The 57671-nt window shown below is 48.2% G+C and carries 47 protein-coding genes, 1 tRNA gene, 1 other RNA gene and 4 pseudogenes (1 of these 53 running past the window's edge); 23 read left to right on the forward strand and 30 right to left on the reverse strand.

Annotation, left to right across the window (positions count from 1 at the left end):
* Together BM082_RS25170 and BM082_RS25280 are read right to left on the reverse strand one after the other, a co-directional pair.
* Positions 1-578, reverse strand: a pseudogene (locus BM082_RS25170) (hypothetical protein); the annotation flags it as partial.
* A gap of 694 nt (positions 579-1272) precedes the next feature.
* A pseudogene (locus tag BM082_RS25280) lies at positions 1273-1548 on the reverse strand (transposase); the annotation flags it as partial.
* Positions 1549-1599: 51 nt separating this feature from the next.
* Here BM082_RS25280 and BM082_RS24750 point away from each other — a divergent pair.
* Positions 1600-1913, forward strand: a pseudogene (locus tag BM082_RS24750) (integrase core domain-containing protein); the annotation flags it as partial.
* A gap of 88 nt (positions 1914-2001) precedes the next feature.
* Here the strand turns inward: BM082_RS24750 and BM082_RS06495 are convergent.
* The 4 genes from BM082_RS06495 to galK form a co-directional block, all read right to left on the reverse strand.
* Positions 2002-2148: non-coding RNA, RtT sRNA (locus BM082_RS06495), on the reverse strand.
* Between the two features lie 44 nt (positions 2149-2192).
* Positions 2193-2283: transfer RNA gene (locus BM082_RS06500), tRNA-Ser, on the reverse strand.
* Between the two features lie 108 nt (positions 2284-2391).
* On the reverse strand, positions 2392-3450 hold the full coding sequence (galM, locus tag BM082_RS06505; RefSeq protein ID WP_017012865.1) for a galactose-1-epimerase: 1059 nt from the start codon (positions 3448-3450) through the stop codon (positions 2392-2394).
* Entirely contained in the window at positions 3447-4646 is a 1200-nt protein-coding gene (gene galK, locus BM082_RS06510; RefSeq protein ID WP_017012864.1) for a galactokinase, read from the reverse strand. The genes galM and galK overlap by 4 nt, the downstream gene beginning before the upstream one ends.
* Before the next feature lie 378 nt (positions 4647-5024).
* Here galK and BM082_RS06515 point away from each other — a divergent pair, with 378 nt between their 5' ends.
* Positions 5025-5387, forward strand: coding sequence for a HopJ type III effector protein (locus BM082_RS06515; protein ID WP_017009747.1), 363 nt, complete (start codon positions 5025-5027; stop codon positions 5385-5387).
* A 116-nt stretch (positions 5388-5503) separates the two neighbouring features.
* Here the strand turns inward: BM082_RS06515 and BM082_RS06520 are convergent, their stop codons facing one another.
* Together BM082_RS06520 and rimJ are read right to left on the reverse strand one after the other, a co-directional pair.
* A complete protein-coding gene (locus BM082_RS06520; RefSeq protein WP_026024806.1) occupies positions 5504-6088 on the reverse strand; it encodes an HD domain-containing protein in 585 nt (194 codons plus the stop codon).
* A 16-nt stretch (positions 6089-6104) separates the two neighbouring features.
* Positions 6105-6692 carry a ribosomal protein S5-alanine N-acetyltransferase gene (gene rimJ / locus BM082_RS06525; RefSeq protein ID WP_035013705.1) on the reverse strand — a complete coding sequence of 196 codons (588 nt, stop codon included), beginning with the start codon at positions 6690-6692 and terminating at the stop codon, positions 6105-6107.
* Between the two features lie 29 nt (positions 6693-6721).
* On the opposite strand from rimJ, the gene BM082_RS06530 reads away from it, so the two are divergent.
* Positions 6722-7201, forward strand: coding sequence for a methylated-DNA--[protein]-cysteine S-methyltransferase (locus BM082_RS06530; RefSeq protein ID WP_017009750.1), 480 nt, complete (start codon positions 6722-6724; stop codon positions 7199-7201).
* A 267-nt stretch (positions 7202-7468) separates the two neighbouring features.
* Here the strand turns inward: BM082_RS06530 and tyrR are convergent, their stop codons facing one another.
* From tyrR to pspA, 6 genes are all read right to left on the reverse strand, one after another.
* Positions 7469-9007, reverse strand: coding sequence for a transcriptional regulator TyrR (tyrR, locus tag BM082_RS06535; RefSeq protein ID WP_017012861.1), 1539 nt, complete (start codon positions 9005-9007; stop codon positions 7469-7471).
* Between the two features lie 407 nt (positions 9008-9414).
* Positions 9415-10440 (reverse strand): YcjF family protein, encoded by a 1026-nt coding sequence (locus tag BM082_RS06545; protein ID WP_017012859.1) that lies wholly within the window; start codon positions 10438-10440, stop codon positions 9415-9417.
* A gap of 8 nt (positions 10441-10448) precedes the next feature.
* A complete protein-coding gene (locus BM082_RS06550; protein ID WP_074926029.1) occupies positions 10449-11843 on the reverse strand; it encodes a YcjX family GTP-binding protein in 1395 nt (464 codons plus the stop codon).
* A 175-nt stretch (positions 11844-12018) separates the two neighbouring features.
* A complete protein-coding gene (gene pspC / locus BM082_RS06555) occupies positions 12019-12405 on the reverse strand; it encodes an envelope stress response membrane protein PspC (RefSeq protein WP_017012857.1) in 387 nt (128 codons plus the stop codon).
* On the reverse strand, positions 12405-12632 hold the full coding sequence (gene pspB, locus BM082_RS06560) for an envelope stress response membrane protein PspB (protein ID WP_017012186.1): 228 nt from the start codon (positions 12630-12632) through the stop codon (positions 12405-12407). The genes pspC and pspB overlap by 1 nt, the downstream gene beginning before the upstream one ends.
* Positions 12633-12659: 27 nt before the next feature.
* Positions 12660-13325, reverse strand: a complete 666-nt coding sequence (pspA, locus tag BM082_RS06565) for a phage shock protein PspA (RefSeq protein ID WP_017012185.1) — start codon at positions 13323-13325, stop codon at positions 12660-12662.
* 186 nt (positions 13326-13511) lie between these two features.
* Here pspA and pspF point away from each other — a divergent pair, with 186 nt between their 5' ends.
* The 6 genes from pspF (at position 13512) to BM082_RS06595 (ending at position 19887) form a co-directional block, all read left to right on the forward strand.
* The gene (pspF, locus tag BM082_RS06570) at positions 13512-14516 is read left to right on the forward strand and encodes a phage shock protein operon transcriptional activator (RefSeq protein ID WP_074926033.1); all 1005 of its coding nucleotides are present in this window, start codon (positions 13512-13514) and stop codon (positions 14514-14516) included.
* 111 nt (positions 14517-14627) lie between these two features.
* Positions 14628-16247 carry an ABC transporter substrate-binding protein SapA gene (sapA, locus tag BM082_RS06575; RefSeq protein WP_017012183.1) on the forward strand — a complete coding sequence of 540 codons (1620 nt, stop codon included), beginning with the start codon at positions 14628-14630 and terminating at the stop codon, positions 16245-16247.
* 3 nt (positions 16248-16250) lie between these two features.
* Positions 16251-17213, forward strand: a complete 963-nt coding sequence (locus tag BM082_RS06580) for an ABC transporter permease (protein ID WP_017012182.1) — start codon at positions 16251-16253, stop codon at positions 17211-17213.
* The gene (gene sapC, locus BM082_RS06585; RefSeq protein WP_017012181.1) at positions 17200-18087 is read left to right on the forward strand and encodes a putrescine export ABC transporter permease SapC; all 888 of its coding nucleotides are present in this window, start codon (positions 17200-17202) and stop codon (positions 18085-18087) included. Before BM082_RS06580 ends, sapC begins: the two co-directional genes overlap by 14 nt.
* Positions 18087-19097 carry a peptide ABC transporter ATP-binding protein gene (locus BM082_RS06590; RefSeq protein ID WP_017012180.1) on the forward strand — a complete coding sequence of 337 codons (1011 nt, stop codon included), beginning with the start codon at positions 18087-18089 and terminating at the stop codon, positions 19095-19097. The genes sapC and BM082_RS06590 overlap by 1 nt, the downstream gene beginning before the upstream one ends.
* The gene (locus tag BM082_RS06595; protein ID WP_017012179.1) at positions 19081-19887 is read left to right on the forward strand and encodes a peptide ABC transporter ATP-binding protein; all 807 of its coding nucleotides are present in this window, start codon (positions 19081-19083) and stop codon (positions 19885-19887) included. Before BM082_RS06590 ends, BM082_RS06595 begins: the two co-directional genes overlap by 17 nt.
* 138 nt (positions 19888-20025) lie before the next feature.
* On the opposite strand, the gene BM082_RS06600 is transcribed toward BM082_RS06595, so the two are convergent.
* The 12 genes from BM082_RS06600 to gyrA form a co-directional block, all read right to left on the reverse strand.
* Positions 20026-22797 carry a M16 family metallopeptidase gene (locus tag BM082_RS06600; RefSeq protein ID WP_074926037.1) on the reverse strand — a complete coding sequence of 924 codons (2772 nt, stop codon included), beginning with the start codon at positions 22795-22797 and terminating at the stop codon, positions 20026-20028.
* A 240-nt stretch (positions 22798-23037) separates the two neighbouring features.
* Entirely contained in the window at positions 23038-23733 is a 696-nt protein-coding gene (pyrF, locus tag BM082_RS06605; protein WP_017009649.1) for an orotidine-5'-phosphate decarboxylase, read from the reverse strand.
* Positions 23734-23739: 6 nt separating this feature from the next.
* Positions 23740-24909, reverse strand: coding sequence for a lipopolysaccharide assembly protein LapB (gene lapB, locus BM082_RS06610; RefSeq protein WP_017009648.1), 1170 nt, complete (start codon positions 24907-24909; stop codon positions 23740-23742).
* 6 nt (positions 24910-24915) lie between these two features.
* Complete coding sequence (locus BM082_RS06615) at positions 24916-25200, reverse strand: LapA family protein (protein WP_017009647.1); 285 nt, start codon at positions 25198-25200, stop codon at positions 24916-24918.
* 169 nt (positions 25201-25369) lie between these two features.
* A complete protein-coding gene (gene ihfB / locus BM082_RS06620) occupies positions 25370-25651 on the reverse strand; it encodes an integration host factor subunit beta (RefSeq protein WP_017009646.1) in 282 nt (93 codons plus the stop codon).
* A gap of 74 nt (positions 25652-25725) precedes the next feature.
* Positions 25726-27396 carry a 30S ribosomal protein S1 gene (gene rpsA / locus BM082_RS06625; RefSeq protein WP_017009645.1) on the reverse strand — a complete coding sequence of 557 codons (1671 nt, stop codon included), beginning with the start codon at positions 27394-27396 and terminating at the stop codon, positions 25726-25728.
* A gap of 103 nt (positions 27397-27499) precedes the next feature.
* Positions 27500-28186 (reverse strand): (d)CMP kinase, encoded by a 687-nt coding sequence (cmk, locus tag BM082_RS06630; RefSeq protein ID WP_026024552.1) that lies wholly within the window; start codon positions 28184-28186, stop codon positions 27500-27502.
* A gap of 168 nt (positions 28187-28354) precedes the next feature.
* The gene (gene aroA / locus BM082_RS06635; RefSeq protein WP_074926040.1) at positions 28355-29638 is read right to left on the reverse strand and encodes a 3-phosphoshikimate 1-carboxyvinyltransferase; all 1284 of its coding nucleotides are present in this window, start codon (positions 29636-29638) and stop codon (positions 28355-28357) included.
* A 115-nt stretch (positions 29639-29753) separates the two neighbouring features.
* Positions 29754-30881 carry an ion channel gene (locus tag BM082_RS06640; protein ID WP_074926044.1) on the reverse strand — a complete coding sequence of 376 codons (1128 nt, stop codon included), beginning with the start codon at positions 30879-30881 and terminating at the stop codon, positions 29754-29756.
* 227 nt (positions 30882-31108) lie between these two features.
* Positions 31109-32485, reverse strand: a complete 1377-nt coding sequence (locus BM082_RS06645; protein WP_074926048.1) for a uracil-xanthine permease family protein — start codon at positions 32483-32485, stop codon at positions 31109-31111.
* A gap of 321 nt (positions 32486-32806) precedes the next feature.
* Complete coding sequence (gene serC, locus BM082_RS06650; protein WP_074926051.1) at positions 32807-33889, reverse strand: 3-phosphoserine/phosphohydroxythreonine transaminase; 1083 nt, start codon at positions 33887-33889, stop codon at positions 32807-32809.
* Positions 33890-34125: 236 nt separating this feature from the next.
* Positions 34126-36834, reverse strand: a complete 2709-nt coding sequence (gene gyrA, locus BM082_RS06655) for a DNA topoisomerase (ATP-hydrolyzing) subunit A (protein ID WP_074926056.1) — start codon at positions 36832-36834, stop codon at positions 34126-34128.
* A gap of 684 nt (positions 36835-37518) precedes the next feature.
* Between gyrA and ubiG the strand changes: the two genes are divergently transcribed.
* The 10 genes and pseudogenes from ubiG to glsA all read left to right on the forward strand — a co-directional run bounded on the left by ubiG (position 37519) and on the right by glsA (position 47924).
* Positions 37519-38232, forward strand: coding sequence for a bifunctional 2-polyprenyl-6-hydroxyphenol methylase/3-demethylubiquinol 3-O-methyltransferase UbiG (gene ubiG / locus BM082_RS06660; protein ID WP_017015949.1), 714 nt, complete (start codon positions 37519-37521; stop codon positions 38230-38232).
* A gap of 82 nt (positions 38233-38314) precedes the next feature.
* Positions 38315-38971: an HAD family hydrolase gene (locus BM082_RS06665; protein ID WP_017015948.1), complete on the forward strand. Its 657-nt coding sequence runs from the start codon at positions 38315-38317 to the stop codon at positions 38969-38971.
* Positions 38972-39372: 401 nt separating this feature from the next.
* A complete protein-coding gene (nrdA, locus tag BM082_RS06670) occupies positions 39373-41652 on the forward strand; it encodes a class 1a ribonucleoside-diphosphate reductase subunit alpha (RefSeq protein WP_074926064.1) in 2280 nt (759 codons plus the stop codon).
* Positions 41653-41719: 67 nt separating this feature from the next.
* Positions 41720-42853 carry a class Ia ribonucleoside-diphosphate reductase subunit beta gene (gene nrdB / locus BM082_RS06675; protein ID WP_017009633.1) on the forward strand — a complete coding sequence of 378 codons (1134 nt, stop codon included), beginning with the start codon at positions 41720-41722 and terminating at the stop codon, positions 42851-42853.
* Positions 42850-43140 carry a class I ribonucleotide reductase maintenance protein YfaE gene (gene yfaE, locus BM082_RS06680; RefSeq protein ID WP_017009632.1) on the forward strand — a complete coding sequence of 97 codons (291 nt, stop codon included), beginning with the start codon at positions 42850-42852 and terminating at the stop codon, positions 43138-43140. Before nrdB ends, yfaE begins: the two co-directional genes overlap by 4 nt.
* A 93-nt stretch (positions 43141-43233) precedes the next feature.
* Positions 43234-43413 carry a hypothetical protein gene (locus tag BM082_RS24755; RefSeq protein ID WP_139218774.1) on the forward strand — a complete coding sequence of 60 codons (180 nt, stop codon included), beginning with the start codon at positions 43234-43236 and terminating at the stop codon, positions 43411-43413.
* Positions 43407-43571 (forward strand): annotated as a pseudogene (locus BM082_RS25285) (TRAP transporter large permease subunit); the annotation flags it as partial. The gene BM082_RS24755 and the pseudogene BM082_RS25285, both read left to right, overlap by 7 nt.
* Positions 43572-43906: 335 nt before the next feature.
* On the forward strand, positions 43907-45286 hold the full coding sequence (gene gad, locus BM082_RS06690) for a glutamate decarboxylase (protein ID WP_074926069.1): 1380 nt from the start codon (positions 43907-43909) through the stop codon (positions 45284-45286).
* A 140-nt stretch (positions 45287-45426) separates the two neighbouring features.
* Positions 45427-46983, forward strand: a complete 1557-nt coding sequence (gene gadC / locus BM082_RS06695; protein WP_017012843.1) for a glutamine/gamma-aminobutyrate antiporter GadC — start codon at positions 45427-45429, stop codon at positions 46981-46983.
* On the forward strand, positions 46983-47924 hold the full coding sequence (gene glsA / locus BM082_RS06700; RefSeq protein WP_017015946.1) for a glutaminase A: 942 nt from the start codon (positions 46983-46985) through the stop codon (positions 47922-47924). Before gadC ends, glsA begins: the two co-directional genes overlap by 1 nt.
* 122 nt (positions 47925-48046) lie before the next feature.
* Here the strand turns inward: glsA and BM082_RS06705 are convergent, their stop codons facing one another.
* A complete protein-coding gene (locus tag BM082_RS06705; RefSeq protein ID WP_241903751.1) occupies positions 48047-49306 on the reverse strand; it encodes a CinA family nicotinamide mononucleotide deamidase-related protein in 1260 nt (419 codons plus the stop codon).
* A gap of 242 nt (positions 49307-49548) precedes the next feature.
* On the opposite strand from BM082_RS06705, the gene BM082_RS06710 reads away from it, so the two are divergent.
* Together BM082_RS06710 and BM082_RS06715 are read left to right on the forward strand one after the other, a co-directional pair.
* Positions 49549-50733, forward strand: coding sequence for an aromatic amino acid transport family protein (locus BM082_RS06710; protein WP_017012840.1), 1185 nt, complete (start codon positions 49549-49551; stop codon positions 50731-50733).
* 150 nt (positions 50734-50883) lie between these two features.
* On the forward strand, positions 50884-51768 hold the full coding sequence (locus tag BM082_RS06715; protein ID WP_017012839.1) for a DUF3943 domain-containing protein: 885 nt from the start codon (positions 50884-50886) through the stop codon (positions 51766-51768).
* Between the two features lie 111 nt (positions 51769-51879).
* Here the strand turns inward: BM082_RS06715 and BM082_RS06720 are convergent, their stop codons facing one another.
* From BM082_RS06720 to cysB, 3 genes are all read right to left on the reverse strand, one after another.
* Positions 51880-52605 (reverse strand): sulfite exporter TauE/SafE family protein, encoded by a 726-nt coding sequence (locus BM082_RS06720; RefSeq protein ID WP_017011591.1) that lies wholly within the window; start codon positions 52603-52605, stop codon positions 51880-51882.
* A 61-nt stretch (positions 52606-52666) separates the two neighbouring features.
* The gene (locus tag BM082_RS06725) at positions 52667-53890 is read right to left on the reverse strand and encodes a methyltransferase (protein WP_017012838.1); all 1224 of its coding nucleotides are present in this window, start codon (positions 53888-53890) and stop codon (positions 52667-52669) included.
* Positions 53891-53988: 98 nt separating this feature from the next.
* Entirely contained in the window at positions 53989-54963 is a 975-nt protein-coding gene (cysB, locus tag BM082_RS06730) for an HTH-type transcriptional regulator CysB (RefSeq protein WP_017012837.1), read from the reverse strand.
* A 323-nt stretch (positions 54964-55286) separates the two neighbouring features.
* Between cysB and BM082_RS06735 the strand changes: the two genes are divergently transcribed.
* Positions 55287-56042: a hypothetical protein gene (locus BM082_RS06735; RefSeq protein ID WP_017011594.1), complete on the forward strand. Its 756-nt coding sequence runs from the start codon at positions 55287-55289 to the stop codon at positions 56040-56042.
* A 299-nt stretch (positions 56043-56341) separates the two neighbouring features.
* Positions 56342-57671, forward strand: partial view of a methyl-accepting chemotaxis protein gene (locus BM082_RS06740; RefSeq protein ID WP_017012836.1) — the 5' portion only. Its footprint extends 644 nt past the window's final position; the window shows 1330 of its 1974 coding nt (coding positions 1-1330); its start codon is at positions 56342-56344; its stop codon lies beyond the right edge, outside the window.

A 57671-nucleotide genomic window follows, 5' to 3' on the forward strand; every position in this document is an offset into this window, starting at 1 on the left:
GTACCTGTGGTTGAGCCGTCGGTAGTACCCGTAGTTGAGCCGTCAGTCCCGCCAGTCGTTGAACCGTCTGTGGTACCTGTGGTTGTGCCGTCTGTACCGCCCGTGGTCGAACCATCGGTCGTACCTGTAGTGCTGCCGTCTGTACCGCCGGTCATTGAACCATCGGTGGTACCCGTGGTGCTGCCATCCGTACCGCCGGTGGTTGAACCGTCTGTCGTACCCGTGGTTGAGCCGTCGGTGCCGCCGGTGGTCGAACCATCAGTCGTACCTGTGATTGTGCCGTCAGTACCACCCGACGTTGAACCGTCTGTAGTAACGCCAGGGCCACCACCGGGTGGGTTTACGCCATCGGTTGAACCACCGTCCCCCGAGCCATCTGTTTTTCCATCTGTCGAACCGCTATCGGTTACACCGCTGTCTGTCGAACCACCGTCAGTTGTGCCAGTGTCTGTGCCGGGATCTGTAACTCCATTATCAGGACTATTTGCGCGAAAGGCGTTATCGCCTGAGTCACAGCCAACTACCAGAAGAACCGAAATTAATATTGCTATTTTGGTTCTGAGCTTGAATCCACGCATGTCATTTGCTCCCGGCAAATTATTATAAGCACCAAATTGGAGAACTAAGTGTGTGAAGATTTGGTATGAATTAAGGAAGTTATACAAACGGACTTATATGACTTCCTCGGTCAAAAACCTTTAACCCTTAAAAAGCATCACCCGTCCTAGCAGGCAATATTGAGTACAGAAATAGCGGGCAAAGAGAAATAAAAAAACACACCAAGTACATTGAATATATTGGTGAGAATGAATATGCAAATTTGAATAGAGATGATATTTTTCTATCAAATTATAGAATTTTTCATATTTAATAATGTTATCAATTAGATTTTAACTAACTATAAAGTCATGCTTAACTAGTTCTTTTCTGGTACTTAAAACACTAACTTTTGTGTTGTTATACGGATAAAGGTCACATTAATGCATTTTAAATATATCTAAATATTTACTATTTTTGGCAAACACTTTCATCAACTTATGATTTTTTTAATCTTTCAAGGGAATCATATGGAAATTAAAATAAGTATCTATCTAAATTACATTAGGACTAGTTTTTAAATTAGAAATACCTATATAAGTGAAAAATCACGGAAAATAAAAACAGAATTTAATAAAAAGAAAATTCATCAAAATATAATCATAAATAGTATTAAAAACTAACAATTCTTGACAACAAATCTGGGCATAAAAGCCAGAGCGTCCGCATGAACGATTAGAATTTAACCATTGACGCCAATCCAGCCATAAGGACTTGCTCCAAAAAGGTTGGTTGCATCATGCAGCGTTTCTGTTTCATCGGCACACTAATCTTGGATGGCTCTGCTCTTAACATATTTAGTGCCATGTGCCTTAATCCCGCCAAGTTTTCAGCAGCGTTTTCTCGGTAAATCTAGCAAGCATCTTCCCGCATACTGACATCCAAAATCCAATGCATCGACTCAATACCCCAATGGGGGCGGATAGCATCTCCCGCCTGCTCTGGTGTCAGGTCGGTGTGGTTTGCGTCAGTTTGGAAACCATGCGATGAAGGAGCTGTTCGCAAAAAAGGCTTGGTAACGGGCCCGAGCTTATCTCTGAACAATTAACTAATTGGTGTAAAGCTCATGATATCGAGCTTATATATATCCAGCCTGACAAACCTCAAAAAACGGATTTGTAGAGCGCTTTAATGGCTCGTTCCGTCGTGAGTTCATCAATGCTTATTTGTTTGAATCCATAGAGCAGGTTCGAGATATGGCATGGGTGTGGATGTGTGATTATAACGAAGAACGTAGCCGCAAAAGCTTAGGAAACATCCCTCCGGCCGAATACCGGAGGAAATTGGAGACCTCTAGCTATGTATTGTCTCGCTAAAGGGGAAGTGGACATCTGCATCCCTATCTGAATAGAGGTAGATTCTAGATACGAAAAAGCCCGCTCAGTGAGCGGGCTTAATCTAATTTGGCGGAGAGATAGGGATTTACTTGGTCACTTCGTTCCCTTGCCCTTCGGGCCGTTGCCTTTTCCGACTGCGTCGGGGCAACGTTGTCTCGCTTCGCTCGGCTGAACCCTGACTAGGGTCCTGCATCCCTATCTTTTTCGAGGTTTAAAAATGCAAAAAGGCCGCTGTAAGAACAGCGGCCTTTTCTAATTTGGCGGAGAAATAGGGATTTGAACCCTAGGAGGGCTATAAACCCTCGCCGGTTTTCAAGACCGGTGCTTTAAACCACTCAGCCATCTCTCCGTGGTTGCGGCGAATATTATAGTCCTCTCGGGGGGCTGTAAACCCTTTTTTCCCTAAATTCGTTCGTTCGCGCACTTTCTCAGCAATCTGGTGATAATCACATCAACACTACCCCATGATCGTAAATTTATACGTGGTCTCATGGTTGTAAGGCGCGTTCTTAGCCAGTACGGAATTGGGAAAACTTGGCTGATTTGGTGAATCTGGCAAGTAACCTGTCTCGAGTGCCACGCCGCTGTGTTTTTTGTATTCGCCTGAACGTGAAGGCTCACCCGCCAAGAAATTGCCTGTGTACACCTGCAAACCGGGTTTGGTGGTGAACACTTCCATCATCAGTTTACAATCAGGTGAAATGAGTGATGCAGCCACTTCTCTCGCGTCTGCTGTCTCGTCATTCAGTAGATAAGCATGATCATACCCTTCTGCAATGCGCTGGGTTGGGCTTTGCATGAGATCTCGGCCAATGACTTTGCTCACGCGAAAATCCATGTCATCGCCATCCACCGCAATCAAGGTGCCTGTGGGGATCAGGTTTTCATCCACATCAACATAATGGTCGGCATTGAGTCGAAGCCGGTGTGAAAGGCAATTTTCATCGGTACCTGAAAGATTGAAATAGGCGTGATTGGTGAGGTTCACTGGGCTAGCTTTGTCGCAGCCGCCTTGGTAACGAATAACCACGGCGTTGTCATCGTTCAGCGTGTAAGTCACCGACAATTTGAGTGTGCCAGGAAAGCCTTGGTCGCCATCAGGGGAAACGAGCGAAAAGGTGACGGAGTTATGGCTGAGGGATTCTGCATGCCAGCGCCGTTTATCAAAGCCGGCTTCTCCGCCGTGTATGGTGTTCCCGGCTTGGTTGCTTGAAAGGGAATAGATTTCCCCATCAAGCGAGAACTGCGCCTTGGAAATGCGGTTTGCGTACCGCCCTACCGTCGCGCCAAAGTAAGCGGTTTGTTTTGCGTAATCTTCGGCGCTTGAGCACCCTAGTATCACGTCTCGCTTGGTGGCATTGACAGGGACAAGACAACTTACCCATGTTGCGCCGATATCCATAAGGGCAATAGACATGCCGTTGGCATTGGTCAGTTCATACAGATTCGGAGACTCTCCATCCGAGGGGGTGTGGGAGTGAACGCCTTGTATTGGTTCTTTTTCGTGTGTTGTCATAGTGCATCCTCCTTGAGCACAATTACTTCTGCGCCATTCTCAGCACTACATACATAAATGTCGGCCACGAGGCCCGATGTGAGATCGTATTGTTTCACAATAGCATCGGTCACCGATTGAATGTGAGCAACAGGCACCAGTGCAACGACACAGCCGCCAAAGCCTCCGCCCGTCATTCTTACGCCACCTTCATCACCGATCACGCTAGACACGATATCGACGATGAGATCGATCTCTGGCACGGTGATTTCAAAATCATCGCGCATCGATCGGTGAGATTCCGCCATTAAGGTGGAAAGGGTTGTCCAATCGCCACGTTCAAACGCGTCTGCTGCGGCCAAGGTGCGGGCATTTTCGGTGACAACATGTTTGGCACGCTTCGCGATGACGGTATTAAGTTCATGTTTCTGCGCTTCAAACGTTTCAACAGACACGTCTCGAAGCGCTTTCACGCCGAAGAAATCTGCCGCGGCTTCGCATTGTTCTCGGCGGCTATTGTATTCACTGTCCACTAAACCACGTTGCTTGTTCGAGTTAATGATCATGACTGCCATGTCGCTGTTTAAGCTGACAGGCTTCGTTTCTAACGATCGGCAGTCAATCAGCAATGCATGCCCCGGCTCACCAAGCGCGGAAATCAGCTGATCCATGATCCCGCAATTACACCCGACAAAATAGTTCTCTGCCGCTTGCCCCACCAGCGCGATGTCTTGCAGTGATATAGAGGAAGAGGCATCTTTGCTCAGGTGCGACAACGCCAACCCAACGGCGACTTCCAGCGACGCTGAAGAACTCAGCCCCGCCCCTTGCGGGACGTTACCTGTGATGACAATGTCTGCGCCGGTCAGCGTTAATCCATGTTTGATTAAGTGCACCGCCACACCACGCACGTAGTTCGTCCACTGTGCCTCTTGGTTGTGAGCGATGACGTCATTGAGGGAGAAGGTGTCTTCCGCGTTGTCGTAGTCGGCAGCGATAACGCGCACGATGCCGTCCGTACGCGCTCGGCCTGCAATGATTGTTTGGTAGTTGATGGCGCAAGGCAGCACAAAGCCGTCGTTGTAGTCGGTGTGCTCTCCAATGAGATTGACGCGACCTGGCGCTCTGAATAAATGCGTAGGAGCAAAACCGAAATGGTGCTCGAACGTCGATTGTACAAACTGGCGCTGTTGTTGATTGCGCTGTTGATCCGTCATTTTCACCTCAACAAAAATCACTCCCTGTACCTAACGCGCCACCACGGTGTCATGGATTGCTTTGACAATAAAATCAATCGACTACTGAGAGAATACCCAAGGTGAGCTGCCGCTCCCTTGCTCAAGAATGCGTTGTCATAAAATCACCGTCAGTGACCTAAAGTACACGAGAAAAATGTAAACGTTTCCAATTGTTATGCTAATTGTAGACAGTGAATCAAAGAACAACCTGCTAGACGGTAAAAGAGATGCAATAAATCGCGTTGGTTGAGTAAAGCTTTGCAGAGCCCCACGAGATTCAAGATTGGCGCTTCACTTTGGCGCGTCATCCTGATACAAGGGGGAGAAATGGACGCGACACATCGAAACAGGAACAGAATGCAACTCAACGACTTTCTCGCAAAACTGGCGAATACCCCTGCGCTTATTGAATTTGAAGACACCATGAGTGTTATCGATGGGCAATACGATTTCTCGCCTACACGCTTTACCAATGGCGATCTCGTTAACAAAGCAGGGCAAAATTCAGGATCATGCAAAATATTGTCGTTTGGTCAGTTGCATGAGCTAGAAGAAAGCGCGGTACTTGCGTGTTTCGGGGGTTACTACCGCGATGATGTACTTTGTCATCCATCAGGGAATGACCATCAGAACATCCGCAACTTTATGGTATCGGGCTGGAAAGGTGTTCAGTTTGATCGCCCTGCGCTAACACCCAAAACAACCGTGTCTTCCAGTTAAGCGACGTTCAACCACAAATAATAGAAAGGGAGCGTGATGATCACATCACGCTCCCTTTTTCGTTTCTGGTTTCATTTCTGGCGTCAAAGCGCTGCCGACTTTTCATCAAACGACGACTACTTTAACCAGCCCTTGTCTGCGGCGTCTTTCAACATGGTTTGGGTATAATCCCACAGCGTTGTCGAGCCTTTTTCAATTTTGCTGTTCACGGTGAGCGCTTGCTCTAAAGAGATACCGTGTTCCCTCCAGCTTTGTCCGTTGGTATTGACGTTCAATAGCATGGGCATAAGCCTATCTAACGCTTTGCCGAACTGTGCTTCTGGCGATTGCGCGGCTTCAAATTCATGCCATAACGCAAGCAATTCATCGCCTTGCTCTTTCGGCAACATACCGAACAAACGCGCTGCCGCTTTCTTTTCATTTTCTTCTTGAGACTTTGCGGCCTCGAGGTCGTAAACAAAGGTATCACCCGCATCAATTTCCACCACATCGTGAATAAGGAGCATTTTCACGACTTTGGCGATATCGACAGGTTCGTTCGCGTGCTCTTCGAGCAAGAGCGCCATGAGTGCGACTTGCCAACTGTGCTCGGCGGAATTTTCTAACCGTGCATTGTCGGATTTGATGCGCGTTCTTCGCAGCACGGCTTTGAGTTTGTCGATTTCAATCAGCAGCGCGAGCTGTTTTTCTAAGCGAGACAGTGACGTCTCAGGCACGTTATTCATTGATAGCTGCCACCCAATTTGGATTGATCAGCGAGGTGAGCGTGTGGTCTTCCCACTTGCCGTTGATCAAGAGATAGTCTTTCGCGTACCCTTCTTCTTGAAAGCCCGCTGCTTTTAATACGGCTTCGCTACGGGTGTTTCTAGGCATGTAAGAAGCCATGATGCGGTGCATGTTGAGGTTATCGAACAGCCATTGGTTCGTTAAGTTGAGCGCACGTCGCATGAATCCTTTGCCTTGAGCATCTTCAGCGAGGGAGTAACCCACATTACAGGCGTGAAAAGGAAACTGCATGATGTTGTTGTAGGTGATCACACCCGCTATCTCATCGGTGTCTTTTTCGAAAATCAGAAAATAGTAGGCCAGACCATGACGTTGGAGCTCCACCAATTGCATGACACGTCGCTCCCACCCTTCATACGTGAAGAATCCTTCGGGGCGAAGTGGCTCCCAAGGTGTCAAATAAGTGCGATTTAATTGGAAATAGCGAACAATTCGAGCGACATCTGCCTTCTGTATTGCACGTACGACAAGATTATCCACACTCAAACACGGGAAAGGGTTTATAATTTCGACAGTCAACTTGCCTCCAGTCTAAATGCAGCATGCCTATGTTCTATGATAGTTTTGAAACAGATTTGGGAAAAGTACACCTTCTGGCCGATGATACTGGCCTTCGACAATTGACGTTATGCTTAAGGCATCCTTTTGAGCATAGCCGTGATTGGCATCACTCTCCGGCGCAACTTTCGGGGTATCGCACCCAGCTTATCGAGTTTATCTCTGGTGAGCGGACATCGTTTGATTTACCCCTTGCCCCCGAAGGCACCGAATTCCAACACAAGGTTTGGCAGCAACTTCGCAGCATTCCTTATGGCGAAACCCGCACTCACGGTCAAATCGCTAACGAAATTGGAAATCCTCAGGCCTGTCGCGCTGTCGGCATGGCGAATAACGTTAACCCTATTCCCTTCATCATTCCTTGCCACCGCGTGATTGGCAGCAAAGGTGAATTAACAGGTTACCGTTACGGCCTTGAGATCAAACAAAAACTGCTCGATATTGAAGGTTGCCCGATTGTAACGGATTAGTCCCTATCGCTTTATTTATACCCAAGCAACCTGACGTGCAGACTGCTTAGGTATAGACCGATCATAAAGATATAGACCGATCACAAAGATACAGACCGATCAGAGAGATATGCGCTGATCAAAAAAGGTGGCAGAAATTCTGTCACCTTTTTTCGTTTGGTTGCTTACTGTAACTTGGGTTGCTCAGGGTAAATTGGTTTGCTCGCCCTAAGCGGATTTAGCAGATTTAGCGCTTACACGCTCCCATTCAGATAAACAGAACCCACACTACTTTTTGCCGATGCTGTATTCACGCAGTTTGTTGGCAATCGCGGTATGCGACACACTCAAACGTTTAGCCAGCTTACGCGTCGACGGATAGCTGCGGTACAAGTTGCTCAAAATGCCGGACTCGTAGCGCTTCATGATGTCATCCAACGAACCGTCCATAGACTCTTCGGTTAAGAAAGCGCTTTGTTCGGTTTCTGGCAGTTGAATGTCTTCTTTAGTTAGCGTGCCATCTTCAATTTGCGTGACCGCGCGGAAAAGCACGTTACGCAATTGGCGAATGTTACCGGGCCATGAGTATTGCGACAGAAAATCTGGCACACCCGATTGCAATGCTGGGCGCTCTTGACCTAACTCGGCAGAGAATTGGTTCAAGAACAGTTCGGCCAACGGTTGCACATCTGATGGACGCTCACGCAGCGGCGGGACCGTCAGCGATAACACGTTCAAACGGTAATACAAATCTTCCCTGAACTGCCCTGCTGTGACCAACTCTGACAAGTTCTTCTGCGTTGAGCAGATAACGCGAACATCCACTTTAACTTCGTGTTCTTCACCCACGCGACGGAAGGTGCCGTCTTGCATGAAACGCAGTAATTTGATTTGCAGATGCGGGCTCATTTCACCCACTTCGTACAAGAATACTGTACCGCCATCCGCTTGTTCAAACTGGCCTTTCTTGCCTTCGCGTTCAGGGCCAGGCGCGCAGCCAAACAATTCGGTTTCTGCCGCATCGTCAGGCATGGACACACAGTTCACCAACAAGAACGGATGCTCTGCGCGGTGCGAGCGTTGATGACACGCTTTCGCGAGCAGTTCTTTACCCGTGCCCGTTTCACCTTGGATCAGCAATGGCGCATCCAGCAGTGCAAATTTTTTCGCTTGATTGACCAAGGCGCGGAATTTGCTGGATTGACCAACAAGGTGCTCAAAACCGTGCTCGCCCGGCGTGCGGTACAAGGTGGTTGGCAGGTGATTCATCGACACTTGTTTTAGCTGCACCACGGCACTGGCTAACACATCATTGTCTTCACTGTCGGTAACATAAACGGGCATCACTTCCATCAAGTAATCAATGCCTGTTAACACCACCTGTCGACACACTTGGCTGGCTTTTTCTCGCTCTAACCAATGTGCAAAGTTGAAATCAGGGAACAACACATTGGCCGATTCGCCAATGAGGTTTTCATGGTGCGACCCCATCAGCCTAAAAGCAGATTTGTTGGCCATGTCCACTTTCCCCGTAAGGTTCAGGGAAAAGACGGGGTCGCTCAGGGTTTCTAGCAATGCACGCAGCTCACGATGCTCGCGCTCTGCGGGTAGGAATTGGATTTTTCGAACGTCGGTGACGCCACTAATCAGGCGAATTTCAGACATAAGTTGCCTGAACTCATCGAACTCTATCTCGGGGCAGTTAAGGTAAATAATGCCGACTTGATCGATTTCAATACCACGGAGGTCGATATTACGTCTTGCGAGAATGTCGAGAAGTTCGCGGGTTAATCCAAGTCGATCTTCACAATAGACCTGTAATCTCACGTTGATGTCCTACTTGAAAGTCGAAACACACTGTATGTGTTACTTCTGCGTTCCGACATGTTGATCAGGAAAGAAGCTCGCACTTTCTGGCACGTACATTTTTTGCGCAAATTAGCGCATGTAAAAAGTGTCAGGAAATGTTGACAGTTTCAGAAGTTTGCGCCCGAACACTGTATGAGTCAAGTGATGTGCTAGAAAACGTGAGAAAGAAATTTACATGAGGGGAAGGAATGCCTTTTTCGCTGCAAACGCTGACGAAAAAGCGTGCTTTGGCGCGCACGAAGCGAGAAGCGAGAAGCGAGAAGCGAGAAGCGAGAAGCGAGAAAAGAATACGAAGGGAAAGCGGGAAAGCAAAGAGGGCCGAAGCCCTGTCTGTTTGCGTTCGCTGTTTGCACTCGCTGTTTACGTTAACCGTTTGATGAACTGCCTTTCGGTGTCAGCTTGCCAAGCAATTGGCGACGCATGTCCGACAGCTTAGGGGCTGGCGCACTCAAGTAAGGCAGCGGGCGCATCAGTGCCATCGCTTTATAACCCAAACGTGCAGTGAGCAAGCCGACACCCAAGCCTTGTGCCACACGCCCTGACAATCGACCCGCAAGATCGACGGAAAGCAGATCTGCACCAACATCCGTTAATGCTTCACTCGCGCCCGCAAAGGCCATGTTTGCAAGCACCAAACGCAGCAAGCGAATGCGAGACCAATAGCCAAGCTCTACGCCATAAATGGTCGCCACTTGTTCTAACAAACGGAAATTACGCCACGCCACCAGCAGCATGTCAGCCAACGCTAACGGGCTCATGGCAACCATCACCGCGGCTTCGCTGGCGTATTTGGTGACCATTTTTTTCGCGGCGATATCTTGTTCTGTCACGACCATGCTGTCGTAAAGCTCAAAGACTTCTTTGTCGTTGTGGGTCGCGGCGAGGGAGTTCTGCCAACGATCAAACCCTGCGGTCAGTTCACCGTGGCCTTGATGCGCCAGCTTTTCACAAACAGCTTTCGCTTTACCAATGCCATCCGCATCGATGATCGCTTGAACGGTGTCGCGCTCATCTTGGCGGCCTTTTAAGCGACGAAGCGCAAGAAATTCTTTGCCAAGTGCAGACACGCCCAGCACGGCAAGGCCTGCAACAAAGCCGCTCCAACCGACGGCAAGCCAATCGGCAGTTTGGACTGCGGTAACCACGTTATCAACGGTTTGCCAACCCACCAACGCCAAGCCAGCAGCCGCTAATGCACGCAAACCCCAGCGCTTTTTACGCGGCGCTAACGTGGCTTCAAGTGCTTGTTCAGCGTCGCTGTCTTCGTTCACGGTTGTGATGGCGAAATTCGTCGCATCATGATCAAATTGTTGCTGAGCCGTTAATTCAGGCGATGCATCGCTGTCGTCTTTAGGCTCATCAAACACAATCGCTTTTTTAAATTCAGTCATGTCTTACCTTATCTGAGCTTGTCGCCCAGCAAATATTGCAGCGCTTTATCGACACGAATGTGGGGCAAAGGTTCATCCACATCAGAGGGCATTGGGCGGAATTGGCGGAACTCAAAATGGTTGTTTTGCCAAAACGCATCCCCCGGTAATCGTGCAGGCACATCGCCTGGGTACATCAACATCGGCTCGCCGCTTTCCAGCGTGCCTCGCAGTGCTGAAATCGTTTCGCCTTTGTGATCAACCATGCCAGGCTCGGTGGCTTGAATAGACGCGAGGCTTACGCATTCCATATCAATGCCTTCAAACGCCGCCGACTGCCACGCTTCATGAATCAATTGTTGTAACAAGGACACCAAGTTCGGGTGCTGCTCCGGCGTGACGTGGTCAGCCTTGGTCGCGGCAAACAAAATCTTATCAATGCGTGGTAAGAACAAGCGGCGGAGCAAACCACTTTTGCCGTAACGAAAGCTCTGCATCAATTGTTCGAGTGCCAAACGCATATCGTTAAACGACTCTGGCCCCGCATTCAGCGGTTGCAAGGTATCCACCAGCACGATTTGGCGATCCACTTTCGAAAAATGGTCTTTGTAAAAGCCTTTCACAATGTGCTGGCAGTAATAGTCGTAACGCTGCTTCAAAATGGCATAGTTGCTGTTTGACGATGCCGACGCCAGTTGGCTTTCGCTGTATTGCCCGTTTGCCAATGGGAAGAACTGCAACACAGGCGCACCGGCATATTCACCCGGCAGCACAAACCGACCCGGTTGCACCCAATGTAAGCCCGCTTCATCTTTGCAGGCATGCAAGTACGAGGTATAGCCTTCTGATAACGCTGCAATGCGCTGCTCATCGGCTTCTGCCAATGGGTCAAACGCATCCAGCGCTTGAAGCCAATCATCAGCCAGTTCTTTGCGTTTCCCTTTCAAAATGGCGGCTTGCTTACGCGACCATTCATCAAAGCTCATGCTCAACAACGGCAAATCCAACAACCACTCACCGGGGTAATCCACCACGTCGAGGTATAAGGTGGCGGTTTCTTGCAACAGCTTCATCGCGCCTTTTTTGGGGCGATAACGGATCGCGAGGCGAATTTCGCTCACGTCTCGCGTCGGCGACGGCCAGGTTGGCGGCTGTGAACGCAATGACTGAATGCCAATGTCGTAATCAAACGCAGGAATATGAAGCTGAGTTTGCTGAACACGACGCGCACCCAAGACTTGCCCATCTCTGACAGGCTGAAAAAGCGGCATTCTTGGGTTCGTCGCGCTATGAAGAAGCTGATTGATTACCGACGTAATAAACGCCGTTTTACCCGCCCTTGAAAGGCCAGTAACAGCAAGACGAACATGGCGATCTAAGCCACGGTTAACCCATTTGTTAACCTGATTTTTAACGGATTTCATTAAAAGCAATGACTCCTAATAAACACATACCCAAATCACTTCTGTGTGAAAGCATCTTCGACCCAACAGGGCTCACGGAAGAGTTTACGCCGAAAGAGGAAACCAAACCGAGAATATGATGAGAAGAAATTTGGGTATGTCCCCCGCATGATGCGGGGGAATGAGAGGAATGTGCTTATAGCTGTTTAAACTTACGGTTTAAGTCAAACTCTGAAGACGTTACGTACGCCTCCATTTTTGCCACATCTTGCTCCATCTCTTTCATTTCGCTGTCGATATCAACCAACAAATCGTTCGCTGTTTTACCTTGTTGCCAAGGTTTTTGCTTCACTTGGTGATCACGCATGTGTTGCGTCTGCTGCACTTCTTCCGGTGGCATTTTTTCGAGTATCAGCATTGCTGCGAGATACGCCACCAACACAAAGAAGCCCATGCCGATAAGAAATGCTGTCACGGTGAGTATCCTCACTAACCATATTTCAACACCAAAGTAATCGGCGACGCCTGCACAAACACCACCGATTTTCCCGTTGACGGGATCACGATACAGCGTTTTGCTCATTATTTGTGTCTCCAGTTTGGGGCTTCTTCATCAAGAATGCGCTCTAGGGAATGGATACGGTCTTGCAGTGACTCTGCGCGATCTGCCAACGCTTGTAACTGTGCGAATTCATCACCACTCAAACCCTGACCAACCTGACGCTTACTGCGATAATGGAGCCATAACCAGATGGGTGCAACGAATACTAGAAACACCACCAGTGGGATTGATAGAAACGCCATTGACATGCTTTCTCCTTACCTAAGCAGGTATAATTATTCTTTGTCTTTCAGCTCTGCTTTCATGCGAGCCAGTTCTTTTTCGATGTCGTCTTGCGCTTGAAGATCCGCAAACTCGTCTTCCAAACGTTTGCCTTTACCTATGCTGAGGCTGTCGGCTTCTGCTTCAAGCTCATCAATGCGGCGCTCGTACTGTTCGAATTTTGCCATTGCTTCATCAGTACGGCCAGTGTCCAACTGACGGCGAACATCAAGACGATTGCCCGCCGCTTCACGACGCATCACCAAGGCTTTTTGACGCGCACGGGTTTCTGTCAGTTTGGTTTCGAGTTCCGCGACTTCGTTTCCGAGTTTTCCAATGGTTTCTTCAACCAAGTTGTACTCTTCTTTTAGCGTCAGCAAAATATCATGCACTTTTTGCTTTTCAATCAGTGCTGCGCGCGCCAAATCTTCACGAGATTTTTGCAGTGCCAGTGTCGCCTTCTCTTGCCAGTCGTGCATTTGACGTTCAATGCTATCGACTTTACGCGCTAACTCTTTTTTGTCAGCAAGAGCACGTGCTGATGAAGTACGCACTTCAACCAAGGTGTCTTCCATTTCCTGAATAATCAGGCGAACCATTTTTTGTGGATCTTCTGCTTTATCAAGCAGCGAATTTACGTTTGCATTCACGATATCTGCAAAGCGAGAAAAAATACCCATTGTGATGCTCCTTTTACAATCGCGCTGAGTGCGCTATCAGGTGACGAGGTAATCCTCATATGCCTTACCTATATCAAAGTGCGTGCCAACTTTTATAATCATTAAATATCAGTCAGTTAACATCTTATGTGCATTTTATGCCAATCCGCGTATGATGAAATAAACTAACAGTTGGTAAATTTAACCATGCAAAAGCCTGACAACCTGATTGGTGAATCCGACCACTTCCTTTCTGTGCTCGATCACGTCTCCCGCATTGCGCCTCTCAACCGCCCGCTTTTGATTTTGGGTGAACGAGGCACGGGGAAAGAGCTTATCGCGAAACGCCTGCATTATTTGTCACGTCGTTGGGATGGCCCCTTGGTGAGCTTAAATTGTGCAGCGCTCAGTGATGGATTGATCGATTCAGAATTGTTCGGCCATGAAGCGGGATCGTTCAGTGGCGCAAAAGGCCGTCACAAAGGGCGCTTTGAGCGTGCGGAAGGCGGCACCTTGTTTTTGGATGAGCTCGCCACCTCTCCGCTTGGCGTGCAAGAGAAATTACTGCGCGTGATCGAATACGGCGAGTACGAGCGCGTGGGCGGCAGCGATATTCTGAATGCCGATGTCAGGCTGATCTGCGCCACCAATGAAGATTTGCCACGCTTAGCTGAAGAAGGAAAGTTTCGCGCTGACTTACTCGACCGCTTGGCGTTTGACGTGATTCACCTTCCGCCTTTGCGTGAGCGCCATGGTGATATTTTGCTGCTGGCGGAGTATTACGCGCTGAAAATGTGCCGTGAACTGGGGTACGGCTACTTTGCGGGCTTTACCAAAGAAGCAGAAAAAACCTTAAACACCTACCACTGGCCGGGTAACGTGCGTGAGCTAAAAAACGTGGTCGAACGGGCGATTTATCGCCATGACGATGAAAATTCTCCGGTTGATACCATTCACCTAGACCCCTTCATCGCGCCTTGGCAGACCCTTGTTGCGGATGAGAAAGAAGCGTCTTCACCTGCCTTTTCGCTGCCAATGGATTTGCGCCAATGGCAGCAGGCGCAAGAAAAAGAAATTGTTGAATTTGCGATGACACAAGCCAAGTACAACCAAAGACGCGCCGCAGAGCAACTCGGGTTAAGCTACCATCAAGTAAGGGGATTATTGCGAAAGTACAATCTGGTTGGCGATGAAAAAGAGGAATCTGAATAGAATCGCCGCCATATGTCCTGATTTTTAACCGATATTCATACGGCTACTTGGTGACAAGCGCGCTAAAGTGGTAAATTGTCTCACTTAACTTTATTACGTATTCATTGGCTTATGAGAGCACTAAGCCGCTTGCTATTGGCAAGCGTAACCATTCTCCTTTTGGCAGGATGCGAAGATCCGTTCTCAGACAATTCAGTTCGCAACCGCGGCTTTATTTACTGTGGTCCGGGTCAACCCAACACATTCAACCCACAGTTGACCGATGGTGGGCTGACAGCGGATGCGCTTTCAAGTCAGATATTTGACCGTCTGCTGCAGCTTGATCCGAAAACGTATCAACCTGTGCCTATGCTTGCGCAAAGCTGGACGGTGAGTCCTGACGGCAAGGAATACACCTTCTCGCTACGTCGCAGTGCGAAATTCCAAGTCACGGACTGGTTCATTCCCCATCGCGGTGTGAATGCAGAAGACGTGGTGTTCAGTTTCAATCGTTTGATTGACTCGGATCACCCGTTCCACGAGGTGTCTGGCGGTGAATACCCGTGGTTCGATAGTATGGATTTTTCCGGCCTTGTCGAACGGGTTGAAGCCCTCGATGATTACACTGTTAAGTTCACCCTCTCTCGCCCTGATGTGTCGTTCCTTTCTACGCTAGCCACCACTTACGCTGTTGTGCATTCTGCGGAATACGCTGAAAAGTTGCGCCGCGAAGATACACTTTCGCGCATCGACACACACCCCGTTGGCTCTGGTGCCTTCTACCTTGATGAATACAAGCCCCAGCAAATCATTCGCTTGAAACGCCATTGGGGTTACTGGAACGGCGCAGCCCCCATGGAGCAGGTGGTGTATGACGTCAGTATTCGCGGAACGGGTACATTGGCAAAATTGGTCACACGTGAGTGTGATGTGCTGTCATCCCCCATCGCCAGCCAGCTTTCTGTTATCGAAAAAGATCCTGATTTTATTCTCTCTTCACAAACCGGCATGAACGTGGCGTTTCTGTCGCTCAATACGCGACACCCTGCGCTGTCTGAGCTTGAAGTCAGACAAGCCATTAGCTTGGCAATCAATCGTGAAGCGCTGATCCAATCCGTGTATTACGGCACAGGCACGCCAGCAACGGGCATGTTGCCACCTATGTCTTGGGCGTATAACGAGAAAACACAAACCTATTTCGACCCTCAACTCGCCATTGGTTTAATGGCAAAAGCAGGGTATCGCCATGGCTTTAGTGTGAACCTTCTTGTGCCGCTTACCCCAAAACCTTACAACCCAAGTCCGCGTAAAACCGCTGAGTTGATTCAATCGAATTTAAAGGCAATTGGCATCACGGTGAAGCTGATTGCTCAAGAAGACGTCAACCGTAAGCAATTAAGGGAAGATTTAGACAGTTTAGATATGGTGCTAACGGGCTGGATTGCCGATAATGGCGACCCTGATAACTTTCTGCGTCCACTACTTACATGCAACGCTAAATTTACCGGATGGAATTTATCGAACTGGTGTAACCGCTATTTTGACCGTTTCCTCGACGCTGCCATTGCGACTGATGTGCGCGCCGACCGTCGCGATCTTTATCTGCAAGCGCAAGGGATTTTGCGCGAACGCATGCCAATTATCCCTCTTGCCCACGGTGTTCATTATCAAGCGAGAAACGCCACACTGCAGGGTATTACGCTTAGTCCTTTCGGAGATAAATCTTTTGCAAACGTGTCTAGGAGCCGCTGATCTATGTTGATCTATGCTTTGCGTCGGCTCAATCTATTCATCATCACGTTGCTGATCCTCACCTTGATTGGCTACAACATTTTACGACTCGACCCCTCTTCCATTTTTAACCAGCAAGAATTCTGGGTCGGCTGGATGCATTATCTGAAACAGCTTTTACAAGGTGATTTGGGGGTTGCAGCGAATGGCACACCGATCACTGAGTCACTGGCGCGGGTATTCCCAGCGACGTTGGAGTTGTGCTTTTTTGCGTTCCTGTTAGCGCTGATCATTGGCATTCCATTAGGGACTCTTGCAGGCATTCGCCGTGGTTCACCTGCTGACATCGCCATTTCATCAATCACCTTATTGACGTTCTCCATCCCTATTTTCTGGATGGCGATTTTGATGATCATGGTATTTTCGCTTTACTTGGGTTGGCTGCCGGTGTCCGGTCGTTACAACCTGCTCTTCGAAATCCCTCAAGTCACCGGGTTTGCCTTGGTGGATGTGTTGATGTCGAACCACCCTCAACGTTCGCAGGCACTTGAAGACATTATTCGTCACTTGATTATGCCAACCTTGGTGCTCGCGGTTGCGCCTACCACGGAAATCATCACCTTGTTGCGTGATTCAGTGTCTGACGTGATGGGGCAAAACTACATCAAGGCGGCAGCAACGAAAGGCTTGTCTAAATCAGAAATCGTGATGCGCCATGTGTTGAAAAATGCCCTGCCCCCCATCATCCCTAAATTTGGTATTCAGATTTCCACCATGATGACATTCGCCATTATCACGGAATCCATCTTTAACTGGCCAGGCATTGGCACTTGGCTGCTTGATGCATTGAGTTTCCAAGATTACGTCGCCGTTCAAGCTGGCGTGCTCACCGTAGGTAGCATCGTATTGCTTGCCAATATTTTCTCCGATTTAGCCGGCGCTGCGATCAGCCCACTGGCAAGGAAGGAATGGTATGCCCTCAAATAGTGTTTACCTAGAGCAGCACATTCCCAATCAGTTTGAACGCTGTTGGTATGCGTTTCGTGAAAATACCCTCGCCGTATTTGGTTTGTGGTGTTTATGTTTGCTTATCCTTATTACGATTTTCGCCCCTTGGATTTCGCCTTACGGCCCTCAATACCAAACGGCTCAGCTTTTGCTGCCGCCGTCTTGGGATAATTTGGGTTCGGTCGACTACTTCCTTGGTACTGATGACCTGACCCGAGACATGTTGTCTCGCTTGATTGCAGGTTCGCGATTAACCTTTGGCTACGCCATCTCTGTTGCCTTAGCTGCAGGTATCATTGGGGTATTTATTGGTATTTTGGCAGGGATGACATCGGGCTTGAAATCCAGCCTCCTAAACCACTTACTTGATACTGTGCTGTCCATTCCGTCTTTGCTACTCGCCATTATCATGGTGGCGTTTTACGGCCCCGGTGAAACGAGCATTCTGTTGGCGGTTTGGTTGGCGTTGATCCCACGTTTTATCCGCTCGGTGTATACCGCTGTTCACGCGGAGATGGAAAAAGAATACATCTTGTCGTCCCGTCTCGATGGGGCTAACAGTTTCTACTTGCTATATCACTCGGTGCTACCGAACATTTTCGTCACGCTCAGCACTGAGCTGACACGTGCGATTTCAGTGGCTATTTTGGATATCGCTGCTCTCGGCTTTTTGGGGTTGGGCGCGCAAGCACCGTCACCTGAATGGGGCACCATGTTGGGCGATTCCATTGAACTCGTCTTCACCGCACCGTGGACCGTGACCTTACCGGGATTGGCAATCATGATGAGTGTATTAGTTGTTAACCTCGTCGGCGATGGGCTGACCCAAGCGATTAACTCGGGGACTGAATAATGCCGTTGTTAGATATTCGACACCTGACCATTGAAATCGACACGCCTCAAGGGCCAGTTAAAGCCGTCGATCGTATGAGTTTGACGATCAACGATGGTGAAATTCGTGGCCTTGTGGGTGAGTCCGGTTCCGGCAAGAGTTTGGTGGCAAAAGCCATTTGTGGCGTGACCAAAGATAATTGGCGCATCAGTGCTGACCGTTTGCGTCTGGGTAACATCGATTTGCTCTCTCTGCCTGCGCGCGATCGCCGACATGTGGTTGGTAAAGACATTGCGATGATCTTCCAAGAACCATCGACCTGTCTCGACCCTTCAGAGGCCGTGGGTTATCAGCTTGAAGAAGCCATTCCACCGAGCTCATTCAGTGGCAGTTGGTGGCAGCGTTTGAATTGGCGTAAGCAGCAATCCATTGCCTTGCTCCACAAAGTGGGTATCAAAGACCACAAGCGCATCATGAACAGCTATCCGTATGAGCTAACCGACGGAGAGTGTCAAAAGGTCATGATTGCCATGGCGATTGCTAACCGCCCTCGCCTTTTGATCGCCGATGAACCCACCAACGATTTGGACCCCATTACGCAGGCCCAGATTTTCCGTTTGTTGAGCCGAACCAATCAGCTTTCAAACACCACGATTTTGCTGATCAGCCATGACTTAACCACTGTCACCCAATGGGCTGACCGTATTACCGTCATGTATTGTGGGCAATCGGTAGAATCAGCCAGTCGAAAACAGATTCTTCAATCGCCACACCACCCGTATACCGATGCTTTGTTACGCGCGATGCCTGATTTCAGTAAAGACATCCCTCACAAGAGCAAACTGGAAGCGCTACCTGGCGCAATTCCACCGCTTCAAAACTTACCGATTGGTTGCCGTTTAGGGCCGCGTTGCCCGTATGCGCAACGTAAATGTGTTGAAGTACCACGCACGCGAAAAGTGAAGAACCACAAATTTGCCTGCCATTTCCCTCTCAATATGGAAGTCAAAAAGCATGACCGCACTGCTTGAAGTTGATGGCTTGTGTAAGAACTATCAGTACCGCACAGGCCTGTTTACCAAACGCGTGATTGAGGCGGTAAAACCCGTGTCTTTTTCGTTGGATGCGGGTCAGACATTGGCAATCATTGGCGAAAATGGCTCAGGAAAATCGACGCTGGCAAAAATGCTCGCGGGCGTTGTTGATCCCTCGGGTGGTGAAATCCGTGTGAATGGCGAAATCATGCAACCCAACGACTACAAAACGCGTTGTAAGTTGATCCGCATGATTTTCCAAGATCCAAACACCTCACTCAACCCACGTAATCAGATCGGCCAGATCTTAGAAAGCCCGTTAAAACGAAACACGAACATGACACCGCAAGAGCGAGAGCGACGCGTATCAGACACGCTTCGCCAAGTGGGTTTGCTGCCCGAGCATGCGTATTTCTATCCGCAGATGCTTGCGACGGGGCAAAAGCAGCGTGTATCACTCGCACGTGCGATTATTCTTCAACCCTGTGTGTTGGTTGCCGATGAAGCTTTGAACGGCTTGGACATGTCCATGCGTTCGCAGATTCTGAACCTTCTGATTGAGCTTCAAGAGTTGATGGGCCTGTCTTACGTGTATGTGTCTCAACACATGGGTGTGGTAAAGCACATGGCTGATAAGGTCATGGTGATGCAAAACGGCGAAGTGGTTGAAGTGGGTGCAACGGAAGAGGTCTTCTCCGCCCCTAAACACGCACTGACGCAACGCTTGATTGAAAGCCATTTCACGGCGCCATCACTGGATAGACGTTCGCGTTACAACGCGGTTTAAGCTGTTAGCTGTTAGCTGTTAGCTGTTAGCTTGAATATGAAAGTATGAAAGCTTCAAGGTAAAACGCCCCGCAAATTGCGGGGCGTTTTTCGCTTTAACAGCCTAGCTAACAGGCCAATACTTTAAGTGTTCGATGCCTTACTCTGGCAGTTCAACACCTTCTGGCATGTTGTAGGCGCGTACAACTTTACTCTGTTTGCCAAAGATGAGCTTCGCGCGATCTGAGATCTCTTCCGGTGAAATACCGTCAATGGTCTTATTCACATCAAGCAGTGCATCCACGCCCCATCCATTGAAGAGATAACGGCTAAAGATATTCGCTTGGTGATGGGCATTTTCATCTAAGCCTTGAAGCGCCTCTCTTAATTGTGTCGATGCCACGGTTGCTTCATCGTCGCTTACGCCCTTAGCCATGTCTTGGACAACGCCTTCAAAGAGGTCGTTCGCTTGTTTGGCTTGATGCGGGTTCACTGACGCAGCAAACGCCCACCCTGTGTACTTCTCATTATCAATCGATAACTCAAACGACCCTGGCGAATACGACAAAGAGGCTTGTTCACGCACGCTGTTCAGTACTTTTCGGGTGGCAATACGGCTAAGGATGTCATCAATGAACACAACCTCAGCACTTTGATCATTTTCCACCTCAGACAACACATACAGTGCCGAGAGCCCCTTGCCCTTTTCTTCCTCAGAAACGCCAAGCACATCAGACAATGCTGGCGACCAAGTGTCAGATTGAATGTTCAGCTCAGGCACACTCGGTTCTGCAAACACGATTCCCCCTAGATTTTTCGCGACGGCGCGTTTTATGCGGTTCGGGGACAGGTTACCGACGATGTATACCTTGGTGTTTCTCGCTTTACTGAAATACACATCATGCACGGCTGATATATCCGCAAGTGACGTGGCATCAATGTCTTCCACTGTCGATAAACGGTAAGCAGGATTGTCGTTTCTTAACTTGTTAAAGACAGCATCGTCATACTTTCCATTGATAGACGCATGGAAGTTTTTAAAGTCCTCGCTCACCTTCTGCTTGGACAGCGCCAGCCCTTCCTCTGTAAATGCTGGGCTTTGAATGAGGTGATGCGTCAGCGCTAACGCATCGTCCATGTAATAGCGGTTAGTATCAATGTGCAGGGCGTGTCGAGTCGGTGTGATTTCAGGCCAAATCGCAGTGCTGCGCTCGTTGAGATAGCGTGAAATACCTTGAGCATCCTGCCCTGCTAAACCAGACAGGAACAATGCATCGGGCATCAAGAAACTTGCTGAGACCAAGTGCTCGGGCAACAGCGCACGACCGCCCTTATCACCCACAACAATGCGCACTTGTTCTTTGGCTTTCGGGTTTTGTTGATACCAAACTTCAACCCCATTGCTTAGCGTCCAAACATTCAAAGTTTCGGTTTTCTTCTGCTCAGCAATCACTGTCCCATTATGCGAGACTGCCGCCAACAAGGTATTGCCGCCACGAGAGCCTCGTTTTTTTCCTTGCTCCATGAGGCGTGTATGTGCATCAACAAGCAAGTCTTCAACCTGCGCTTCTTGCTCATCGTCTAACCAAAAACCAAACACCACAGGTTCACTCGACAGCATGGCTTCAAGGTGATCACTCACACCATAACGGTTAAGTGTTCTTGACCAAGCAAGACGCAATGACAAGAGATCTTCGGTGCCAAGGGAAGGCTCTCCACGCATGAACGCCCACGTGAAGTTGCTGATTCGATCTTTGGGCAGCAAGTTATCGTCATACTGCCGGTAGTATTTTCGTGCATCCTGATACCAGCGAATATTCCCCACCGCTTTTTCATCGACACCACGATCACGCATGCTGGCGAGCGTCTCCACAATCACGGTTTGCGCTTCCTCACGACGTTCAGCAGGGAACAATCCGCGGATGATGAGGAAATCACGTTCGCCAGCGCTGGTAATACCCACTTCGACGCTGTTCGGCTTGCCGGTGATGCTTAGCAGTTCATCCTCTAAGCGCTCACGGATCAAATACGCCGTGCCTTCGTTGGTCCACTGATTAAAGAGCTGCCCTTTGTTTTCCGTCGCCGTCGGTCCTAAATCATAGGCAAAACTTGCTGAAGCGCCTTCCGCAGACAGTGCAGGCTGCAGAATGGTTTCTGGAAGCGGTGTTGGGATGACGTAGGTGTCGGGGGCTGGTGTATTTCCACGCTCCCATTTTCCAAGTTCGCGCTGAATGTGAGCTTTAATCTCTTCAACAGATACATCACCCACGACAACAAGGTGCGCTAGCTGCGGTTGATACCAGGTTTCGTAAAATTGACGAAGGGAGACGTCCGTTGCGCTTTCTATGCTTGGAACCGTACCAATAGGATCACGGGCAGCAAGTTGGGATTGCGCGATCGCCTTCTCGTACATGTACATGTAAGCCGATTTGTTCTCTCTGCGGGAGTCGCGCCATTCACCAACAATGACCCCTTTTTCTTTCTCAACTTCGTTGGCGTCAAGGTTCAATCCATTTGCAATGTCGTTGAACCAATTAAAGGCCTTATCGAGGTGCGCATTATTGGGTAGGTCGAGGACATATACCGTGTTCTTTTCGCTCGTGTAGGCGTTAACATCGGGACCAAAGGTGGCGCCAATGCTCCGCATGTAATCGAGGATGCCATTCTGTTCGAAGTGTTCAGACCCGTTGAACGCCATATGCTCGACAAAATGCGCATAGCCTAGCTGAGTGTCTGTTTCTTGAAGGCTACCCGCTTCAAATATAAATCGGAGAGAGACAGGTGTGTGTTTGTCTGACGCGTAGATATGGTAAGTCAGACCATTTTCTAGTTTCCCTGTTACCCATTCAGGGTCTGCGTCGAGCTTGCTGTTCGACGTACTTTGACACCCCATCAGGAGAAACAGAGTAGCAAGCGTAACCAATAACCTCATCACTACCTCCTCGTAAAATAAGGATTGATAGTAATTCACATCCCGAACACAAACGAGCACCGACCATTAACACCCACCGAGCATTCAATATGTTGCGAGAGAATTCACATCAAAGATGTGGTTTGGCTCTTCTTAGCATCCACACAATGGCACTGCGTGTTCAAACGATGAATGCCTTTGAATTTCGGAAACAAAAAAGCCGCTCATTGAGCGGCCTTAGAACAAACGCCTGGGGTTTGCTTACGCCAGTGAGGCGTTAATTTCAGTCAGAACAGCCATAGGGTCGGCCGCTTGTGTAATTGGACGACCAATCACAAGGTAATCTGAACCCGCTGCCACGGCTTCAACCGGGGTCATGATGCGGCGTTGGTCACCAGCGTCACTGCCTGCAGGGCGAATACCTGGAGTAACAAGTTTGAAATCACTCCCCAGTGACGTTTTTAACATGCTCGACTCGTGAGCTGAGCATACAACGCCATCCAGCCCGCTGTTACGGGTAAGGGTTGCCAAAGACATCACATGATCTTGCGGTGCACGGGCAATGCCCACGCCTTCGAGGTCACTTTGTTCCATGCTAGTCAGCACGGTAACACCGATGAGTAGAGGTTTGTCTTTACCATAAGGTTCCAGTGCTTCACGCGCCGCAACCATCATGCGTTCGCCGCCTGTTGCGTGAACGTTCACCATCCATACGCCAAGTTCTGCCGCTGCTGCAACAGCACGTGCACAGGTGTTTGGAATATCATGAAACTTAAGGTCAAGAAACACTGTATGGCCACGCGCGTGTAACTGACGCACATAGTCAGGACCATATAGGGTAAACATCTCTTTACCCACTTTCAGATGACAACTACCCGGCTCGATGCGATCAACAAAGGCTAACGCTTGATCAATGTTTGGGTAATCCAATGCAACTATTACTTTAGGGTCCTGCATTCTTGCTTATTCTCCGTCTAGCCCTCTGATAGGCTTAATTGAGCCCCACCCTTTGCACGAAGGGCAGTGCCAGTATAACGAGTGTGTTGAAAAGCCACATTTACGACAACGGTAATGCGGTTTGATTTTTAGTTGTTCTTCTACAAGGTGTTTTAACGTGTTCAAGCTGGCTTTTGCGCGCCCTTCTTCGGCTTGCTCGACATGAAGCTCCATCAATTTGTGGAAGCCTTTCATTGTTGGGTTTCGCGTGAGTTGTCGAGTCAAGAAGGTTTGCGCCATGGCGGCACTTTCGTGGGAGTTAATGATATCAGACATCATTAATTCAGCAGACACACCGGTGTTCTTTTCGATGCAATGCTTGAGGAAACGGACAAAGGCCATTTCTTTGTCCATTTCTTGATAGCAGTCTTCAAGCATAGGAAGTGCTTCGCTGACAAAATCAGGGTCTTGGTCGAGGACAGACTCCAGGGATTTCGCCGCACTTTTGTAGTCGTCGTTATCAATGTCGATGCTAGCCAGCATCAAAGACGCACGTACACAGGTTTTATCAATCGATAATGCTTTTCGTAGCAATTGCCTTACGGCCTTTTCGTCGCTGTCTGCCTTCGATTGCATGGCAAGTTCACAATAGAAGTGCGAGATGTCTCGCTTGAGCTTGCTCTTGCCGCCTTTCACCAAACGACTGGCTATGTCGATGGCTTTTTCCCACTCTCGGGTTTGCTGATAAATGGCGAGTAATTGTTGCAATGCAAACTCACGATAATCGGGTTCATCAATGAGTTGATGGAAGATTTTTTCTGCGCGGTCAAAGAAACCTGCGACCATGTAATCTTTCGCGAGTTGCTGCAAAGCAAGGTTGCGTTGGTCGAGCGTTAGATTGGGTCTAGCTATAAGGTTTTGGTGGATGCGAATCGCACGATCGACTTCCCCGCGAGAACGAAATAAGTTCCCGAGCGCTAAATGGGTATCAATCGTCTCGTTATCGACTTGGAGCAGCTCAATGAAGAGGTCAACCGCCTTATCAGACTGATCAGATAAGAGAAGGTTTAAACCCGCTACATATTGACGTGATAGGTGATGAGACTGATCCTGACGACGATGACGAGCATTCCTATTACCCATGTACCAACCGTAACCGGCGGCAATTGGCAGCAATAGAAACAACAGCTCAAGCATTTACGATTATTCCTTAACAGGGTCCGTACGCAGTTTGTCTAGCTCTTGGCGTTGCTTGTTAACTTGTTTTCTCAATACCGCTGTAGACATACGAGCTCGAAGGTAGAGCATGCCGCAAATCAGCCAACCAAGTGCAAATCCAGTGCCGAACACTACACCCAGAAGCAATGATAATCTGAACTCTCCCTGCGCGACCAAATAATTGAAGTTAACCACTTCTTGGTTTTGCGCGCCTAAGGCGAGTGTGATTAGGAAACACAGAACGAGTATTACGATACCAATAATCTTCACAGTCACTCCCTCTTAAAATTCAGCCATCAGCGAAAACCGAGAATAAGCCAATATTATTCGCCGAGCTATTTATGTGTGATTATGCAGTAATTTGGCTTGTCAGACCATTGCATTAGACATAAAAAAAACGGCATACGTATAGCATGCCGTTTTTTTGTTCGAAAGCGAATCAACCAAGGTTGACGCGATCACGAAGCTCCTTGCCAGGTTTGAAGTGAGGAACGTATTTACCGTCCAACTCAACTTTATCGCCAGTTTTTGGATTGCGTCCAACGCGAGGAGCGCGATAGTGCAATGAGAAACTGCCGAAACCACGGATCTCAATTCGGTCTCCCTCTTCGAGCGTAGTGGCCATGTGCTCAAGGATTTCCTTGATGGCATCTTCTACCTGTTTGGCAGAAAGATGGGTTTGCTGACTACACAGTCTTTCGATTAACTCAGACTTGGTCATGAATACCCCGCTTTTAGTAAGTTTCTCAACAGTATAAACATAGAGGGGGAATATTTCCCCCTCATTGCACTAAATTATTCGCTTTTCGCAGCTTTGAAAGCATCTGCCATTGCATTACCGAACGCAGCATCGTCTGCTTTGTTCAGAGTAGCCATAGCTTCTTGCTCGTCTGCTTCGTCTTTCGCGCGTACAGAAAGGTTGATTACGCGGTTCTTACGGTCAACACCGGTGAACTTCGCTTCAACTTCGTCGCCAACAGCTAGAACAAGAGTTGCATCTTCAACGCGGTCACGTGATGCTTCAGAAGCACGTAGGTAACCTTCAACGCCTTCGATTAGCTCAACAGTTGCGCCTTTAGCGTCAACAGCAGTCACTTTACCCGTTACGATGGTGCCTTTTTTGTTGTCAGCAACATAGTTGTTGAACGGGTCTTCTTCCATTTGCTTGATACCTAGTGAGATACGCTCACGCTCAGCATCAACCTGAAGAACTACTGCAGAGATCTCGTCGCCTTTCTTGAAGTCACGAACTGCTTCTTCGCCTGCAACATTCCAAGAAATGTCAGACAGGTGAACAAGACCGTCGATGCCACCGTCTAGACCGATGAAGATACCGAAGTCAGTGATAGACTTGATCTTACCAGTTACACGGTCGCCCTTGTTTTGCATGTCTGCAAACGAGTTCCAAGGGTTCGCTTTACATTGCTTCAGACCTAGGCTGATGCGACGACGCTCTTCGTCGATGTCCAGAACCATAACTTCAACTTCGTCACCCACATTAACAACTTTAGATGGGTGAATGTTTTTGTTAGTCCAGTCCATTTCAGAAACGTGTACTAGACCTTCAACGCCTTCTTCGATTTCTACGAAGCAGCCGTAATCAGTTAGGTTAGTTACACGACCAGTCAGCTTGTGGCCTTCTGGGTAACGGTTAGCGATTGCTACCCATGGATCTTCGCCAAGTTGCTTAAGACCTAGTGATACGCGAGTACGGTCACGGTCGAACTTAAGAACTTTAACCAGAATTTCGTCACCAACGTTAACGATTTCTGATGGGTGCTTAACACGTTTCCAAGCCATGTCAGTGATGTGAAGCAGGCCGTCAACACCGCCTAGATCTACGAATGCACCGTAGTCAGTTAGGTTCTTAACGATACCTTTAACTTCCATACCTTCTTGCAGAGAAGCAAGCAGTTCATCACGCTCAACGCTGTTTTCAGATTCGATAACAGCACGACGAGAAACAACAACGTTGTTGCGCTTCTGGTCTAGCTTGATAACTTTGAACTCCAGCTCTTTGCCTTCCAGGTGAGCAGTGTCACGTACTGGACGAACGTCAACCAGTGAACCAGGTAGGAACGCACGGATGCCGTTCAGCTCAACAGTGAAACCGCCTTTAACTTTACCGTTGATAACACCGATAACAGTTTCAGCTTCTTCGTAAGCTTTCTCAAGTTGGATCCAAGCTTCGTGACGTTTTGCTTTTTCACGAGACAGTTGAGTTTCACCGAAGCCATCTTCGATAGCGTCAAGTGCAACGTCAACTTCAGCGCCAACTTCGATTTCTAGTTCGCCAGCAGCGTTTTTGAATTGCTCTGCAGGGATAGAAGACTCTGATTTCAGGCCAGCATCAACAAGAACGTAACCGTTCGCGATAGCTACAACAGTACCTTTAACGATGGCACCTGGGCGAGTTTCAATCGTTTTTAGCGATTCTTCAAAGAGTGAAGCAAAAGATTCAGTCATTAATTTGATCTTCAATTAGTTTAAACGTCCACGGGTATCCTACCGCGTGGGGTTGATATTAATGTCGGTCATCATCCTTGCGACCAACGGCTTTGCCGCTACTTCAAGAAGTAACGGTAAATTTACTTTCAATATAGGACAAAGCTTGCTCGAGCACCTGCTCAATGTTGAGAGAGGTTGAATCTAGCAATAGTGCATCGTCCGCGGGACGTAATGGCGCGACTGCGCGGTTGCGATCTCGATCATCACGTTCCTGAATTTCGTTCAAAAGGCGGTCAAAGTTAACATCTAACCCCTTTAGTTGCAACTGGTTCATGCGGCGAGTGGCGCGCTCTTCAGCACTTGCATCAAGGAAGATTTTCACTTCTGCTTTCGGAAAAACCACTGTGCCCATATCGCGACCATCAGCAACCAATCCTGGCGCTTCTGCAAATGCACGCTGACGACGCAGCAATGCTTCACGCACACGTGGCAATGCCGCCACTTTTGATGCGGCCATGCCTGTTTCTTCTTTGCGCAATTCGCTCGAGACGTCTTCGCCTTCAAGGATCACTTTTACAAGCTCTCCTTCTGCTTTGAATTGCACATCAAGGTGCGCAGCCAGAGGCACTAGCGCATCTTCGGATTCAGGATCTACACCGTGGTGAATAGCCGCCAACGCCAGCACGCGATAAATCGCGCCAGAGTCCAGCAGATGCCAGCCCAGCTTTTCCGCCAATAGCATACAAAGAGTTCCTTTTCCGGCTCCACTTGGACCATCAACGGTAATTACAGGCGCTTGGGTAGACATTCTTTTCTCCAAATCATTTACGTTCAGAATAGGTTAGCAGAGCATCATCAGATGCAGTACGGCAATACCCACTCCGAAGAATCGGGGGCGTATTATAAGGAAGTTAGGGCAAAAAAAACAGGCCAGCTGTAAACTGGCCTGCTCTCATTTTTATTACACGCTGTTGCGTTATCTTTCCGCCAGCCCTTCGAGCTTCTCGAAGTAGTCAGGGAAGGTTTTTGATGTGCACTTCGGATCGTTAATCGTCACAGGGGTATCACTCAATGCAACCAGAGAGAAACACATCGCCATGCGGTGATCGTCATAGGTATCAATCGCTGCGTGTTTGAGGTTATCCGTTGGTGTGATGGTGATGTAATCTTCACCCTCTTCCACTTCCGCGCCCACTTTGCGTAACTCTGTCGCCATGGCCGCAAGTCGGTCTGTTTCCTTCACTCGCCAGTTGTAAACATTGCGAATCGCCGTCGTACCTGTGGCAAACAACGCTGTCGTTGCAATGGTCATGGCTGCATCAGGAATGTGGTTAAAATCCAAATCAACCGCATTCAGAGTGCCACAACGCGCGATCACATAGTCATCGCCCCATTCAATCTCTGCGCCCATGGCAGCAAGTGCATCAGCAAATTGAACATCACCTTGAATGCTCTTTTTACCAATGCCTGTCACTTTGACTTCGCCGCCTTTAATGGCAGCCGCGGCGAGGAAGTAAGACGCTGATGATGCATCGCCTTCCACCAAGAAATCACCAGGCGCTTGATAGGACTGGTTGCCTTTCACTTTGAAGACTTGGTAGTTATCGTTTTCAACCGACACGCCAAATTGCGCCATGATATGCAATGTAATATCAATGTAAGGCTTTGAAACCAAATCACCTTTGATATGAATATCAGTATCACCACTAAACAAAGGTGCTGTCATCAAAAAGGCCGTCAGAAACTGGCTTGAGATAGAACCATCAATTTCAACACGTCCACCTGCGATCTCACGACCAACAATTTTCAATGGTGGGTAGTTTTCATTTTCTAGGTAAGTTACGTCTGCACCGACGGTTTTTAAAGCATCAACCAAGTGACCAATAGGACGTTCTTTCATCCGAGGCTCGCCCGTCAAGACGTATTCACCTTTACCCAGACACAGCGCTGCAGCAAGGGGGCGCATCGCCGTTCCCGCATTGCCAAGGAACAGCTCCATCGATTCAGACGTATTAAATGCACCACCTAAACCGACAACTTCACACTCTGTTTTGTCATCTGACAAACGGTAGGTGACACCCAGTTTTGCCAATGCTGTTAGCATGTGGCGAATATCATCGCTATCGAGAAGATTGGTTAGGCGGGTGGTTCCGTTGGCAAGTGCTGCCAATAGCAGTGCGCGGTTAGACACGCTTTTTGAACCAGGAAGATTAACGGTGCCGCTAATCTTTGAAATGGGTTGTAACGTCAATTGCTCCATCTGAACTTCTGAGATCCTTTATTTTTCGTACCCTGAGAGTAACGAAAAAGCAGCCGAGGGGCTACCCCCAGCTGATCGGATGTTTCGTTTTACTGTTTTTCAGAATGATTTGCAGCTAGCGCGTCATTTTCTTAACGAACACCACCACGAAGAGCGCAATGGTAAAGCTGCCCGTAAATGCTTCAGTAGCCGCTATCAATCTCGACATGCCTATGGGAATAAAATCCCCATACCCCAAGGTCGTAAAAGTGACCACGCTGTAATAGAGGCAATCTGAAAACGCCCAAAAATTATCTGCGAACGTTTGCTGCGCGGAGTACGCAACGGTTTCACCCGCGAATTGTATGCCCATATAGAAGTAAATAATCGCACACCACAAAATCAGTGCTAACGAAAAGAAGATGACGCGGATTGGACTTTCACCATAACCACAAAACAAATCAACGGTTTTTGACATGGCGCGTTGCGTAGAAAACATCGGCATTTGGAAGCGGCGCATGGTGAGTTCTTTTTGCAAGAAGTATCCCGCCATTGTAAAGATGCCCTGCGCTTCCGATGCTTTACGCAAGTCACGATAGATTTCTTCTGATTGTTCATAGAGATCGAGGGCTTTCTCTAAATCTCCTTTCCGTTCAGCAACCCTGCCTTCAGATTCTTGTTGGAGTAAGGTGCCAATTTTAATGTTGTCGATTTTAGTATCGGTGAGTTTTACACCCAAAAGGTTGCAGTTAATAAAACTGGCACAGTGGATATTCGCATCATGAAGGTCTGCCTTCATTAGGCTACCGTTATCAAACTTTGCATTAAAGAGGTGTGCATTTGTCATGTTCGAGCGGTAGAAATTGGCATAGCTAAGATCATAGCCACCGCCTGGTCCGTGACGGACTAAATTCACGTCTTTCAAGTCAGCACGTTTAACTATGATGCCTCGCAGCTGCCCGCCTTGTTTCGCATAAGCTTCAAGCTGCTCTTTGATATCCTCTTGGTCTTTTGGCTGATTTTCATCATGCCAAAAACAAAAGCCCGATTCTCCAGCAGCTCCAGAACAGGCATGGGTCTTACCATCAGGATCGAGATATTGGCATGTGTGGTGATGAGGTTCTGGATGTTCACTGATGTTCAACGGCACACTGTCCGAGGAGATAGCGCCCGGACTTTCGAGGGAATCTTGCGTTTTACTCGATGTAGAATCTGACACAATGGCTGCTCCTTTTTCTTGAGCAGCTTCAGAACGGTTTGACATAACTGCACCTCCAACTTTCTCAGTATAGAAACAAGAGGTGGGAATTGAGATATATCAACGCCATTGTATGCATATAAAAAAGGCGACGCGTTAAAGCAGCCAGTTAACGCCTTCAACAAACTCTATACAGAGTGCGTCGCCTTCTATCCCCAAGAGACCTGAAGATGCTCGATGTCAGAGGCCATCAGAACGTCAAGTTACTTGTGTTTATTTGTTTGTCCTGCGGTCTAGTCGTCTTTTTGTTCTTGTGGCAGCACAAGATTCAAAATGATGGCCGTGATACCGCCAGCAGCCATGCCCGATGAAAGAATGTTGCGGATCCATTCAGGCATAAATTGAAGAATTTCAGGTTTTTGAGCGATCCCTAGTCCCATTGAGAAAGACAATGCCATGATAAGAATCGCACGACGGTTCAATTCACAGCGGGAAATAATACGGATACCTGACGCCGCAATGGTACCAAACATCACAATGGTCGCGCCGCCCAGAACAGGTTCAGGGATCAACTGAACCAAGGTTGCCACGCCCGGCAGAAGGCCCAGCAGCACCAACATACCTGCAATGAAGTAACCAATGTGGCGACTCGCTACACCCGTCAATTGGATGATGCCGTTATTCTGGCTAAACGTAGAGTTCGGGAAGCTGTTCAATATGGCTGCCAACGCGGAGTTAACACCATCAGCCAGTACGCCGCCTTTAATGCGCTTCATGTAGATTGGGCCGGAAACGGGTTGCTCGGAGGTTTCCGATGTCGCGGTAATATCGCCAATCGCTTCTAACGATGTCACCAAGAAAACAATAACGAGTGGGATCAGTAAGCCCCAATCAAACGACAAGCCATATTGCATTGGTTGAGGAATCGCAATCCATTCCACCGTTTCTGCCGGTGTTGTGTTTACCATCCCAAAGAAGAAAGCCACCAAGGTGCCTGATGCCATAGCAATCACGATAGAAGACACGCGCAGATATGGGTTATCAATGCGGTTAAGCAAAACAATCACACCCAGCACTGTGCCCGCAAGGGTCAGGTTCTCAAAACTGCCGAACGTGCCGTTTTCAATCGCCGCATAGCCACCACCCATCGACGTTAAACCGACTTGGATAAGCGTCAAACCAATCAAAGTCACCACAATGCCTGACACCAATGGTGTGATCACACGCTGTGCATGTTCAAGAACACGCGAAAGCATCACCTCTGCCATGGATGCAACCATGATGGTACCGAAAATGGCAGCCATCATGGTTTCTGCACTCGCACCGCCCGCCTTCATGGCTAAGCCCGTACCAATGATTGGCCCAAGGAAGTTAAAGCTCGTCCCTTGGATAGAAAGCAGACCTGAGCCTAGTGGACCAATGGTCCGGATTTGGATAAAGGAAGCCAAACCAGAAGCAAAAAGAGACATGCTAACAATGGTGTTGGTATCTGAGGCTGGCAATCCTAGTGCTTGGCAGATAATAAGAGACGGCGTAACAACGGCAACGAACATCGCAAGCAAGTGCTGAACGGCGGCGAAAAGTGTTTGTGGTAGCGGTGGCTTGTCATCAAGGCGATAAACAAGTTCAGAATTTCTAACGGGCGCATTCGAAGAATGGGAAACACTCATACTACTCTACCTTTGAAGGTGGAACGTTCACTATTACGCTGAATGGGTAATAGGCCCTGCAGGCATCTTGATCTGTGATTGCTGTTACTCAGAACACCTGAAAGGATAAACATCTGATGTAAGGGAAATTTCGCGTCATTCTATAGTCAGAAAACAAAATAGCAAACGTTTGCGCAAGCCGAGCCGCGTAAGTGTTCACGGCTTAATCAATCGTTAAAATCTTGTAGTGGAAAGGTGGTAATTTTGGGTGTGAGGCAAGCGTACTGGCACAAAAAAGCCGTCTTTCGACGGCTCTTCAATAGGTTGGCTACCCATTATCGCTTAAGCATGTTTTGCTTCAAATGCTTTCATGAATGCAACCAGCGCTTGAACACCTTCCAACGACATCGCGTTGTAGATAGAAGCGCGCATACCACCTACTTCACGGTGACCTTTCAATGCGACTAAACCTAGCGCTGCTGCTTCTTCTAAGAAAGCGGCATCAAGCTCAGGGTTAGTAAGCTGGAAAGGTACGTTCATTAACGAACGGTTACCTTCATGGATGTTATTCACGTAGAAATTCGATGCATCAATGCAGCCGTAAAGTAGCGCAGCTTTTTCTTCGTTCTTCACTCGCATTGCTTCAACACCGCCTTGTGCGAGAAGCCATTTGTAGACTTCACCAGCAAGATACCAGCCAAAGGTTGGTGGCGTGTTGAACATCGATTCTTTGTCCACCAGCGTGGTGTAATTCAGAATGTTTGGTAGGAACTCTTTCGCTTTGCCCAGCAGATCATCACGCACGATCACCAAGGTAATGCCGGCAGGGCCAATGTTCTTCTGTGCGCCCGCGTAAATCACGCCGTATTTTGATACATCGATTGGACGGGACAAAATAGTAGAAGACATGTCAGCAACGATAGGCTTGTTCGTTTCTGGCAAGTCACGAATTTCAACGCCATCGATCGTTTCGTTCGGACAAAAATGCACATACGCGGCATCTGAACTCAATTTCCAATCTTTCGCAGGCAATACGGCGCGCTTACCGTCAATCGTTGTCAGTACATTCACCACGTGTGGGGTGCAATACTTCTTTGCTTCTTTAACAGCACTGTTTGCCCAGAAGCCCGCATCAATGTAATCAGCAATGGTATTGCTGCCCAGCAAGTTCATTGGCACAGCGGCAAACTGTGCACGCGCCCCACCCTGACAATACAGAATGTGGTAGTTCTCTGGGATAGAAAGCAATTCACGGAGGTTTTTCTCTGCATCTGCCACTACCGCCAAAAACTCTTTGCTACGGTGGGAGATTTCCATGACGGAAGAGCCAATGCCATTCCAATTGGTTAACTCAGATTGAACGTTTGCTAAGACTTCTTGTGGCAACATCGCGGGGCCAGCTGAGAAGTTGTATACCTTTTCCATGATTATTGAATGCTCCTGCGTTACATCGCGAGACTGTAGCGTTTCCAAATACGATTGGATTATCCCTGAACCCAAATCGCGCGCACTGCGCGGTGTTCGGAAAGACTAGAATAAATATGTTTCATCACCTTACCACCGTAATTGAAACGAGAAAAGCGGGACATGACATGATTACAGGCATAAAAAAACGCAGCGAATGCTGCGTTTTTATAAGGCGTCTAGAAAGGACGTGAAGATTACTCTTCGTCAGACTCGCTTTCGGCGTTGTCTTCACCTTCCGGCGCTTCTGGTGCAGATTCTGCTGTTGGCGCATCGGCTGGTGCTTCTGAACCTTCTGAACCTTCTGATACTTCACCGTCTTCGATGCTGTTCAGTAGTTCATCTTCATCCGGCTCTTCGATACGTTGCAGACCGACAACCGCTTCGTCTTTGCTTGTGCGGATAAGTGTAACACCTTGGGTGTTACGACCAACCTGACTCACTTCAGAAGCACGCGTACGTACAAGCGTACCTGCGTTGGTGATCATCATGAACTCGTCACCTTCGCTCACTTGAACCGCACCAACCACTGGGCCATTACGCTCAGACACCTTGATAGACACAACACCTTGTGTCGCACGGCTCTTCGCTGGGTATTCTGCAAGTGACGTACGCTTACCGTAACCGTTAACCGTTACTGTAAGAATATCGCCATCAGTGTGCGGAACAATCAGTGACACCACTTTATCGTTTGGCGCCAACTTGATACCGCGTACACCAGCAGCAGTACGACCCATACCACGAACACCACCTTTCGCGTTGCCTTCTTCATCAAACACTGGGCTTTCGTAGAAACGAACAACCTTGCCGAATGAAGAGAACAACATGATGTCACGCGTGCCATCGGTAATATCAACACCAATCAACGAATCGCCTTCGCGTAGGTTCACGGCAATGATGCCCGCGCTACGTGGACGGCTGAAATCAGTCAATGGTGTTTTCTTCACGGTACCATCAGCGGTCGCCATGAAGACAAACTTGTCGTCTGCATATTCTTTCACCGGAAGGATCGCAGTGATGCGTTCGTTTGGCTCAAGAGGAAGCAAGTTAACAATCGGTTTACCACGTGCAGTACGAGATGCGAGAGGTAATTGATATACCTTCATCCAGTACATGCGGCCACGGCTTGAGAAACACAAAATGGTGTCGTGCGTGTTAGCAACCAACAAACGCTCAATGAAGTCTTCTTGCTTCATACGCGTTGCAGATTTGCCTTTACCACCACGGCGTTGTGCTTCGTAGTCGTTCAGCGGTTGATATTTCACATAGCCTTCGTGAGACAATGTAACAACCACGTCTTCTTGGTTGATCAGATCTTCGATATCGATGTCATGACTAGCCGCGGTGATTTCAGTACGACGTTCGTCGCCATAGCCATCACGCACAGCTTCAAGCTCTTCACGGATAACTTCCATGAGGCGCTCAGGGTTAGACAGGATGAACATCAATTCGCCGATAAGTTGCAGCAGCTCTTTGTATTCATCGAGGATCTTCTCGTGCTCAAGACCGGTAAGTTTGTGTAGACGCAAGTCCAAGATAGCTTGTGCTTGTTGCTCAGTCAGGAAGTATTTTCCATCACGAACACCATACTCATCTTCTAGCCATTCTGGACGCGCAGCATCAACACCTGTTGCTTCAAGCATTGCAGCAACAGTACCAAGATCCCAACCACGTTGTTGTAATTGCTCACGTGCAATCGCAGGGGTTTGCGCATTACGAATCATTTCGATGATTTCATCGATGTTCGCCAATGCAATCGCCAAACCTTCCAAGATATGGGCACGATCACGCGCTTTGCGCAATTCGTAGATTGTACGACGTGTCACCACTTCACGGCGGTGGTTCACGAAGCACTTCAGCATGTCTTTTAGGCCGAACAAGCGTGGCTGGTTATTGTCCAGCGCAACCATGTTGATACCGAAAGACGTCTGAAGTTGCGTTTGCGAGTATAGGTTGTTGAGGATAACCTCACCGACTGCATCACGCTTACATTCAACAACAATACGCATACCGTCTTTATCAGACTCGTCACGCAGTGCGCTGATGCCTTCAATCTTCTTATCTTTCACCAGCTCGGCGATCTTCTCGATCAAACGTGCTTTGTTTACTTGATAAGGGATTTCAGTAACAACGATCGTTTCTTTACCGTTCTTCTCGACTTCGATTTCCGCGCGAGAGCGCAGGTAAATCTTGCCGCGACCAGTACGATAAGCATCTTCAATGCCCTTACGGCCATTGATCATTGCAGCTGTTGGGAAGTCTGGACCTGGAATGTGCGTCATCAACTCTTCGATAGTGATGTCTTCATTCTCAATGTATGCCAAACAACCGCTAATAACTTCTGTCAGGTTATGCGGAGGAATATTGGTTGCCATACCCACAGCAATACCCGATGCACCATTAACCAAAAGGTTAGGGAGACGGGTCGGCATGACTTCTGGGATCTGTTCAGTACCGTCATAGTTAGGTACGTAATCGACTGTGTCTTTGTCGAGATCCGCCAATAGTTCGTGGGCAATTTTTGACATGCGAACTTCGGTGTAACGCATTGCCGCCGCAGAGTCGCCGTCAATTGAACCGAAGTTGCCTTGTCCATCAACCAGCATATAGCGCAGCGAGAAAGGCTGCGCCATACGGACGATGGTGTCATAAACAGCGCTGTCACCGTGTGGGTGGTATTTACCGATCACATCGCCAACAACACGGGCAGATTTTTTGTATGCTTTGTTCCAGTCATTGCCTAGTACATTCATCGCGAATAAAACGCGGCGGTGTACTGGCTTCAGACCATCACGAACGTCTGGAAGAGCACGACCAACGATAACTGACATCGCATAGTCGAGATAAGAGCTTTTCAGCTCCTCTTCAATGTTGACGGGCGTGATCTCTTTAGCAAGATCGCTCATGGAGCCAATATCCCTCAGGTAAGTATGTCAAAGATGACTACGTGCAAGACCGTAAATAATATCATAAAAGCAGCCAAAGAGTCACAGTCTAAACCAGAGATAAATCACGGATTACTCTTATTTTGGCGCTCTAAGGCTCAACAGGGCGAAAAAATGCTCAAGTTCAAGGTGTAGGTTGATATTTTCATGATCATTGCTTACAGAGGCACTGAGTCAATTTTTGCCTCCCGGGTATGAAGCCTGCCCAGTTCACGGTTCAGCATGTAATAGAGGATGGACAAATACAGTTAGAAACAGGCCTCAATAACCACATTTTAAATAAGGTCAAATGACGCATGACACACTGTTGTGTTCATAAGGGGGCACTATGATTTCTCAAGCAATCAACGCTGTTGGGGTGGCGATTCTTGTCGGTAAAGACATTTTACTTGGGCTGTTGGCGGCAGTGACCATCACCAATGCCACATAAGTTTCACTGACCATTCACCACATACCTTACCATCGGCTTTGCCGAACCTTGTTGCTTTGGTAAAGCCACCTGTATCACCTTTTATATGACTTCGTTCGCCACAATGCATCTCTCAGATACAAGCAGCGAATCAGATCTTCATGCTTCTCAATGATCTGCATTTCCCATATATTTGTACCCAGACACTATAAGAAAGAGTTAGGGACAAACATTCGATGACAAATCAGGCCAATGTCGATCCGGCAGAAATTAAGAAATTCGAAGACATGGCGTCTCGATGGTGGGATCTTGAAGGCGAGTTTAAACCCCTTCACCAGATCAACCCTCTTCGTTTGGATTACGTGATTGAACGTAGCAATGGCGTCTTCGGCAAAAAAATCCTTGATGTAGGATGTGGCGGCGGCATCTTAGCCGAGAGTATGGCGAGAGAAGGCGCAGACGTGACGGGCCTAGATATGGGCAAAGAACCGCTTACCGTTGCTCGTCTACATGCCCTCGAAACGGACACCAAAGTAAAGTACATCCAATCAACGGCTGAAGAACACGCGGCGAGCAATGAAGCACAGTATGACATCGTGACATGTATGGAGATGCTTGAGCATGTCCCCGACCCTGCATCTGTCATTGCATCGTGCGCGCGCATGGTAAAACCAGGCGGTCATGTTTTCTTTTCAACGTTAAACCGAAATACCAAATCGTGGCTATTTGCGATTGTCGGTGCTGAACACATCATGAAAGTCGTGCCAAAGGGCACGCACGATCACAACAAGTTCATTCGTCCGTCTGAGTTACTGCGCATGGTGGATGCCACACCTTTGCAAGAACGCGCAATGACAGGTCTTCATTACAACCCGCTGACAGAGCAGTATTGGTTGTCTCCGAAGAATGTAGACGTGAATTACATCGTACATACTCAATACCCGGCTTAACCCGGGTATTTTTTTGCCTGATAATAATCACTGATGACACTGTAATAGCTAAACCCAACCCACAGCTGAGTAGAGAAAGTACATGGACGTTAACGTAAAAGCGGTACTGTTTGATTTGGATGGCACTCTTTTAGACACCGCACCCGACATGGCAAATGCCGCCAACTGTGTGATGGCTGATTATGGACTCTCTCCCCTTAACGAACGCCAAATTAAAGCCAACACCAGTTATGGGGCACGCGGGTTGTTACGTGCAGGCTTTGGAAACCAAATCGAAGGCAAAGACCTTGACGCGTTGAGACAGTCATTCCTGCATCATTACGCCAACAATATATGTACCACGACACAACTCTACGCGGGTGTCGTTACCTTGCTTGATGGCTTAGAGGCTATGAAAGTGCCGTGGGGCATTGTGACAAACAAGCCGGGCTTTCTCACTGAAATGCTACTTCCTTACTTCCCTCGCCTTCTTTCAACCGGCACCTTGGTGTGCGCGGATACCCTCAGCAAAGCCAAGCCTCATCCTGAGCCACTTCTTCATGCAGCCATGGAACTCGGTATCGACAATCAAGCTTGTCTATATATAGGGGACATTGAAGGAGACATCATTGCGGCCAATGCCGCGAATATGATTTCCGCTGTTGCAGCATGGGGTTATATCGGCAGCGAGCACAAACCACTCGAGTGGGATTCAGATCTGGTTTTTAACAAACCTGAAGAGATTCTGTCATTATTCTGATCCTTATCACACCCACTTTGAACACAATTTAACCTAATAACATAGGGTTATCTCGTTTCACTGTTTGTGCGTGGAGGCAAGATAAAAATCTTTTTTTATTTCGAATCGATGACAGAAAAATGATTGATTTTCTCTATGCTGTTGCCGTTATTGGGATAAAGGGGTGAGTGACCACTAACAATGTATTTCTCATCCCCAAGATATCCACAGAACGCCCATTTCGGCCAACTTGCAATATCCTCCCTTCAACACTATCTTGTTACTCAAGTCAGGCAGCAGCCCTATATGTAGTGTTTGAGCATCTACTTCATTAGTTTAACATTGGTCACAAAAAATTTGCGTGAACATTGAGAATTGCGAAAAACACGTCTTCAGGCATGGATACACCAGGAACAAGATAAATGAACCAACAAATTACCGTTCAAAAGCGCAGTGGCGTGAAGGAAAACATCGATCTAGACAAAATCCACCGCGTTATCGACTGGGCAGCTGAGGGCCTCGACAACGTCTCTGTTTCACAAGTCGAACTCCGTTCTCACATCCAATTTTACGACGGTATCAAAACTGAAGACATTCATGAGACCATCATCAAAGCTGCTGCAGATCTGATCTCTGAACAAACCCCAGACTACCAATATCTGGCTGCGCGTCTTGCGGTTTTCCACTTGCGCAAAAAGGCTTACGGCCAGTTTGAGCCACCGACACTGGCCGACCATGTCAACAAAATGATCGACATGGGCAAGTACGACAAGCACATCACCGAAGACTATTCGACCGAAGAACTGAACATCCTCGATAGCTACATTGATCACTGGCGTGACATGAACTTTTCCTATGCCGCAGTGAAACAGCTTGAAGGTAAATACTTAGTACAGAACCGTGTTACGGGCGAAATCTACGAAAGCGCACAGTTTTTGTACATGATGGTTGCAGCATGTCTATTTGCAAACTACCCGAAAGAAACACGCCTCGATTACATCCGTCGTTTTTACGATGCGGTGTCTAAATTCAAGATTTCATTGCCAACGCCAATCATGTCCGGCGTTCGCACACCAACCCGTCAGTTCAGCTCATGTGTACTGATCGAATGTGATGACAGCCTTGATTCAATCAACGCGACCGCAAGTGCGATTGTGCGCTACGTAAGCCAGCGTGCAGGTATCGGTATCAATGCAGGTCGAATCCGTGCATTGGGTAGCCCAATCCGCGGCGGCGAAGCATTCCACACCGGTTGTATCCCGTTCTACAAATACTTCCAAACAGCCGTTAAGTGTTGTTCTCAAGGCGGCGTACGTGGTGGTGCAGCGACACTGTTCTACCCTATGTGGCACCGTGAAGTTCAAAACCTGTTGGTATTGAAAAATAACCGTGGTGTGGAGGAAAACCGTGTTCGTCACATGGACTACGGCGTTCAAATCAACAAACTGATGTACACCCGTCTTATCAAAGGCGAGAACATTTCATTGTTCTCACCGTCAGATGTTCCAGGACTGTACGACGCCTTCTTCGCGAACCAAGAAGAATTCGAACGTCTGTACACACAATATGAGCAAGACAGCTCAGTGCAACGTGAAACCGTGAAAGCGGTTGAGCTTTTCTCTCTGATGATGCAAGAACGTGCTTCTACAGGCCGTATCTACATTCAAAACGTTGACCACTGTAATACGCACAGCCCGTTTGACCCTGCTGTTGCACCGATTCGCCAATCTAACTTGTGTCTTGAAATCGCATTGCCAACCAAGCCGTTGACCAACGTGGAAGATGACCAAGGCGAAATCGCATTGTGTACGCTGTCAGCGTTCAACCTTGGCGCATTGAATAACCTTGATGAATTAGAAGATCTGGCAGACCTGACAATCCGCGCGTTGGATTCACTGCTTGATTACCAAGACTACCCATTGCCAGCCGCTTACAAAGCGACCATGAACCGTCGTACCCTGGGTGTTGGTGTGATTAACTACGCCTACTACCTTGCGAAAAATGGCGTGCGCTACTCCGACGGCAGCGCGAATGGCCTAACGCACCGTACGTTTGAAGCGATTCAATACTACCTATTGAAAGCCTCTGTCGGTTTGGCGAAAGAAAAAGGTGCGTGTCCGTTGTTCAACGAAACAACGTACTCGAAAGGCATTCTTCCAATCGACAGCTATAAGCGCGATTTGGATAACGTATGTGAAGAACCTCTTCACTACGATTGGGAAACATTGCGCGGAGAAATCGTTGAACACGGTCTGCGTAACTCAACCCTATCTGCATTGATGCCATCAGAAACATCGTCACAGATTTCGAACGCGACAAACGGCATTGAGCCTCCTCGTGGTTTCGTTTCTGTCAAAGCATCGAAAGACGGTATCTTGAAGCAAGTGGTGCCTGACTATGACAAGTACAAAGAAAACTACGAGTTGCTTTGGAACATCGAATCGAACGACGGCTACTTGCAGTTGGTCGGCATCATGCAGAAATTTATCGACCAAGCGATCTCTGCCAACACCAACTACGACCCAAGCAAACAAGCAGGCGGTAAAACACCGATGAAGCTGCTGCTAAAAGATTTGCTGACGGCGTACAAACTGGGTGTGAAAACCCTGTATTATCACAACACGCGTGATGGTGCAGACGATGCACAACAAGATTTGGCAGCACAAGATGATGATTGTGCGGGCGGCGCTTGTAAAATCTAAAGCTACATTCGGGAGGGAGCAATAGCTCCCTCTTCAAGGTTTAATTCGAAACGGTATATTTACGGTAATGGCATACAGTACTTTTTCTAAAGAAAACAATAATGCGCTCAAAGAACCGATGTTTTTTGGCCAGCCAGTTAACGTTGCTCGCTACGATCAACAAAAGTACGAAATCTTCGAACGCTTGATTGAGAAGCAACTGAGTTTCTTTTGGCGTCCAGAAGAAGTGGATGTGTCTGGCGACCGTATCGATTACAACAAGCTGCCTGAGCACGAGAAGCATATCTTCATCAGCAACTTGAAGTATCAAACGCTATTGGATTCAATCCAAGGTCGCAGCCCGAACGTTGCCTTGCTTCCATTGGTGTCTATTCCAGAGTTGGAAACATGGATTGAAACGTGGTCGTTTTCTGAAACGATCCACTCACGTTCTTACACGCACATTATCCGAAACATCGTTAATAACCCTGCCGTGGTATTTGATGACATCGTTGATAATGAGCACATCATCAAGCGTGCTGGCGATATCGCTAAGTACTACGATGACTTGATTCAAGCCACCAGCGACTATCACCGTTTAGGTGAAGGTGAGCACACCATCAACGGCGAAACCGTCGTGGTTTCTCTGCGTGAATTGAAGAAGAAATTGTATGTGTGTCTGATGTCGGTCAATGCGCTAGAGGCCATTCGTTTTTATGTCAGCTTTGCGTGTTCATTTGCGTTCGCAGAACGTGAATTGATGGAAGGTAACGCGAAAATCATCAAACTGATTGCACGTGATGAATCATTGCACCTAACCAGTACACAGCACATGCTAAACATTCTGCGCAGCGGCGAAGACGATCCAGAAATGGCTGACATCGCAAAAGAGTGCGAGCAAGAGTGTTTTGAACTGTTCAAAGCGGCGGCTGAGCAAGAGAAAGAATGGGCAGAATACCTGTTCAAAGACGGCTCAATGATTGGCTTGAACAAAGACATTCTTTGTCAGTATGTGGAATACATTTCCAACCTACGCATGTCTGCAGTTGGCCTAAAACCTGCGTACGCTAACGCCTCTCAAAACCCGATTCCTTGGATTAACGCGTGGTTGTCTTCTGACAACGTTCAGGTTGCGCCACAAGAAGCAGAAATCAGTTCATACCTTGTTGGCCAAATTGATAACGACATGAACATCGATGATTTGGGTGACTTCGAACTATGAGTCAAATCACTATCAAAGTGAATGGCGAAATGCTGGTGGGGAATACCCACCAGCCTCTGCTTGAGCAACTTGAACAATCAGGACTTCAGCCTGAGTTCCAATGCCGTAACGGCGTGTGCGGCGCTTGCCGCTGCAAACTCGACAAAGGCACCGTATCAAAACAAGATACGATGGCGTATGTCGCCGCAGGCGAAATTCTGACCTGCGCTTCCGTGCCTTCTGGCAATGTTGAGTTGGAATTCGACTACCAGCTTTCCTTTGTAGCAAAAAAAGCCGCGAACCTCTGACTCGGTCTTGCGGCGCTCTTTTTTCAGCCTCTCTTTATTCAGCTTTATGCTTCATGAGATTGTTGACGTAGATGCTATGGATCTGATTCCACCATGCTTACGAGCAACTCAGCAGTCAGCCCAGTCTTGTTGGTAAAAATACGAGAAAAGCGCGAAAGCGACGCGACTTTGACTGAAGCAAACCGCTCCCACTTGCTCGCATCCGCCATCCTCCATCCGCCAACAGCCAACAGCCAACAGCCAACACTCGCGAGCATTCGCGATAAGGGGTGACACCGCCATTCGGTTCCATGATATTTACCGTCTGTTCGATATTGAAGGTAAGGATGGTCGACGTTGTCCGCGAGGCGGTTCCTTTGCTCGACGCTCTGTTCACCGTTCTAATGATTTTGACCTACTTAGAAGGTTTGGTAATGTTCTTACCTAACCTCTTTAAGTCATCCGATAAAATCAGCAAAGCGCGCCTTCCACAGGCGCGCTTTTTTCTTGAATCAAGCCCTCATTTTCTTAAAGGAAGGGGGATCTCTCCACATTGCCCAAACCGATTGAAAGCAAAGATAAAAAATTCACACGCCTCCATCTTTCTCACCAAATGAGGGTTATCGCTTACACAAAGGACATCCGTCGCAGCATTTTTTGACTATACCTATCTGTGTTTATTACCGCTTGTATCCCCTTATACAACGGCATCTCTAAAAAGCAGAGGCATCTCTAAAAAGGGGTGACCAAGACACCGACATAAAGAGCACATTGAGGAGCAACACTGATGGGATTGCACTACGGGAAAGAAAAAGGCGAGAACTGCGATGACCTCTACGAAGAAGTCCTCTCTCGAAAACAACTACCCAAATTCTCACTACCCCAAGAAAGCCAGCCCGCTGATCTCGTTGCACAACTATTGAAAGATGAGCTTCTAATGGATGGCAATGCGCGCCAAAATCTCGCGACGTTTTGCTCGACATGGATGGAGCCCAGTGTTCACGAAATCATGGATGTTTGCATCGATAAAAACATGATCGATAAAGACGAGTATCCTCAAACCGCCGAAATTGAATCACGTTGCGTACACATTCTTGCCAAGCTTTGGAATAGCCAAGAAAGCGAAACCACGGTGGGATGTTCAACCACAGGCTCGTCAGAAGCGGCCATGTTGGGTGGCCTTGCGATGAAATGGCGTTGGAGAAAAAAACGAGAAGCACAAGGGCTCACGACCGATAAGCCCAACATTGTGTGTGGACCGGTTCAGATTTGCTGGCACAAATTTGCCCGCTACTTTGATGTTGAGATGCGCGAGATCCCACTCGATGGTGACGAAGTCTGCATTAACCCCGACAAGCTCACAGAGTATGTCGATGAAAATACCATTGGCGTTGTGCCGACACTTGGCGTGACTTACACCTGTGTGTTTGAACCCGTTGAAGTGATCTCGCAAAAACTCGATGAACTGCACGCCGAGAAAGGCATTGATGTGCCCATTCATGTTGATGGCGCATCGGGCGGGTTCATTGCCCCATTCGTAAACCCCGAGTTGAAGTGGGATTTTAGGCTACCTCGTGTTGTCTCTATCAATAGCTCAGGGCACAAATACGGTCTCGCCCCGCTAGGTGTGGGCTGGGTGGTTTGGCGTGACGCCGCACACCTTCCTGATGAACTCGTCTTTGATGTGGATTATTTAGGGGGCCATATGCCAACTTTCGCCCTCAATTTCTCACGCCCTGGCGGACAAATCGTCGCACAATACTATAACTTTCTGCGCCTTGGCTTTGACGGCTATAAAGGCATTCAAGAGGCCTGCCTCAGCACCGCACAATGGCTGGCAGATGAAATCGCCAAAATCGGACCTTTCGATCTTTTCTACGATGGTCGGGGCGGACTGCCCGCGCTTAGCTACAGCCTAAAAGAAGGCGATTGGGGGTTTACGCTCTATGACCTTTCAGACCGCATGCGCATGCGGGGTTGGCAGATTGCTTCCTATCCACTCCCCGGTAACCGACAGGATACCGTGATTCAACGCATCATGATCCGACACGGTGTTAGCCTCGATATGGCATCGCTCATGCTCGAAGATCTCAAGCGTTGTGTCGAATACTTCGAGCAATATCCGCAAGTTCACTCTGGCGCAACCTCCACATTCCATCATGGATGAACGCCTTAATGAAAACGCGCGCGCAGACCTGACTGACATAGCTAACTAAGTTCAACAACGGGTAACCGTTAACAACACACTCTTATTTGATCACGCCTGACCATCACCAAGATGGTCAGAATGATTGAAGGACGACTCGTATGAATAAGAAAGCCCCCTCCACTGCGAATTTAAAACAAGCAGGAAAAATTAGCGTTTTCACCTTCGCCATCATGAACATCGTGGCTGTCGTGAGTCTTCGTGGTTTACCAGCAGAAGCAGAGTATGGCCTGAGTTCAGTTTTCTACTACGTATTTGCGGCTGCATTCTTCTTGGTGCCCGTCTCTTTGGTGGCGGCTGAACTCGCCACAGGCTGGCCCGAAAAAGGCGGTATCTTCCGATGGGTTGGCGAAGCCTTTGGTCCTCGTTTGGCATTTATGGCGATGTTTTTACTTTTTGTGCAGGTGTGCGTGTGGTTCCCCACCGCCCTCACGTTTGGCGCAGTCTCTCTCGCGTTCATTGGGCCAGATCAAACCTTTGATGCCGCCTTGTCCCAGAATAAGTTCTTCGTCCTCGCTATCGTGTTGGCCATCTATTGGTTCGCGACCTTTGTTGCATTCAAAGGCGTGTCGGCGTTCACCTTGCTTTCAAAATGGGGTGGTATCATTGGAACGATTATTCCTGCCATCATTCTGATCATTTTGGGTTTTGCGTTTTACTTTAGTGGCGCGAAGATCCAAATCGATCTCTCGTGGTCAGAACTGATCCCTGACTTCTCTAACTTCAACAATGTGGTGCTCGCCGCCAGTATTTTCCTGTTCTATGCTGGCATGGAAATGAACGCCATCCACGTGAAGGATCTTGATAACCCTACTCGCTCATACCCGCTCGCCATCGGTATGGCAGCATTGGGCACAGTGGTGATATTCATCATGGGTACGCTCGCCATTGCGTTTGTTATCCCAAGCACTGAAATCAACCTCACACAAAGTTTGTTGGTGGCGTACTTCGATATGTTCCATTGGGCAGGCTTGGGCTTCCTCGCGCCCGTGATGGCAATTTGCTTAGCCATTGGTGTTCTCGCGGGCATCGTGACGTGGGTTGCTGGGCCTTCAACGGGGTTACTTGAAGTAGCAAAGGCGGGGTACATGCCGCGCTTTTGGCAACACACCAACAAGAATGGCATGGCGACACACATTCTTTTGGTGCAAGGCATCATAGTGAGTTTCCTTGCGGTCACCTTTGTGGTGTTGCCCTCAGTGGAAGCGGCGTACCAAATTTTAAGCCAACTCGCCGCGGTGATTTACCTCATCCTGTATATGTTGATGTTCTCCTCTGCGATTTACCTCAGATTCAGCCAGCCAAATCGTCCACGTCCCTACAATGTGCCGGGCGGTAAAACTGGCCTCTATATAATTGCCGGCGTGGGTTTCACCGCATCTTTGACGGCTTTCGCGTTCAGCTTTATCCCCCCGAGCCAAATTGCAGTTGGTAGCCCGACAGTGTTCATTTCGATTCTTGTTGGCTTGAGTGCCGTGTTCATCACGATTCCTCTGGTGATTTATGCCATTCGAAAACCCCATTGGCGTGAAGAAAATTCCGACTTTGCGCCCTTCACTTGGCAAATTGAAGGGGTGCATCCAGGAGTGCAAAATCATTCAGACTTACACACAGAGTCAGTGACTGCGAACCACAAAGAAAACCAAGGAGCACAATAATGAGCGTGCCTCTTTCCGCCACAGAGCTTCAAGCACTCGTGGATAAAACCTTCTCTCTCTATCACTCCTTACCTGGTGGTGAGAACGCGAGCTATATTCCCTATTTGGACTCAGTGCCATCTCGGCTTGCTGCTCTCGTTATCGTCACGGCAAAGGGTGAAATCTATAAAGCGGGAGACAGTGACTATGGCTTTGCGATCGAATCCATTTCGAAAGTCGCGACCCTGTCTTTATTGATGGAAGACGTCGGCCCAGAAACGGTCAGAGAGAAAATCGGCGCTGAGCCCACAGGCTTACCTTTCAACTCAGTACTTGCGTTGTGCGAGCACCAAGACAAACCTCTCTCTCCACTCGTGAACGCCGGAGCAATGGCCAGTGTAAGCTTATTGAATGCATCATCTGGTGAAGAACGTTGGGCACGCATCCTTGATATCCAACGGCGAATGACAGCAGGCAACGTGGTGCTTTCCGATGCCATTAATGAATCCGAACAAACCACGAATTTCCATAATCGCGGCATCGCATGGCTTTTATATGCGGCAGGAAATTGTTTCTGCGATCCTATGGAGGCGTGTGAGGTCTACACCCGACAATGCTCTACATTGGTGACCTGCAAAGATCTCGCCGCAATGAGCGCAACACTGGCCAACCACGGCAAAAACCCGCTTTCTGGTGAGCAGGTGCTTACCCCGGAAAATGTCCCACATATTCTGGCAGAGATGACCATGGAGGGGCTTTACGACTATTCGGGAGACTGGGCATTTGAAGTCGGGTTACCGGGGAAAAGTGGTGTGGGCGGTGGCTTACTCGCCGTGTGTCCGGGCAAACTTGGCATTGCCGCCTTTTCGCCACCTCTCGATGAGTCGGGGAACAGTGTCCGCGCCCAACGCATGATTGCAGAAGTAGCAAAGGCACTGGATCTCAATATTTACGCGGCTTAACTTCCTATTTTCATTGGGATAATGATTTAGCGCCACCCTCCCAACAAACGAAAAAGTGAGGCTGAGTGCCTCACTTTTTATGCGTATCCGTTACTCTGCTTATCTTTTGTTATGCGCACCCATTATTGAGCATCAATGGGCTCGTCTTCGACGGGAATAAATAGCGATTCAAGTGTTATCAGAGAGCTAATCTCGCCAAACACCTCTTTACCTTGCAAGTAACGGCGTAACATATCCATCAGCATGGTAGAGGCATAACAGCGAAAATCTTCATGGGTGAGTGAACGGCGGGTTTTAACGATCATCCCCCAATCCCCTTCGACGGTCGACAATCCAAGCGCCACTTCGCCGTTAGCCGCATTCCCACAAGCAAGACCAAGGTGGGCACCCGCATTTTCTCGAGAGGCGGTCGCCATCGCTAACACCGCTGCAAGCGGGTTATAGTCGCCATCAGTATTCAACGCATTTTCGTTCAACACCCAACCTTGCACCAAGGCGTCTTTCGTCATGGCAGATTGATTGAACCAATTTGCTAGATACCCACCTGTGAATTTTTCTGCCACCGCCACGGTTTGACCGCTCTGAGCCAGTAATCCGCCAACAGACTCCAACATAGGCACGCCATCACCGACCATGTGATCCGCTAAAATCTTACGTATCGCATCCGTGATTAACGAAATGTCAGAGTGCTGACGAGGAGAAAAGAGTTTTACCTCAATGAACGGCAACGCCGAACGATAGCCAATCTCAAACAGATCAGGCAGTTCTAGCGGCTCCAGCCTGTCATTCAACAAAGACTCAGAAAGTCCAAACGTGTAAAGACGCTGAATTTCTAGCTTAAGGTTATTAGGAAATTGCGTTTGCAGTTGCGGCAGAATTTCGTTGTCGAACATTTGCTTGAATTCGCTAGGCACACCGGGCGTAAAGAAGAATAAGCAATCATTTAACGTGGCCACAAATCCACACGCACTGCCAACGGGGTTATCGATGAGCTCCGCACCTTCGGGCAGCATCGCTTGTTTGATGTTGCTCTTGGGCATAGTTTTCCCGTTTTTCTCAAAGCGTGCTTTCATTTCAGAAAGCCAATGCGCATTGAGCTCAACATCCACATTCATCGCCATCGCCATGGCTTCTGTGGTGAGATCGTCAGTGGTGGGACCAAGCCCACCGTTCACGATCACGATGTCTGAAACCTGGCTACAACGCACCAATTCAATCGCAAGTTCATCTAAGGAATCTCCCACCGTCACGCGTCGATGCATGGCAAAGCCTTCTTCAAAGCAACGTCTTGAAAGCCATGCAGCATTGGTATCAGTGATATCTCCATGCAGTACTTCTTCTCCCGTACTTAACATGGCAACCCGAAGTTTACTCTGACCCACCGCTATCTCCTTGTGTGCGTTCAACTTATTTCATTATGCCCAGAAGCCGACCCACACCGCAACTTGCATAATTGTACACTTTTAGTTACACCACATGTTTTACATCTGTTACACTCATTCAAAATCTGACCCAACACCACAGGCCAGATTTATTAAGCATAGTCTTTGGCTGGCCTCATTCATGCCCACCCAAACGAAATCCATCATGTGAATATTAATTTACACTTATTAAAGTCGACATTATGCGCAGTAAATTAGTCGGAAGTACCCTCATTATCGCTGGCACGACCATAGGTGCTGGCATGCTCGCTCTCCCCCTTGCATCAGCAGGGTTAGGATTCGTTCAATCCTCTTTCATTATGGTCGCTATGTGGCTACTCATGAGTTACACAGCACTACTTATGTTAGAAATCCACCAGCACGCACACGAAGGTGCCACCCTCAACAGTCTGGCGCGTCAATTTCTGGGTCGTAAGGGCCAAATCCTCGCGACCTTTGCAACCTTGTTTCTCTTGTATGCGCTTTGTGCCGCTTACATTGCAGGTGGCGGCAGCCAATTGAACGCCAAACTTATTGCTTTCTCTAACAGCGCGTTACCAGATTCGATGGGTACCTTCTTGTTTACCTTCATCATTGCAGGCGCGGTGATGCTTGGCACACACAAGGTAGATTTCATTAACCGATGCCTGTTTCTGCTCAAAATTGCACTGCTCTGCGTGTCACTCGGCCTTCTCACCCCACACATCTCTATGCTGCATCTCACAGAGCTTCCTATCGACCAAGGTCTTGCCATCGCCGCCATTCCCGTGATGTTCACGTCGTTTGGCTTTCACGGCAGTATTCCTTCAGTGGTGGCTTACACAGGGTTAAACATTCGTACCTTGCGAAAAGTCATGCTGTTTGGTTCTTCGCTTCCGCTCATCATTTATTTGTTGTGGCAAGGCGTAAGCTTTGGCGTGCTAAGCCAAAACTCGTTACTCAACAACGACCAACTGCCTGAATTTATTAACGCAATGAGCCAAGTAGTGACTTCTCCCTACATTACCTCAGTCATTTCGTTGTTTGCAGATCTTGCACTCGCCACATCGTTTTTAGGTGTCAGTCTCGGTTTGTTTGATTTTCTGTCTGATGCGTTAAAGCGAAATAACACCGTAAGTGGTCGTTTACAAACAGGTTTAATGACCTTCGTTCCACCTATGCTCATTGCATTGTTCTATCCGCAAGGGTTCGTTGCAGCTTTAGGGTATGCTGCCATCGCGCTTGTCCTGCTTGCTGTCGTACTTCCCGTTTTAATGGCACGTAAGGTCCGTCAGGCAAAATTAAACCGCGACAAGTATCAAGTTTTTGGTGGAAATATTGGCCTATCACTTGCTATGATTGGCGGCTTTACTGTGGTTGCATCACAATTGGCACTTAGTATCAATTGAGAGAAAACGCCCCCTAGCGGTGTCTTGAGCAAGGATGTTTCGCGTAGCACTCGCTTAGTTAACGCTTTCATGACCTAAATTTTCGCTGCCAAGCCTATCCCTCTTCGAGAGGCCATTAGGTTTGGCATTTTGTTGTGTGGGAGATCCTACGTGCGCTATTGCTCAACCGTGGCTGCGGCCGCTTTACTTTGTGCTCAATCTGCTTTTGCTTTTGACTCAACGACCATCAATTTTGAACAGCAGGCTAGCGTTTACGCTAACAGCTATGGCTTTGCACCCGCATCGCTGAGCGATAAACCTTTGGAGTCTTCGAATACACTAGGCTTCCACGATCAACCAAGACACGCTTTGCCAAAATACCTATCAACAGCACCTGAAAAAGACTGGGACTACTTGATGGGTCAAACCTATACAATCCTGGGTTTGAGCGTTGCCACTGTCGGTATGATGACTCTGCTGCCGGAAAGCGTGACTAACTGGACAGCGGAAGACCGCGATTTCAGTAACTTGGCAAGCAAATGGTGGGACAACGTCTCTGAAGGCCCTGTATGGGATAAAGATGATCACTACCTAAACTATGTGATGCATCCGTACTTTGGTGGTGTTTACTACACCGCAGCACGTCACTCAGGCTTTAACGAGTGGGAATCCTTCGTTTACTCCTTCACCATGTCCACGTTTTTCTGGGAATACGGTGTAGAGTCATTCGCAGAAGTACCGTCTATCCAAGACATTATTGTGACACCTCTATTTGGTGCGGCGGTGGGTGAATGGATGTACCTCACTGAGCAAGACATCGTTGCAGATGGCGGCGAAGTGCTTGGTTCAGATACGCTGGGCGGGGTGAGCTTGTTCTTCCTGAACCCAGTAGGACATATTCACCACTGGATCACGGACATGTGGCAAGGTGATACGGAAGTGAACATGAACTACAACCCTTGGTTTGATAACCAAGACGCTGCTCAGTTTGCTCTGGATGCTGGCGCACCGTATGACCATCAGTTCATCGGTATGCAGGTTAGCCTGAAGTTCTAATTCAACGTGTTACCAAAGTAGTTTGCTGAACAATGAAAAAGCCGACACGATGTCGGCTTTTTTGATCTTGTTGTATCTCATAGGAAGAGAAGATAAATGGGGTTTAACTGCTTACGCTGAAATACCACGAATCAGCGTCGTGATACCCGCGAACGAACAAAGCACTAAGAGTCCATATCTTACCCATTCCGCACGAATGTGCGGGGCGATGCGAAACGCGACCCAAGACGAGACAAACACGATCGGCAACGACATCAAACTGACCTTCACATGCCAAAGGTTGAAATACCCTGTCATGGCGAGAACCACCAACGAAATCACACAGCTAAACACGAAGTAGCCTGCAAGGTTTGCACGCATCATCGCCACGTCCATTTTTTGCAAGACCAATGCCATTGGCGGCCCGCCAATACTGGTGGTGGTACCCATTACCGCCGCAGTGAAACCTGCCCAAAACATGTTTTTGTTATTGGGTTCGACAGAAAACTTAAACACGCTTGCCACGACAGCGAATAGCACCGCCACACCCATTGCTATTTCAAGCACATTCAGTGATAAGTAAATCAGCATCACGCCGGCGACAAACGTACCCGGAATACGCCCAATAAACGCCCAACCCAATCCCTTCAATGAAATTTGTCGGCGATATTGCCACGTATTAATGCTGGCAAGACACAAGGTCACCATAGTGACTGCACTCGGCACAAGCGTCGGCTCAATCATCATCACGATAGGCGCAGCAACGATGGCCAACCCAAAACCAATCAAGCTTTGCACAAATGCACCTGCACCCAACGCGAGCATGACAAGCAGGGTTTGTTCGACAGTCATTTCCATCAGTGATTTCTTTCCATCACAGTCATCATCTCAATTAAAAAGGACACTTAACGCCGCTCCCCTATCGTTGGATTCGCGTCGCGTGTATGAGTAAATTTCTTGGTGTTAGTGCGCGTTCACAAAACGTTGAAACATCCACATCAAAGCCGTTGTCGGTGAGATACAGTGCGCGATCTAATACCAACCACATTTCCAAAGGACGACGGAACAAGGTGCGCACCGTTTCCATTTTTTCTACCAGTAGAAAGCGCGCTTCACCCAGTGTGTGGTACTCCGCAAAGTCGGTGTCTGAGGGGATGACAATCCCTTTTTGTTCCGCAGCCCAGTAACAAAACGCTTCAAACCCCTCATTCAACAGTGATTTTTGCACATTCGGAACGGGCAAATAGGCCGCGCTACCGGTAATTGCACGCTGCAAGGCATCAAAACCCAACCGGAACGTCACTTCGACATAGCGTTTATTTTGTACCGTTTGGCCCGCCGTTACTGTCTCTTGCAGCGGCAGTTTTAAATCATGCTTGCTAAGAGACAACGTCGAATTTTTCGCCAGGGTTGAAAGCGGCTGGTAACACTTATCTTGAATAAGGTGATAGCAACACGGTGATACAGTGACCGTTGATGGACCTGATTGCTTCTCTGCGGCCACGCTGTGTTTCAGCAAGGTGACATGGAGGTCACCACATGCGTGCAACGCGACAGCATGGTCACAAGCGTCAACCAGCCTTTGGCTTTCAGGAGCAAACGCGTCACCTTGAACAAAGTGCATGGTTAACTCGTGTTTTTCTGCGTATTGCTGACCATCACGACATAGCGTCTCTTGCCATTCCAAGCTAGTGACATTGGATTGACGAGAAACCGACAAAACCCGCCCCAGATATCCTTTCCCTGCACACCATTCCAGCCAATGTTGTCCATTTGCTTTAGGCATAGCGGCATTGAACGCCGCAATTTGAGACCATTTGCGACCCGGGATACCTGCAGACCAATGAGGAGCACAATACAGATCGGCATGGTGACTTTCTTTGACGTGACATAACGTAAGCCAGGATTCGGCTTCTGGTAGCCATTGCTTCACCATGGCGGTCAGTTGTTCTGGAGACGCTTTAAGTGTCGAAAGAGACGCTAAGGTTTGGTCATCCAACCAATCACACAGTTCAGGATACGTGTTTCGCCAAGGCAAATCGGCAAAATCAAACGGCATTCCTTGCCAAAAAGGACGGTGTCGCGCCAACGCACCATCCAGTGCGAGGAAACGTTCTGCAAGAGAAAAACAGGGATGAGGCAAAGCTAACTCCAATCGCCAACAAAAATGCGGGAAGAACCACGTCAGTTGGCGACCAGTATATACCTAAGCGTGCATTCTACGCTGACTATCGGGACTTTTTATCTTACGGGGAGTTCGATATCCGCAAACAGCTTTTCAATGTCATGACCATCTTTGAGCGTCATGGCGAAATCGACCCTCTCACGGGTCAAATGCGGCGCAAAGCTCTCGATAAAGTCATACATATAGCTTCGCAGCGCTGTGCCTCGACGGAAGCCGATACGCGTCGTGCTCGCATCAAAGATATGACTGGCATCGATGGCCACCAAATCATTATCAAGCTCTTTGTCGTACGCCATGGTTGCCATAACACCAATGCCGACGCCTAACCTAACATAGGTTTTGATCACGTCAGCATCGGTGGCAGTGAACACGATTTTTGGCTTGAGTTTTGCGCGATCAAACGCGGAGTCGAGACTCGATCTGCCCGTAAAGCCAAACACATACGTCACCAGCGAATAACGCGCAATATCATGAATGGAAAGGGTGGTTCTGTTTGCCAGAGGGTGATCTTTACGCACAATCAGGGAGCGAGTCCAATGATAACAAGGCAGCATCACCAGATCGTCGTAAAGGTGTGAGGCTTCCGTGGCGATGGCAAATTCCGACGTCCCTTTTAAAACGAAATCCGCGATTTGGCTTGGCGCGCCTTGGTGCATGTGCAAAGACACTTTCGGATAGCGCTGAACAAATTCTGAAATCACGGTTGGCAGCGCATAGCGTGCTTGTGTGTGCGTGGTCGCGATATTCAGTTGCCCCATTTCTGGGTTGGTGTATTCAAGCGCGACCGACTTAATACTGTTTACACGAGATAAGATATCGCGTGAAATCTCTACAATCTGTTCGCCTGCAGGGGTTAGCTTGGTGAGGTGTTTGCCACTGCGGCCGAAAATTTTAACGCCCAGCTCGTCCTCCAGCGCACGAATCTGCTTACTGATACCAGGCTGAGACGTAAAAAGACTTTCTGCGGTCGAAGACACATTTAGATCGTTATTCACGACTTCAACGATGTATTTTAGTTGTTGTAATTTCATAGAAAACGTAGAAAAACAAAGGGACAGGTGAATTTATATCGCCTTCCGTTCAAAGAAAGTAGCTTTCGTGCCGATAACCGCCACATAGCGCTCAGAAATTGTTAAAGCTTTCTTTAGTGTGATGATGAAATTTTTTAAACGTAGATAAAGTAATGAAAGTAATGGCGATAAACGTGCGTCATTACGCACTAAGTGCCAGAAATACATTACGAAGCGCCAGATATTAGCTAAGATCGAAAATAGCATTAACAAACTATGACCATAGTAGCAGATCGTGTATCTTATGCCGTCTTAGTTTTAACCGGGAATATCGACGCTCGCTTATGAATATCGCCCTCATTGCTGGCTTATGTGTCATCTTGCTTGGCCTGATTGTTGGTTACAACATCATTGCTCAGCAGAAACAACGCGTTGAGTCAACAAAGCGCCAAGAAATGGCAAAATATATTGCAGTTATTGATGCCACTGAAGAGCTGATCGGTAATGCACATAACTTACCCTACAGTGGGTCTTTGCTTGTTTGTTTAAACAACAAAATCCTTGATGCGTTGAAGACAATGCATGAATTCGACAAGTCCGATCGCTCCTTGCAGAATCGAATTGCCGATGTTCAAGGGCAAATTAATCAAATCAAGCAGACATACCAAAACAAAGATTCAACCTCTTTTCGCGTTCCTGACAGCGACAGAGAAGCAATTTCCATGTTGAAGTTGGTGAAGCGCCTACGTGCTGTGATCAAAGCGGAGCACACCAAAGGTCGTATGCCAACACAACAGTTTGTGGCTGAAAACACACGCCTCGAACAGATGCAGATGAAAATCAACATCGAGAACGTGCTCAAGCGTGTTAACGATGCCAAAATCAAAGGCCAAATGGGCACAGCTCAACAGCTTTTGAAGAAAGCAATCGACGTGGTCAGTTCAAAAAGCGATCCATACTGCCAATCAGCAAAGGAATCGCTCAATGCCATGCTTGAAGAAATCACGCAGTCATTGAATAAAAGTCACGAAATTGCCAAACCAAAAGACAATGATAACAAAGAGCTCGATGAGCTTTTTGCGCCTAAAAAGAAATGGTAATCTCCTCGCGTTTGTCGATTTCCAAGAAAGCCCCGCAAGGGGCTTTTTTTATGCCCCCTACCTTTATCCCTCCTAGTGTAAATCCGATCTTGCTTCCATTTATTTTCTGTCGCGAATTATTTGTGCGTTTGATAACAAAAAAAAGCTAAAGACAATCAACTCTCGTGCCGATAGGTACGTTTAATGTCACAATCCACCACCAATTTTTCACGCTTAAGTACCATTTTTTAGAAGCGCGAATTTTTGCCAAGCTTTGGCACTTATCTTCCCATCACAGGCTATTGTAGAGTGAGAGAGCAATGAAGTTGTCCGTCGTACAAAGAACGATAGCGGGCTTTGCCTTAATGTTTGTGTTGATTGCATTGCTAAGCAGTGTCAGTTTATTCAACGCAAATACCCTTCAAAGCAAAGTTGAGCAAATCACCGACCAAACCACGCCAATGGTTGTCACCTCTGGCAACCTTATTACCCAGTTGATGCACACGAACCTTCTCGTGAGCACATTCCAAGATAACCCAGCCATTGCTGCAAACATTGATGAGCGATTCGACCGCCAGAAGCAACGCTTCTTCGACACGCTGAACAATGCACAGCTCAATGCGAACCTTAATGAGGAACGCCAGCAGATCCGCCAGATTTCTTCGGCGTCGTCGCGCTACTTCGAACAGGCTTCCGTCCTGATTGATTTGCAAAAACAATCCGACCGTTTGGTAGAAGAACGCGAAACGCTTGATCTTAAGTTCTTGCGTCTTGAAGATACCTACCAATGGGCGGCAAACCTTTTGCTGCAGAAAGCGTCAGTAAAGCGCTCATTGCATAATCGCGCAGAGTTGATCACCAGCGGTATCGCGCGAGACTTGAAACTGGTTCGCCGTGCCGATCAAAGCACCGATCTGGTTGCGCTTCGCAAAGCCCTGTCTAAAGACATCGAAATCGCATTTAAACGTCTAGAGCTCATCTCTGTTGAAGACGATGTGAAAGCACGCTATGCACGCAATTTGAAGAAAGTTGAAGTACTCACTTTGGATAAAAATGGCTTGCTGGATGTCCTTGCACAACAACAATCCGTGAACAGTCAACTGCAGTTCGAACGTGAGAAAACAACAGAACAAACAGACAACATTCAATCATTGTTAGAAGACCACGCCAAATACGCCCAACAACTTGCTGCAACAAGTCGTGTTGATGCTGAAAATGCCGTTCGTGAGGCGCTTTTCTACATCATTGTGATGACCTCTATCGCCGCAGTGATCAGCCTCGTGGTTGGTTTTAGTATCACGCGTAGCATCCAGAAGCCATTGGCAGTGATCACTAATGTGCTTGAGAAAATGACCAGCGGCGATATGCGTACCCGCGCTAACTATGTTGCGAACGATGAATTTGGCGACCTCAGCCGCTCAATCGACATGCTGGCAGACACCATGTCACAAACCCTCTCGAAATTCGGTGATGGTGCTTCTCATCTGCTCGACGAAGCCAGCCGTGCCGCATCGGTGAGTGACAGCGCGATGTCTCGCGTAGAAGACCAAAAATCGCGCACCGATCAGGTTGCAGCTGCGATTTCTGAAATGGAAGTCAGCGCGAAAGAAATAGCCCGTTCAACAGAGCTTACCGTGGTGGAAGTGGAAA

This window comes from Enterovibrio norvegicus DSM 15893, assembly GCF_900115495.1.
Classification (GTDB): Bacteria; Pseudomonadota; Gammaproteobacteria; order Enterobacterales; family Vibrionaceae; genus Enterovibrio; species Enterovibrio norvegicus.

Coding starts and splice junctions, on each gene's coding strand:
- cysB (WP_017012837.1), bottom strand. CDS start 54,963: ATGAAATTACAACAACTAAAATACATCGTTGAAGTCGTGAATAACGAT.
- nrdB (WP_017009633.1), top strand. CDS start 41,720: ATGGCATACAGTACTTTTTCTAAAGAAAACAATAATGCGCTCAAAGAA.
- BM082_RS06590 (WP_017012180.1), top strand. CDS start 18,087: ATGCCGTTGTTAGATATTCGACACCTGACCATTGAAATCGACACGCCT.
- aroA (WP_074926040.1), bottom strand. CDS start 29,638: ATGGAGCAATTGACGTTACAACCCATTTCAAAGATTAGCGGCACCGTT.
- serC (WP_074926051.1), bottom strand. CDS start 33,889: ATGGAAAAGGTATACAACTTCTCAGCTGGCCCCGCGATGTTGCCACAA.
- gyrA (WP_074926056.1), bottom strand. CDS start 36,834: ATGAGCGATCTTGCTAAAGAGATCACGCCCGTCAACATTGAAGAGGAG.
- yfaE (WP_017009632.1), top strand. CDS start 42,850: ATGAGTCAAATCACTATCAAAGTGAATGGCGAAATGCTGGTGGGGAAT.
- BM082_RS06595 (WP_017012179.1), top strand. CDS start 19,081: ATGACCGCACTGCTTGAAGTTGATGGCTTGTGTAAGAACTATCAGTAC.
- BM082_RS06640 (WP_074926044.1), bottom strand. CDS start 30,881: ATGTCAAACCGTTCTGAAGCTGCTCAAGAAAAAGGAGCAGCCATTGTG.
- galK (WP_017012864.1), bottom strand. CDS start 4,646: ATGACGGATCAACAGCGCAATCAACAACAGCGCCAGTTTGTACAATCG.
- sapC (WP_017012181.1), top strand. CDS start 17,200: ATGCCCTCAAATAGTGTTTACCTAGAGCAGCACATTCCCAATCAGTTT.
- cmk (WP_026024552.1), bottom strand. CDS start 28,186: ATGTCTACCCAAGCGCCTGTAATTACCGTTGATGGTCCAAGTGGAGCC.
- nrdA (WP_074926064.1), top strand. CDS start 39,373: ATGAACCAACAAATTACCGTTCAAAAGCGCAGTGGCGTGAAGGAAAAC.
- BM082_RS06530 (WP_017009750.1), top strand. CDS start 6,722: ATGTTCTATGATAGTTTTGAAACAGATTTGGGAAAAGTACACCTTCTG.
- BM082_RS06645 (WP_074926048.1), bottom strand. CDS start 32,485: ATGAGTGTTTCCCATTCTTCGAATGCGCCCGTTAGAAATTCTGAACTT.
- pyrF (WP_017009649.1), bottom strand. CDS start 23,733: ATGCAGGACCCTAAAGTAATAGTTGCATTGGATTACCCAAACATTGAT.
- gadC (WP_017012843.1), top strand. CDS start 45,427: ATGAATAAGAAAGCCCCCTCCACTGCGAATTTAAAACAAGCAGGAAAA.
- BM082_RS06710 (WP_017012840.1), top strand. CDS start 49,549: ATGCGCAGTAAATTAGTCGGAAGTACCCTCATTATCGCTGGCACGACC.
- gad (WP_074926069.1), top strand. CDS start 43,907: ATGGGATTGCACTACGGGAAAGAAAAAGGCGAGAACTGCGATGACCTC.
- pspC (WP_017012857.1), bottom strand. CDS start 12,405: ATGAGCAAAACGCTGTATCGTGATCCCGTCAACGGGAAAATCGGTGGT.
- pspB (WP_017012186.1), bottom strand. CDS start 12,632: ATGTCAATGGCGTTTCTATCAATCCCACTGGTGGTGTTTCTAGTATTC.
- BM082_RS24755 (WP_139218774.1), top strand. CDS start 43,234: ATGCTTACGAGCAACTCAGCAGTCAGCCCAGTCTTGTTGGTAAAAATA.
- pspA (WP_017012185.1), bottom strand. CDS start 13,325: ATGGGTATTTTTTCTCGCTTTGCAGATATCGTGAATGCAAACGTAAAT.
- BM082_RS06550 (WP_074926029.1), bottom strand. CDS start 11,843: ATGAAATCCGTTAAAAATCAGGTTAACAAATGGGTTAACCGTGGCTTA.
- glsA (WP_017015946.1), top strand. CDS start 46,983: ATGAGCGTGCCTCTTTCCGCCACAGAGCTTCAAGCACTCGTGGATAAA.
- BM082_RS06735 (WP_017011594.1), top strand. CDS start 55,287: ATGAATATCGCCCTCATTGCTGGCTTATGTGTCATCTTGCTTGGCCTG.
- sapA (WP_017012183.1), top strand. CDS start 14,628: ATGAGAGCACTAAGCCGCTTGCTATTGGCAAGCGTAACCATTCTCCTT.
- ihfB (WP_017009646.1), bottom strand. CDS start 25,651: ATGACCAAGTCTGAGTTAATCGAAAGACTGTGTAGTCAGCAAACCCAT.
- ubiG (WP_017015949.1), top strand. CDS start 37,519: ATGACAAATCAGGCCAATGTCGATCCGGCAGAAATTAAGAAATTCGAA.
- lapB (WP_017009648.1), bottom strand. CDS start 24,909: ATGCTTGAGCTGTTGTTTCTATTGCTGCCAATTGCCGCCGGTTACGGT.
- pspF (WP_074926033.1), top strand. CDS start 13,512: ATGCAAAAGCCTGACAACCTGATTGGTGAATCCGACCACTTCCTTTCT.
- BM082_RS06545 (WP_017012859.1), bottom strand. CDS start 10,440: ATGACTGAATTTAAAAAAGCGATTGTGTTTGATGAGCCTAAAGACGAC.
- galM (WP_017012865.1), bottom strand. CDS start 3,450: ATGACAACACACGAAAAAGAACCAATACAAGGCGTTCACTCCCACACC.
- BM082_RS06665 (WP_017015948.1), top strand. CDS start 38,315: ATGGACGTTAACGTAAAAGCGGTACTGTTTGATTTGGATGGCACTCTT.
- BM082_RS06600 (WP_074926037.1), bottom strand. CDS start 22,797: ATGAGGTTATTGGTTACGCTTGCTACTCTGTTTCTCCTGATGGGGTGT.
- rpsA (WP_017009645.1), bottom strand. CDS start 27,396: ATGACTGAATCTTTTGCTTCACTCTTTGAAGAATCGCTAAAAACGATT.
- BM082_RS06515 (WP_017009747.1), top strand. CDS start 5,025: ATGCAACTCAACGACTTTCTCGCAAAACTGGCGAATACCCCTGCGCTT.
- BM082_RS06720 (WP_017011591.1), bottom strand. CDS start 52,605: ATGGAAATGACTGTCGAACAAACCCTGCTTGTCATGCTCGCGTTGGGT.
- BM082_RS06580 (WP_017012182.1), top strand. CDS start 16,251: ATGTTGATCTATGCTTTGCGTCGGCTCAATCTATTCATCATCACGTTG.